At 66.1% G+C, this 56,659-nt stretch carries 50 protein-coding genes and 1 pseudogene (1 of these 51 cut by a window edge); 36 read left to right on the top strand and 15 right to left on the bottom strand.

Translation table 11 applies throughout. The annotated features are described in order from the left end of the window. A protein-coding gene (locus AB4Y44_RS20050) for a PAS domain S-box protein (protein WP_368700653.1) crosses the window boundary here: on the bottom strand, positions 1-2,826 show its 5' portion. 111 nt of this gene lie to the left of the window's left edge; 2,826 of the gene's 2,937 nt are visible here — the first part of the coding sequence; its start codon is at positions 2,824-2,826; its stop codon lies beyond the left edge, outside the window. Positions 2,827-3,070: 244 nt separating this feature from the next. Here AB4Y44_RS20050 and AB4Y44_RS20045 point away from each other — a divergent pair, with 244 nt between their 5' ends. From AB4Y44_RS20045 to AB4Y44_RS19995, 11 genes are all read left to right on the top strand, one after another. Further along, positions 3,071-3,940, top strand: coding sequence for a Ku protein (locus tag AB4Y44_RS20045; protein WP_368700652.1), 870 nt, complete (start codon positions 3,071-3,073; stop codon positions 3,938-3,940). 56 nt (positions 3,941-3,996) lie between these two features. Further along, the gene (gene ligD, locus AB4Y44_RS20040) at positions 3,997-6,609 is read left to right on the top strand and encodes a DNA ligase D (RefSeq protein ID WP_368700651.1); all 2,613 of its coding nucleotides are present in this window, start codon (positions 3,997-3,999) and stop codon (positions 6,607-6,609) included. Between the two features lie 223 nt (positions 6,610-6,832). Beyond that, a complete protein-coding gene (locus tag AB4Y44_RS20035) occupies positions 6,833-8,245 on the top strand; it encodes a PLP-dependent aminotransferase family protein (RefSeq protein WP_342919970.1) in 1,413 nt (470 codons plus the stop codon). A 109-nt stretch (positions 8,246-8,354) separates the two neighbouring features. After that, on the top strand, positions 8,355-9,335 hold the full coding sequence (gene eutB / locus AB4Y44_RS20030; protein ID WP_368700650.1) for a hydroxyectoine utilization dehydratase EutB: 981 nt from the start codon (positions 8,355-8,357) through the stop codon (positions 9,333-9,335). Between the two features lies 1 nt (position 9,336). After that, positions 9,337-10,374 (top strand): cyclodeaminase, encoded by a 1,038-nt coding sequence (locus tag AB4Y44_RS20025; protein ID WP_368700649.1) that lies wholly within the window; start codon positions 9,337-9,339, stop codon positions 10,372-10,374. A 9-nt stretch (positions 10,375-10,383) separates the two neighbouring features. Continuing rightward, a complete protein-coding gene (gene doeA, locus AB4Y44_RS20020; protein ID WP_368700648.1) occupies positions 10,384-11,592 on the top strand; it encodes an ectoine hydrolase DoeA in 1,209 nt (402 codons plus the stop codon). A 5-nt stretch (positions 11,593-11,597) separates the two neighbouring features. Further along, a complete protein-coding gene (gene doeB, locus AB4Y44_RS20015) occupies positions 11,598-12,626 on the top strand; it encodes a N(2)-acetyl-L-2,4-diaminobutanoate deacetylase DoeB (RefSeq protein ID WP_342919973.1) in 1,029 nt (342 codons plus the stop codon). 7 nt (positions 12,627-12,633) lie between these two features. Next, positions 12,634-13,116 carry an Lrp/AsnC family transcriptional regulator gene (locus AB4Y44_RS20010; RefSeq protein ID WP_342919974.1) on the top strand — a complete coding sequence of 161 codons (483 nt, stop codon included), beginning with the start codon at positions 12,634-12,636 and terminating at the stop codon, positions 13,114-13,116. Positions 13,117-13,244: 128 nt separating this feature from the next. Continuing rightward, positions 13,245-14,723 (top strand): NAD-dependent succinate-semialdehyde dehydrogenase, encoded by a 1,479-nt coding sequence (locus AB4Y44_RS20005; RefSeq protein ID WP_368700647.1) that lies wholly within the window; start codon positions 13,245-13,247, stop codon positions 14,721-14,723. 20 nt (positions 14,724-14,743) lie between these two features. Beyond that, entirely contained in the window at positions 14,744-16,135 is a 1,392-nt protein-coding gene (locus AB4Y44_RS20000) for an aspartate aminotransferase family protein (protein ID WP_368700646.1), read from the top strand. Between the two features lie 361 nt (positions 16,136-16,496). Continuing rightward, positions 16,497-17,153, top strand: coding sequence for a helix-turn-helix domain-containing protein (locus tag AB4Y44_RS19995; RefSeq protein ID WP_028203801.1), 657 nt, complete (start codon positions 16,497-16,499; stop codon positions 17,151-17,153). A gap of 83 nt (positions 17,154-17,236) precedes the next feature. Here AB4Y44_RS19995 and AB4Y44_RS19990 read toward each other — a convergent pair whose 3' ends face one another. Then, positions 17,237-18,886 carry an alkaline phosphatase family protein gene (locus AB4Y44_RS19990; protein WP_368700645.1) on the bottom strand — a complete coding sequence of 550 codons (1,650 nt, stop codon included), beginning with the start codon at positions 18,884-18,886 and terminating at the stop codon, positions 17,237-17,239. A gap of 275 nt (positions 18,887-19,161) precedes the next feature. Between AB4Y44_RS19990 and AB4Y44_RS19985 the strand changes: the two genes are divergently transcribed. Continuing rightward, positions 19,162-20,157: a Gfo/Idh/MocA family protein gene (locus AB4Y44_RS19985; RefSeq protein ID WP_368700644.1), complete on the top strand. Its 996-nt coding sequence runs from the start codon at positions 19,162-19,164 to the stop codon at positions 20,155-20,157. Between the two features lie 22 nt (positions 20,158-20,179). On the opposite strand, the gene AB4Y44_RS19980 is transcribed toward AB4Y44_RS19985, so the two are convergent. Beyond that, positions 20,180-21,115, bottom strand: coding sequence for a LysR family transcriptional regulator (locus tag AB4Y44_RS19980; protein WP_368700643.1), 936 nt, complete (start codon positions 21,113-21,115; stop codon positions 20,180-20,182). A 138-nt stretch (positions 21,116-21,253) separates the two neighbouring features. On the opposite strand from AB4Y44_RS19980, the gene AB4Y44_RS19975 reads away from it, so the two are divergent. The 3 genes from AB4Y44_RS19975 (at position 21,254) to AB4Y44_RS19965 (ending at position 23,188) form a co-directional block, all read left to right on the top strand. Further along, positions 21,254-22,090, top strand: coding sequence for an MFS transporter (locus tag AB4Y44_RS19975; protein ID WP_342919981.1), 837 nt, complete (start codon positions 21,254-21,256; stop codon positions 22,088-22,090). Positions 22,091-22,139: 49 nt separating this feature from the next. Beyond that, complete coding sequence (locus tag AB4Y44_RS19970) at positions 22,140-22,661, top strand: hypothetical protein (RefSeq protein WP_342919982.1); 522 nt, start codon at positions 22,140-22,142, stop codon at positions 22,659-22,661. 98 nt (positions 22,662-22,759) lie between these two features. Then, a complete protein-coding gene (locus AB4Y44_RS19965; protein ID WP_342919983.1) occupies positions 22,760-23,188 on the top strand; it encodes a nuclear transport factor 2 family protein in 429 nt (142 codons plus the stop codon). Between the two features lie 79 nt (positions 23,189-23,267). Here the strand turns inward: AB4Y44_RS19965 and AB4Y44_RS19960 are convergent, their stop codons facing one another. Further along, a complete protein-coding gene (locus tag AB4Y44_RS19960) occupies positions 23,268-24,674 on the bottom strand; it encodes an MFS transporter (RefSeq protein WP_342919984.1) in 1,407 nt (468 codons plus the stop codon). A 469-nt stretch (positions 24,675-25,143) separates the two neighbouring features. Between AB4Y44_RS19960 and AB4Y44_RS19955 the strand changes: the two genes are divergently transcribed. The 6 genes from AB4Y44_RS19955 (at position 25,144) to AB4Y44_RS19930 (ending at position 31,941) form a co-directional block, all read left to right on the top strand. Next, positions 25,144-26,112 (top strand): AraC family transcriptional regulator, encoded by a 969-nt coding sequence (locus AB4Y44_RS19955; RefSeq protein ID WP_368700642.1) that lies wholly within the window; start codon positions 25,144-25,146, stop codon positions 26,110-26,112. A gap of 135 nt (positions 26,113-26,247) precedes the next feature. Next, positions 26,248-27,306, top strand: a complete 1,059-nt coding sequence (locus AB4Y44_RS19950) for a sugar ABC transporter substrate-binding protein (protein ID WP_342919986.1) — start codon at positions 26,248-26,250, stop codon at positions 27,304-27,306. A gap of 60 nt (positions 27,307-27,366) precedes the next feature. Next, positions 27,367-28,224, top strand: coding sequence for an ATP-binding cassette domain-containing protein (locus tag AB4Y44_RS19945; protein ID WP_342919987.1), 858 nt, complete (start codon positions 27,367-27,369; stop codon positions 28,222-28,224). 11 nt (positions 28,225-28,235) lie between these two features. Then, positions 28,236-29,531 carry a sugar ABC transporter permease gene (locus AB4Y44_RS19940; protein ID WP_368700641.1) on the top strand — a complete coding sequence of 432 codons (1,296 nt, stop codon included), beginning with the start codon at positions 28,236-28,238 and terminating at the stop codon, positions 29,529-29,531. Positions 29,532-29,565: 34 nt separating this feature from the next. Continuing rightward, positions 29,566-30,294 carry an SDR family oxidoreductase gene (locus AB4Y44_RS19935; protein WP_368700640.1) on the top strand — a complete coding sequence of 243 codons (729 nt, stop codon included), beginning with the start codon at positions 29,566-29,568 and terminating at the stop codon, positions 30,292-30,294. 18 nt (positions 30,295-30,312) lie between these two features. Beyond that, positions 30,313-31,941, top strand: coding sequence for an FGGY-family carbohydrate kinase (locus tag AB4Y44_RS19930; RefSeq protein WP_368700639.1), 1,629 nt, complete (start codon positions 30,313-30,315; stop codon positions 31,939-31,941). 23 nt (positions 31,942-31,964) lie between these two features. Here AB4Y44_RS19930 and AB4Y44_RS19925 read toward each other — a convergent pair whose 3' ends face one another. Further along, the gene (locus AB4Y44_RS19925) at positions 31,965-33,230 is read right to left on the bottom strand and encodes a multidrug effflux MFS transporter (protein ID WP_368700638.1); all 1,266 of its coding nucleotides are present in this window, start codon (positions 33,228-33,230) and stop codon (positions 31,965-31,967) included. A gap of 217 nt (positions 33,231-33,447) precedes the next feature. Here AB4Y44_RS19925 and AB4Y44_RS19920 point away from each other — a divergent pair, with 217 nt between their 5' ends. Beyond that, positions 33,448-33,711 (top strand): DUF6723 family protein, encoded by a 264-nt coding sequence (locus AB4Y44_RS19920; RefSeq protein ID WP_342919992.1) that lies wholly within the window; start codon positions 33,448-33,450, stop codon positions 33,709-33,711. Positions 33,712-33,748: 37 nt separating this feature from the next. Here the strand turns inward: AB4Y44_RS19920 and AB4Y44_RS19915 are convergent, their stop codons facing one another. Beyond that, complete coding sequence (locus tag AB4Y44_RS19915; RefSeq protein WP_368700637.1) at positions 33,749-34,903, bottom strand: Kelch repeat-containing protein; 1,155 nt, start codon at positions 34,901-34,903, stop codon at positions 33,749-33,751. A 286-nt stretch (positions 34,904-35,189) separates the two neighbouring features. On the opposite strand from AB4Y44_RS19915, the pseudogene AB4Y44_RS19910 reads away from it, so the two are divergent. Next, positions 35,190-36,323: pseudogene (locus AB4Y44_RS19910) on the top strand (cysteine desulfurase family protein); the annotation flags it as partial. 70 nt (positions 36,324-36,393) lie between these two features. Then, positions 36,394-37,200, top strand: coding sequence for a sulfite exporter TauE/SafE family protein (locus AB4Y44_RS19905; RefSeq protein ID WP_342919994.1), 807 nt, complete (start codon positions 36,394-36,396; stop codon positions 37,198-37,200). Between the two features lie 20 nt (positions 37,201-37,220). Here the strand turns inward: AB4Y44_RS19905 and gcvA are convergent, their stop codons facing one another. Then, positions 37,221-38,150, bottom strand: a complete 930-nt coding sequence (gene gcvA, locus AB4Y44_RS19900) for a transcriptional regulator GcvA (protein WP_368700636.1) — start codon at positions 38,148-38,150, stop codon at positions 37,221-37,223. A gap of 157 nt (positions 38,151-38,307) precedes the next feature. Here gcvA and AB4Y44_RS19895 point away from each other — a divergent pair, with 157 nt between their 5' ends. The 3 genes from AB4Y44_RS19895 (at position 38,308) to AB4Y44_RS19885 (ending at position 40,720) form a co-directional block, all read left to right on the top strand. After that, positions 38,308-39,111, top strand: coding sequence for a hypothetical protein (locus AB4Y44_RS19895; RefSeq protein WP_368700635.1), 804 nt, complete (start codon positions 38,308-38,310; stop codon positions 39,109-39,111). A gap of 162 nt (positions 39,112-39,273) precedes the next feature. Continuing rightward, positions 39,274-39,543, top strand: a complete 270-nt coding sequence (locus AB4Y44_RS19890) for a MoaD/ThiS family protein (protein ID WP_342919997.1) — start codon at positions 39,274-39,276, stop codon at positions 39,541-39,543. A 58-nt stretch (positions 39,544-39,601) separates the two neighbouring features. Next, on the top strand, positions 39,602-40,720 hold the full coding sequence (locus AB4Y44_RS19885; RefSeq protein ID WP_368700634.1) for a WD40/YVTN/BNR-like repeat-containing protein: 1,119 nt from the start codon (positions 39,602-39,604) through the stop codon (positions 40,718-40,720). 21 nt (positions 40,721-40,741) lie between these two features. Here the strand turns inward: AB4Y44_RS19885 and AB4Y44_RS19880 are convergent, their stop codons facing one another. Continuing rightward, entirely contained in the window at positions 40,742-41,659 is a 918-nt protein-coding gene (locus tag AB4Y44_RS19880; RefSeq protein ID WP_368700633.1) for a LysR family transcriptional regulator, read from the bottom strand. Positions 41,660-41,790: 131 nt separating this feature from the next. Between AB4Y44_RS19880 and AB4Y44_RS19875 the strand changes: the two genes are divergently transcribed. The 6 genes from AB4Y44_RS19875 to AB4Y44_RS19850 all read left to right on the top strand — a co-directional run bounded on the left by AB4Y44_RS19875 (position 41,791) and on the right by AB4Y44_RS19850 (position 48,530). Beyond that, positions 41,791-43,080 carry an MFS transporter gene (locus tag AB4Y44_RS19875; RefSeq protein ID WP_368700632.1) on the top strand — a complete coding sequence of 430 codons (1,290 nt, stop codon included), beginning with the start codon at positions 41,791-41,793 and terminating at the stop codon, positions 43,078-43,080. Positions 43,081-43,155: 75 nt separating this feature from the next. Continuing rightward, a complete protein-coding gene (locus tag AB4Y44_RS19870) occupies positions 43,156-44,664 on the top strand; it encodes a M81 family metallopeptidase (protein ID WP_368700631.1) in 1,509 nt (502 codons plus the stop codon). Between the two features lie 209 nt (positions 44,665-44,873). Further along, positions 44,874-45,194, top strand: coding sequence for a DUF4148 domain-containing protein (locus tag AB4Y44_RS19865; RefSeq protein ID WP_368700630.1), 321 nt, complete (start codon positions 44,874-44,876; stop codon positions 45,192-45,194). A 123-nt stretch (positions 45,195-45,317) separates the two neighbouring features. Continuing rightward, positions 45,318-45,719: a PPC domain-containing DNA-binding protein gene (locus AB4Y44_RS19860; RefSeq protein WP_342920003.1), complete on the top strand. Its 402-nt coding sequence runs from the start codon at positions 45,318-45,320 to the stop codon at positions 45,717-45,719. Between the two features lie 163 nt (positions 45,720-45,882). Continuing rightward, positions 45,883-46,326: a hypothetical protein gene (locus AB4Y44_RS19855; protein WP_368700629.1), complete on the top strand. Its 444-nt coding sequence runs from the start codon at positions 45,883-45,885 to the stop codon at positions 46,324-46,326. 89 nt (positions 46,327-46,415) lie between these two features. Continuing rightward, positions 46,416-48,530 (top strand): phosphocholine-specific phospholipase C, encoded by a 2,115-nt coding sequence (locus AB4Y44_RS19850; RefSeq protein ID WP_368700628.1) that lies wholly within the window; start codon positions 46,416-46,418, stop codon positions 48,528-48,530. 99 nt (positions 48,531-48,629) lie between these two features. On the opposite strand, the gene AB4Y44_RS19845 is transcribed toward AB4Y44_RS19850, so the two are convergent. From AB4Y44_RS19845 to AB4Y44_RS19835, 3 genes are all read right to left on the bottom strand, one after another. Then, a complete protein-coding gene (locus tag AB4Y44_RS19845) occupies positions 48,630-48,923 on the bottom strand; it encodes a hypothetical protein (RefSeq protein WP_035512844.1) in 294 nt (97 codons plus the stop codon). A gap of 46 nt (positions 48,924-48,969) precedes the next feature. Beyond that, positions 48,970-49,470: a Spy/CpxP family protein refolding chaperone gene (locus AB4Y44_RS19840; RefSeq protein WP_368700627.1), complete on the bottom strand. Its 501-nt coding sequence runs from the start codon at positions 49,468-49,470 to the stop codon at positions 48,970-48,972. Positions 49,471-49,717: 247 nt separating this feature from the next. Then, entirely contained in the window at positions 49,718-49,861 is a 144-nt protein-coding gene (locus AB4Y44_RS19835; protein ID WP_368691351.1) for a hypothetical protein, read from the bottom strand. A 34-nt stretch (positions 49,862-49,895) separates the two neighbouring features. Here AB4Y44_RS19835 and AB4Y44_RS19830 point away from each other — a divergent pair, with 34 nt between their 5' ends. Beyond that, the gene (locus AB4Y44_RS19830; RefSeq protein WP_368700626.1) at positions 49,896-50,984 is read left to right on the top strand and encodes a phospholipase A; all 1,089 of its coding nucleotides are present in this window, start codon (positions 49,896-49,898) and stop codon (positions 50,982-50,984) included. A gap of 277 nt (positions 50,985-51,261) precedes the next feature. Continuing rightward, positions 51,262-51,528 (top strand): DUF2934 domain-containing protein, encoded by a 267-nt coding sequence (locus AB4Y44_RS19825; protein WP_342920008.1) that lies wholly within the window; start codon positions 51,262-51,264, stop codon positions 51,526-51,528. Between the two features lie 61 nt (positions 51,529-51,589). Here the strand turns inward: AB4Y44_RS19825 and AB4Y44_RS19820 are convergent, their stop codons facing one another. Next, complete coding sequence (locus tag AB4Y44_RS19820) at positions 51,590-51,859, bottom strand: hypothetical protein (protein WP_368700625.1); 270 nt, start codon at positions 51,857-51,859, stop codon at positions 51,590-51,592. Positions 51,860-52,152: 293 nt separating this feature from the next. On the opposite strand from AB4Y44_RS19820, the gene AB4Y44_RS19815 reads away from it, so the two are divergent. Further along, positions 52,153-52,941, top strand: a complete 789-nt coding sequence (locus AB4Y44_RS19815; protein WP_342920010.1) for a hypothetical protein — start codon at positions 52,153-52,155, stop codon at positions 52,939-52,941. A gap of 10 nt (positions 52,942-52,951) precedes the next feature. On the opposite strand, the gene AB4Y44_RS19810 is transcribed toward AB4Y44_RS19815, so the two are convergent. From AB4Y44_RS19810 to AB4Y44_RS19800, 3 genes are all read right to left on the bottom strand, one after another. After that, entirely contained in the window at positions 52,952-54,634 is a 1,683-nt protein-coding gene (locus AB4Y44_RS19810; protein ID WP_368700624.1) for a tannase/feruloyl esterase family alpha/beta hydrolase, read from the bottom strand. Continuing rightward, a complete protein-coding gene (opgC, locus tag AB4Y44_RS19805; protein WP_368700623.1) occupies positions 54,631-55,746 on the bottom strand; it encodes an OpgC domain-containing protein in 1,116 nt (371 codons plus the stop codon). Before opgC ends, AB4Y44_RS19810 begins: the two co-directional genes overlap by 4 nt. A gap of 239 nt (positions 55,747-55,985) precedes the next feature. Further along, positions 55,986-56,462, bottom strand: coding sequence for a VOC family protein (locus AB4Y44_RS19800; protein WP_342920013.1), 477 nt, complete (start codon positions 56,460-56,462; stop codon positions 55,986-55,988). Positions 56,463-56,659 lie beyond the last annotated feature (197 nt).

The following is a 56,659-nucleotide window of genomic DNA, read 5'->3' as shown; positions in this document are numbered from 1 at the left end:
CGTTAGCGCGATGATCTGCAGGCCGGCGTAGCGCGGGCTTTGACGGATCTGCCGCGCGATTTCGTAGCCGTCCATGCCGGGCATGCCGATGTCGAGCACGACCGCATGTGGCACCGACTGCGCCAGCGCACCGAGCGCGGCGGCGCCGTCGTAGACCACGCGCACCTGCGCGCCTTCGCCCGAGAGCACCATGGCGAGCGAATCGGCGGCGTCGCGGTTGTCGTCGACCACGAGAATGCGCTTGCCCGCGAGCGGCTTCGCAGCGCGCGCCACGCTCGCCGGGGTCTCGCGCGCTTCCGTGGGTGTCTGCTGCGAGAGCGGCAGGCGCACCGTGAAGGTGCTGCCTTTGCCGGGGCCGGCGCTTGCCGCCTCGACGGTGCCCCCGTGCATGCGCACGAGATGGCGCACCATGGTGAGGCCAATGCCGAGGCCCCCCTGGTTGCGGTCGGCTGGGCGGCTGACCTGGGTGAACATTTCGAATACCTGATCGATCTGCCCCACCGACATGCCGATTCCGGTATCGCTCAGTGCGACGATGACCCACTCGCCTTCGCGCGTGGCGTCGAGCCGGATCTGGCCGCCCGTGTCGGTGTAGCGCGCCGCGTTGTTGAGCATGTTCGCGAAGACCTGCGTGAGCCGCACGCGATCGGCGTCGAGAACGAGCGGCGTGTCGGGAAGCGTGATGCTCAGTTCATGATGGGCCTGATCGATGGCGGGTCGGCTCGTCTCGACGGCATTCTCGATGATTTCCGCGAGCGCCACGGGCGCCTTCACGAGGCCGATCTTGCCGCGCGTGATGCGCGACACTTCCATCAGGTCGTCGATCAGCCGCACCATGTGATGTACCTGGCGATCGAGCATGTCGAGGATCGGCGCGGAGTCCGCTGGAAACTCGCTGTGCCGGATGAGGTGCAGCGCATTGGCAATCGGCGCGAGCGGATTGCGCAGCTCGTGCGCGAGCGTGGCGAGGAATTCGTCCTTGCGCCGGTCCGCTTCCTTGAGCGCGTTTTCGGCGTTCACGGCTTCGGTCACGTCGATCGACACACACACGTGGCCGCGAAACTCGCCGTTTGCGGAAAACCACGGCGCGCAGCAGGTCTCGAACCAGTGCCAGCCCGCATCCTTGATTTTTACGCGCAGCCGGCTCTGGAACGCGCAGTGGTCGAGCTGCGCGGCCTGTACGCGCGACAGAAAGCCGGGCAGATCGCGCGGATGCACGATGGTGTGCCAGCCGGTTTCGAGCAGTTGTCCGGGCGTGAGGCCGATCGCCGTCAGATAGCGCTGGTTCAGATAGACCGTGTTGCCTTGCGTGTCGATTTGCCAGATCAGTGCGGGCGACGCTTCGGCTAGCGCGCGAAAGCGCGCCTCGCTCTCGCGCAGCGCTTCCTGGGCGCTGCGGCGGTCGTCGACGTCGATATTCATGCCCACCCACTTGCGCACCGTGCCGTCCGGATTCCAGATCGGCGCGGCGCGAACGTTGGTCCAGCGCCAGCCACCCGCGGCGACGCGCAGGCGGTATTCCGCGTTCACCACACGTTGCGCCGCGATCGCGTCCTTCCATTGGCCCAGCGCGTAGGCGCGGTCGTCGGGATGAACGGCGTTGGCCCAGCCTTCGCCGAGCCACTCTTCGCCGGGCTGGCCGGTATAGTCCGACCAGCCCGGCGAGACCGACTCGGCCTGACCCAGGGCATCGGCTTCCCAGACGGCCTGCGCAAAGCCTTCCACCAGTGCGCGAAAGCGCTCCTCGCTCTCCACGCATTCTGTTTCCACGCGCTTGCGTTCCGTGATGTCCAGCGCGAATTCGGCGCACTTCGAGGCCATGCCCGTGCCCGAGATCCGCGTGGGCGCGAAAAGGCCCCACCAGCGCGTGCCGTCCTTGCGGATCAACTGCCGTTCATAAGGCTGTGTGCGTCCGGAGGTGGCGAGGTCGGTGACCGCGCGCGTCGTGACGCCGAGAAATTCGAGCGGCACGAGCCGGTCCCAGTGCGCCGCGGCGCGCAAGTCCTCGCGGCTATAGCCGCTCATCTGCTCGAATGCGCCGTTGGCGTCGGCCATGCCGCCGTCGAGATCGAAGAAGAGCACGCCCACGGTTTCGATGGAGATGGCGGCCTGCAGGCGCGCCTCGCTCTCGCGCAACGCGTCTTCGACCTGCTTGCGGTGCCCGGCTTCGTCGTGGAGCTTCGTGTTGATGTTCTGCAGCGTGCGCGTGCGTTCGGCCACCTGCTGCGCGAGATTGCGGCCCGCGTCCTGGGCGTCGCTCAGCGCGCTCGTCAGCTGGTGGGCGGCGCTCGCGCAGGAGGCGAGACCTTGTAGCAGGCGCGCGTCCTCGGCGTCGAAATGTCTTTCTTCGCCGTGCGTCACTGCCCAGACCGTCCCGACTACCGTGCCGTTGACGCGCCACGGCACGTGCAACGCCTCGCGGATGGGTGGATCGATCGCGCGGTACGAAGCAAAGCAGCGTGCCGGGCGATCGAAGAGAAGCATGGTATTGCGCTCCTCGGTCACGCCGCAGGGACAGTCGTCGCCGGGAAGCGTGCGGTCCACGTCGCCAGCCAGTTCGCCCGCCACCGCGCCCCAGCGGAACCGGGCCGCGGGGCCGTCGCGCTCGGGCACGCTCACGCCGGCCGACCCGGCGCGACAAAGCGCGAGGGCGAGCCGCGCGAGCATAGGCAATACACCTGAGGGATTGCTCGCCATTTCCTGCGTGAGCGCAGCAAGCGCACGGCTCTCGCCCTGGTAATCGGGCAGTCGATTGGGGCGGTTCACCAGTGCTTCGGTGATCAGTGTTTCCTCGACCGTGAGCGCAGGTGCGCCGTTCTCTTGCATGCTGCCTCCGCTTTAGTCGTCCGCCGCGCCTGCATTCGCATCCTGGGTGCAAGGTGCGAACGCCGACGGCGCCCATTGTGTTCGCGGGTGCGCATCGCGTATTCCCGTAGATGAAAACCGCGAGAGGCCTGTGGACTTGTTGCGGCCCTTTGAACGCCGCATCCCCCGGGGTGGGCCGCAAGGCACGGTGGGCACTGCGTTTGCTTGAAACCGGCACGATGCGAACGACGAGGAGGAAACGAGCATGCCACGCGCGATATGGAAAGGTGCCATCACCTTTGGGCTCGTGTATGTGCCGGTCGAATTGTTCCCGGCTACGCAGAGCGAGCGTACCGGCTTCAACCTGCTCGACCGGCGCACGCTGGACCCGGTCGGCTACCAGCAGATCAACAAGCGCACGGGCAAGCCGATCCAGCGCGCCGACATCGTGCGCGGCTACGAGTATGAAAAGGACACCTACGTGGTGATGTCCGACGAGGAGATCCAGGCCGCGAGCCCCGAATCGACGCAGACGGTCGAGTTGCTCGCATTCGTGGAGGCGTCTCAAGTCTCCTTCCTCTACCTCGACACGCCGTACTGGCTCGCCCCCGACAAGCGCGCAGGCAAGACCTATGCGCTGTTGCGCGACGCGCTCGCGGCGAGCGGCAAGATCGGCATTGCGAGCGTCGTGCTGCACAGCCGGCAGCATCTGGCGGCGCTCGTGGCGGCGGGCCCCGCGCTTGCGCTGCAAACGCTGCGGTGGGCGACCGAGGTGCGCGAGTTCGACGCGGTGAAGCGCCTGCCCAAGGCTGCAAAAGCCGCGGGTGTGAGCACGCATGAATTGCAAATGGCGCGCAAGCTCATCGACGACATGAGCACGGACTGGGAGCCCGAAACGTATCGCGACACCTACCGCGACGCGATTCTCGAACTGGCCGGGCGCAAGGCGCGCGAGGGCAAGGCGCACGAACTCACGCACGTCGAGGCGCCCGCGTCCGGGCGGCGCGGCGCGGAGATCGTCGACCTTTCCGAACTGCTCAAGCGCAGTCTCGGCAAGCGCGGCGAGGGTGGCGGCAGCGGCGCGAGTGCGCCGTCCGGGAAACCGGCGCCGAAGCGCGGACGGCGCGCGGCGTGATGAACGCGAGCGCGGCTCTGAGAGAGAGAGAGAGAGAGAGGAACAAGGGGCGAACGATGAAGCACAAGCTCGAAGTCTACGAACAGAAGCGCCGCTTCGATGAAACGCCGGAGCCGCGCGGCAGGGCCGCTCGCCACAGCGCGCGGCCACGAGACGGTGAAGGGGCGTTCGTGATCCAGCGCCACGACGCGCGGCGGCTGCACTACGACTTTCGTCTCGAACTGGACGGCACGCTCATATCGTGGGCCATTCCCAAGGGCCCGAGCCTCGACCCGACGGTGAAACGGCTCGCCGTGCATGTGGAGGATCATCCGCTCGAATATGGCTCGTTCGAAGGGCGCATTCCCGAAGGCAGCTATGGCGCGGGCACGGTGACGATCTGGGACCACGGCGTGTGGCGCCCCGAGGGCGGCTTGCGCGGCGCGCGCGAAGGATATGCGCAAGGCAAGCTCAAGTTCACGCTGGAAGGCGAGCGGCTGCACGGCGGCTGGGCGCTCGTGCGCAGCCCCATGCACGACGGCAAACAGGAGAGCTGGCTGCTCATCAAACAGCGCGACGACGAGGCCGTGCCCGAAGACGAATTTCACGTCGTCGAAGACGAACCCGCCGCGCCAAAAGTGTCGAACGCATCGAAAGTGTCGAAAAGGCGCACCCGGTCGGGCAACGGGGCCGCAAAGCAGGGGGCATCGACCGCACTGGAAGGTGCGGTGCGCGCGCCGCTGCCGGACACACTCGCCCCCGAACTCGCGACGCCCGCCGACGCCCTCCCGGGCGGCAACACCTGGCTCTACGAAATGAAATTCGACGGCTACCGTGTGCTGGCACGCATCGACCGGCACGCGCGCGGTAAGGGCGATGTGCGCATCTTCACGCGCACCGGCAACGACTGGACCGCGAAGTTCCCGCGCCAGGTGCAAGCGCTGCGCGCGCTGAAGGTCGAATCGGCGTGGCTGGACGGCGAGGCCGTGGTGCTCGACGCTGCCGGCGTGCCCAACTTCCAGTCACTGCAGAATGCGTTCGACGCGGGCCGTGCCGGCGACATCACGTTCTGGCTCTTCGATCTGCCCTGGCTCGACGGGGTGGACTTGCGCGGTGTGGCGCTCGAGGCGCGGCGCGAAAAACTCTCGGCGCTGCTTGCCCGCAAGCCCGACGACGCGCTGCGTTTTTCGGAGGCCTTCGAGGGCGAGCCGCAGGCGCTGCTCGAAGCCGCGTGCGAGGCGAATCTCGAAGGGCTCGTCGCCAAGCGCCGCGACAGCCCTTACACGTCCACGCGCCGCGCCGCGTGGCTCAAGCTGCGCTGCTCACGGCGCCAGGAATTCGTGATCGGCGGCTTTACGGAACCGAAGGGCAGCCGCGAGGGGTTCGGCGCGCTGTTGCTTGGTGTGTATGGCGACGATGGCGCGCTGCAATATGCCGGCAGGGTGGGAACGGGTTTCGACGCAGCGCGGCTCGAAGCGATTGCGGGCGAATTGCGTGCGCGCGAGCGCAAAACGTCGCCGTTCGAAGCGGTGCCGGCGGCCGAGCGTCGCGCGGGCGTGCACTGGGTGCGTCCCGAACTCGTGGCCGAGGTGCGCTTCAAGACATGGACGAGCGCGGGCGTGGTGCGTCAGGCGTCGTTCGTCGGACTGCGTGCGGACAAGCCTGCGAAGGACATCGTGCGCGAAGCGCAAACGCCGCCCGTGCAAGCGGCGGCGAACCAGCGTGAAAAGAAGGCCGCAAAGCAGGCTTCGACGAGCGCGCCAAAGACTGAGAGCCGTACGCGCCGCGCCGCCCACGACGAAGCCGAGGTCGCCGGCGTGCGCATCACGCATCCCGAGCGCGTGATCGACGCGCAAAGCGGAATGCGCAAGATCGATCTCGTTGAGTACTTCGAAGCGATTGCTGAACGGCTGCTGCCGCACGTGCAGGGGCGGCCCGTCGCGCTTGCGCGCGCCCCCAAGGGCGTGGGCGGCGAGCTGTTTTTCCAGAAACACGCCAACGCGCTGCAGATTCCGCATGCCACGCAGCACGCCGGCCTCGATCCGGGCCATGCGCCGCTGCTCACGCTCGATACCACCGAGGCGCTGGTCGGCGCGGTGCAGATGGACACGATCGAACTGCACACCTGGAATGCGCTCGCGGCGAGCATCGAAAAGCCCGACCGCATCGTCTTCGACCTGGACCCCGATCCCTCGCTCGCATGGGAGCACATGCTCGAGGCCGCGCAGCTCACGCGCGAACTGCTCGACGCGCTGGGCCTGCAGGCGTGGTGTAAAACGAGCGGCGGGCGGGGCCTGCACGTGGTGGTGCCGCTCACACGCCATGCCGGCTGGGACGAGGCCAAGGACTTCGCGCGCGCGGTGGCGAGCCACATGGCGGCGACGCTGCCCGAGCGCTTCAGCGCGAAGATGGGGGCGCAGAACCGCAAGGGCCGGATTTTCGTGGATTATTTGCGCAACAACCGCGGCGCGAGCACGGCTGCGGCTTATGCGCCGCGGGCGCGGCCCGGTCTTGGCGTATCGGTGCCGGTCGACTGGGACGAACTGCACACGCTCACAAGCGGCGACCAGTGGAATGTCGCGAACGTGCGCGGGCGGCTCGAAGCGCTGCGCGCCGATCCGTGGAGCGGCTACGAAAAGGCGCGCCAACGGATTACGGCCGCTATGTGGAAACCACTCGGCGGGAGGTGAAAGCTTATCGTCAGATGCCAGCCAGGCTCGCCAGCTCGTCGCCTCCGAAGTGGGTTCGCTGGCGCAGCGCGAGCGCGGCGCGCGAAATCGAGGTGCTGACCGACGCAGGCGCTGTCGATTTTCCGGACATGATTGTCCTTTTTTTACCCGCAATTGTCCTGAGACAATTATTTTCCGCCCCGTTTCTGAGCGACCATGAACGCTTACCGAGGAGCGGATCGAGATGGCGTGGGCGACGATTTCGGGCGAGTGGCGTGACGCGGTCGGGGCCGCGCACGGCGCAGAATCCAAATACAAACGGCTGGTCAAGGCGATTGCACAGGACATCGAGCGCGGCGCGCTCGTTTCCGGCGTGCGTCTCGCGCCGCAGCGCGAGGTGGCCTCGGAACTGGGCGTGAGCGTGCAGACGGTCACCAATGCCTACAAGGAACTCGAAAGGCAGGGCCTGATTCGCTGCGAGGTCGGGCGCGGCAGCTTCGTCGCCGCGCGCGTGACCGAGTCGATGTCGAACTATATTCTCGACACGGCCGAGCGCGAGATCGTCGACTTTTCCATTGCGCGCATCGTTCACACGCCGCAGCACGACGCCGCGTGGCGCGAGGTGTGCGCGACGCTCGCCACGCTGGACGATCAGCCATGGATTCGCTCATTTCGGCCCATCGCGGGCTTCGAGCATCATCGCCAGGCGGGCGCGGCGTGGCTCGCCTCGCTCAACATGCCGGTGAAACCCGAATCGCTCCTCATCACCAATGGCGCGGCGCACGGCATTTTCCTCGCGCTCGCCTCCACGGTAGGCCCCGGCGACACCGTGCTCTGCGAAAGCCTCACGGACCACGGCGTGATCGGCTCGGCAAACGTGCTGGGCTTCACGCTCAAGGGGCTCGAAATCGACGAATACGGCATCCGTCCCGAGCATTTCGAGGAGATGTGCGACAGCGAGCGTGTGAGCGCGCTCGTGTGCACGCCGACCTTCAACAATCCCACCATGGCCGTCCTGCCCGATTCGCGCCGCCGCGCGATTGCGCGCATTGCGGAGCGCTATGGCGTGTACGTCATCGAGGACGATGTGTATGGCGCGCTGCCCGCGAAAGCCAATACGCCGATTGCGAGCCTGATTCCCGAACTGGCATTCTATTGCACGAGCATGACCAAATCGGTGCTCACCGGCCTGCGCACGGGCTATCTCGCCATGCCGCGCCGCCTTGCGCTGCGCGTGGAAAGCGTGCTGCGCGTGAGCAGCTGGATGGCGACCTCGCCGATTGCGGAAATCGCCACGCGCTGGATCATGGACGGCACCGCGCGGCGCCTCGTGGAGCTGCAGCGCGAGCGGCTCGCGGCGCGCCAGGCGATGGTGCGCGCCGCGTTGGGCGACTATGTGCTCGGCGCGCATCCCAATGCGTTGTCCGCCTGGTTGCGCGTGCCCGATTACTGGCAGGCGGACCGCCTCGTGCGCGAATTGCGCAATCGCCAGATTGCCGTGACCTCGCCGGACCCATTTCTCGTGGGCGGCACACCGCGTCCCAATGCGGTGCGCATCAGCCTTGGCGCGGAAGCGTCGGACACCGCGTGCCGCGACGCGCTGCAGACCATGGCAGGCGTGTTCGAGCAGTATCCGCACGTCCACGATTTCAACTAGACGATGGCGACCGCCGAGCTGGGCACGCGGATTGTACCAGGACATTAGAAAGCCCGTTTTGGTTCATTAGACTGGATTGCACAGATTCACTGGAAGGAACGTGCATTTCATGTCGTCGCTTTCGCATTCGTCACTCTCGCTTGCCGATGTCTACCGCGCGCGTCAGCGCCTCGAAGGCCGCGTAGCGCACACCCCGCTCGTGGCGTCTGCCTCCTTGTCGGCGCGCGTGGGCGTGCCGGTCTACTTCAAGCTCGAAACCGTGCAGCCCACGGGCAGCTTCAAGTTGCGTGGCGCGACCAACGCCGTGGCGCATCTCGCCGAGTCGGGCGTGAAGCGCGTCGTCACCGCGTCCACCGGCAATCATGGCCGTGCGCTCGCGTATGCGGCCCACGCGCTCGGCATGGAGTCGGCCGTGTGCATGTCGTCGCTCGTGCCGCCCAACAAGGTCGAAGCGGTGGCCGCGCTGGGCGCGCGCGTGGTGATCGCGGGCAAGAGCCAGGACGAAGCGCAGATCGAAGCGCAGCGCCTCATGCGCGAGGAGGGCTATGCGTTCGTGCCGCCGTTCGACGATCTGCGCGTGATTGCCGGACAGGCCACCATCGGCCTCGAAATTCTCGAAGCGCTGCCCGACACCGCGACCCTCGTGGTGCCGCTGTCGGGCGGCGGACTGTTCAGCGGCGCAGCGTTTGCGGCCAAGCAGATCCGGCCGGACGTGCGCGCCATCGGCGTTTCGATGGTGCGCGGCGCGGCCATGCATGCGAGCCTCGCGGCGGGTCATCCCGTCGACGTTGAGGAAAGCGAAACATTGGCCGATTCGCTGGGCGGCGGCATTGGTCTCGACAATCGCCACACCTTTGCGCTGACCCGCGCGCTGGCCGACGAAGTCATCCTGCTCGGCGAGCCCTCGATCAGGCGCGGCGTGGCCCATGCGTACCGCGAAGAGCGTCTCGTGGTGGAAGGCGCGGGCGCGGTAGGCATGGCGGCGTTGCTCGACGGGCACATCGAGCGCAGCCAAGGCCCGCTCGTGATCGTCGTGAGCGGCGCGAACATCGACATGACGGTGCACCACCGTCTCGTGACGGGGGTTTGAAATGCATTCCGGGTTGTTACCTGAGTTGCCACCTGAGTTGCCGCCGGTTACGTTGCTGGGCGTCCAGCAACTGCGTGAACTGGTTCCGCTCGACCTTGCGGCCATCGATCAGGTCGAATCCGCTTTCGTTTCACTCGCAACCGAAGCCGTCGTCATGCCGCCCATCCTGAACCTCGCGCTGCCCGAGCGGCATGGCGAGGTCGATGTGAAGACGGCGTATCTGCCGCGCTTCGAGCAGTTCGCCATCAAGATCAGCCCAGGCTTCTTCGACAATCCCTCGCTCGGACTGCCGAGCCTGAACGGGCTGATGCTCGTGCTGTCTGCGCGCACAGGGCTTACCGAAGCGGTGCTGCTCGACAACGGGTATCTGACTGCCGTGCGCACCGCCGCGGCGGGCGCCGTGGCCGCGCGCTGGCTGGCGCGCCCCGACGCGCGCCATGCGGCGATCATCGGCGCGGGCGAGCAGGCGCGCCTGCAACTCGATGCGCTCATGCTGGTGCGCAAGATCGACAGCGTGAGCGTCTGGGCCCGCGATACCGCGCGCGCTGCCGTCTTCGCCGCTGACACCGAACGCCGCCACGGCGTACGCGTGCGCGTTGCAGCTTCGGTGCACGACGCGCTCGCGCAGGCCGACGTGGCCGTGACGACCACCCCCAGCCGCGCGCCGCTCGTTCACGCGGCGGACCTGCATGACGGCTTGCACCTCACGGCCATGGGCTCCGACGCCGAGTACAAGAACGAACTCGCGCCTTCGGTGTTCGAAGCGGCGCGCTATGTCTGCGACCGCTTGGAGCAAACGCGCGTGCTCGGCGAACTCAGGCACGCGATCGAAGCGCACAAGGTCGTGCCCGATCGCGGTTTCGCGGAGCTGGGCGAAGTGATCGCGGGCCGCCGCGAGGGCCGCGTACACGCCGACGACATCACGATCTGCGACCTCACCGGCACCGGGGCGCAGGACACCGCCATTGCCGTTCTCGCCTTGCAGCGCGCCCGCGCGGCCGGTGCGGGCGCGGTGTTTCACAACGCAGTCACGCCTTGAGAGGGAAAGATGTCCGCAGCAACTGAAAAGAGTGAGGTGGCGCCGCGCCTCGTGTTCGCACGCAGCGAATACGACGCGCGCATTGCGAAGACGCGCCGCGCGATGCAGGACGAAGGCATCGATCTGCTGATCGTTACGGACCCGACCAACATGAACTGGCTGACCGGCTACGACGGCTGGTCGTTCTATGTCCATCAATGCGTGCTGCTGACCATGGACGGCGAGCCCGTCTGGTTCGGCCGCGGGCAGGATGCGAACGGCGCGAAGCGCACAGCATTCATGTCGCACGGCAATATCATCGGCTATCCTGATCATTACGTTCAGTCGCCCGTGCGTCACCCGATGGACTATCTGAGTACGGAAGTCATCGCCGCGTGCGGCTGGGACTCGCTGCGCGTTGGCGTGGAGATGGACAACTACTACTTCAGTGCAGCAGCCTACGCGTCACTCCAGCGTCATTTGCCCAAGGCGCGCTGGGTGGATGCGACCGCGCTCGTGAACTGGCAACGCGCGGTGAAGTCGCCGCGCGAGATCGAGTACATGCGCGTTGCGGCACGTATCGTCGAGAAGATGCACGCGCGTATTCTCGACGTGGTCGAGCCGGGCATGCGGAAGTGCGACCTGGTTGCGCAGATCTACGAAGCGGGCATTACCGGTGTGGAAGGCCACGGCGGCGACTATCCCGCCATCGTGCCGCTCCTGCCTACCGGCGCCGACGCCGCGGCCCCGCACCTCACGTGGGACGACTCGGCATTCACGGCAAACGCGGGCACGTTCTTCGAGATCGCGGGCTGCTACCACCGCTATCACTGCCCGCAGTCGCGCACGGTCTATCTCGGCAAGCCGCCAAAGCACTTTCTCGATGCGGAGAAAGCCGTTGTGGAAGGCATCGAGGCTGGTCTCGCCGCCGCGAAACCCGGCAACGTGTGTGAAGACATCGCCAATGCGTTCTTTGCGGTGCTGCGCAAGTCTGGCATCGAGAAGAACAGCCGCTGCGGCTACCCCATCGGCGCGAGCTTCCCGCCCGACTGGGGCGAGCGCACCATGAGCCTGCGCCCGGGCGACCGCACGGTCCTCGAACCCGGCATGACGTTTCACTTCATGCCGGGCCTGTGGCTCGACGACTGGGGCCTCGAAATCACCGAAAGCATCCTGATTACCGAAACCGGCGTCGAGACGTTCTGCACCACGCCGCGCAAACTGTTCGTGAAGGAGTAGGGCCGATGCGTGCGTCACCGATTACGCCGACCGTCGATTACGACGCCAATGGCGTGCAACACGGCTTTTTGAGGCTGCCTTATTCGCGCGACGATTCCGCGTGGGGCGCGATCATGATTCCGCTTAGCGTGGTCAAGCACGGCGAGGGGCCGACCGTGCTGCTCACCGGCGGCAATCACGGCGACGAATACGAAGGGCCGATCGCGCTCGCCAAGCTGGCGGGCGCGCTGCAGGCCGCGGACGTGAACGGCCGCGTGATCATCGTGCCGTACATGAACTATCCCGCGTTTCGTGCGGGCACGCGCACCTCGCCGATCGATGCGGGCAATCTGAACCGCAGCTTTCCCGGACGTCCCGACGGCAGCGTGACCGAAAAGATCGCCGATTACTTCCAGCGTGAGTTGCTCGCGCGTGCCGATTACGTGCTCGATATTCACGCGGGCGGGCGCACGCTCGACTTCGTGCCGTTCGCGGCGATCCATGTGCTGCCCGATGGCGATCAGCAGGCGCGTTGCGAGCGTGCGATGCGGGCGTTCGGCGCGCCGTATTCGATGCGCATGCTGGAACTCGACAGCGTCGGCCTGTTCGACAGCGCCGTGGAGGAAGCGGGCAAGGTGTTCGTTTCGACCGAACTGGGCGGTGGCGGCACGTCCACCGCGCAGAGCGTGGCGATTGCGGATCGCGGCGTACGCGGCTTTCTTGCGCACGCCGGCGTCATCGAACGCAAGGCCGGCGAGCGCAGCGTCGGCGCGCGCACGACCACCTTGCTCGACATGCCCGACGGCACCTGCTACACCACGAGCGAGCATCGCGGCATGCTGGAGATGTGCCGCGATCTCGGCGATACCGTCGAGGCGGGCGAGGTACTCGCGCGCGTGCACGACATCGATCGCACCGGCGCGCGCCCTGTGGAATATCGGGCGCAACGCGGAGGGCTGCTCGCGGCGCGCCATTTCCCAGGGCTCGTGCAGGCGGGAGACACCGTGGCCGTGGTGGCCGACGTCGTCGAACGCAACCTGCCCGTGGCGGCATGAGCGCGCCGTGATCAAGCTCGACCGTTACGACCTCGCCATCCTGCGCATCCTCGAGCGCGATGGCCGCATCACGAAATCGAAGCTCGCTGAAGAGGTCAATCTCTCCATTTCGCCGGCCTGGGAGCGCGTGCGCAAGCTCGAGGAAAGCGGCGTGATACGCGGCTATCACGCCGAGGTGGACTGGGTAGGCGCGATGCGTGGCAGCCGTATCGTCGTGGAAGTGACGCTATCGCGCCATACCGCGTCCGACATGCGGCGCTTCGAAGAACGCGTGAGCACGGCAGAAGAAGTCATGCAGTGTTATGCGACGGGCGGCGGAGTGGACTACGTGCTGCACGTGCTGGCGCGCGACATCGACCATTACCAGCGCTTTGTCGACGCGCTGCTGATGGAGGATCTCGGCATCGAGCGCTACTTCACCTACATCGTGACGAAGGTGGTGAAGTGCGCGCCCAGCCACGCGCCTGCGTGGGCCCTGGAAAGCGCGTGAATTTTTCGCGCCCGCGCGCTGCGGTTCAAAAAAAACGCAGGTGCGCGGGGCCGAAAACCAAAAAAATCGCGATGCCACCAGCCCCAGAATGGAAGGCATATCGACAGACCTGACAAGGAGTAGACGAGATGCTGCCAGGACACCCCATTCTGTTCAAATCGCTGTGCTACGTGGACGGCCGCTGGGTCCATAGCGACAGCGCGGCCACCGTGGCCGTGCAGAACCCCGCGGACCAGTCGGTGATCGGCCACGTGCCCATGCTCGAGCGCGCCCAGATCACCGGTGCAGTGGACGCGGCACAGCGCGCCTTCGAATCGTGGCGCTGGGTCTCGCAAACGCAGCGCAGCGCGGCGCTGCTGCGCTGGCACGAACGGATCGTGCGGCACCAGGAGGATCTGGCGGCACTGCTTTCACTGGAGCAGGGCAAGCCGCTGGCCGAATCGCGCGGCGAAATCCGCTATGCGGCGAGCTTCGTCGATTGGTATGCGCATGAAGCGAAACGCCTGGCAGGCCGGACGATTCCCACTCATATCGATGGTGCGCATCTGGGCACGGTGATGGAGCCGGTGGGTGTCGCGGCGCTCATCACGCCATGGAATTTTCCGGTGGCGATGATCACGCGCAAGGCCGCCGCCGCGCTCGCCGCCGGCTGCACGGTCGTCGTGAAACCCGCGCACGAAACGCCGTATTCGGCGCTCGCCCTGGCGCAACTCGCAGAGGAAGCCGGCTTCCCGGCGGGCGTCTACAACGTGGTGCTCGGCGAGCCGCAAATGGCGATGGAAACCCTGGTTGGCGACACGCGCGTGCGTGCCGTGAGCTTCACGGGCTCGACGCGCGTGGGCTCGCTCGTCACGCAGACGGCGGCGCGCGCAGGCATCAAGAAAGTCGCGCTGGAACTGGGCGGCAACGCACCGTTCATCGTCACGGAAGACGCCGATCTCGAGCAGTCCGTCAGGATCGCCGTGGGCGCGAAATTCCAGACCTCGGGCCAGGACTGCTGCGCGGCGAACCGTATTTTCGTGGCGCGCCCGCTTTACGAAGCGTTTGTCGAGCGCTATGCGGCGGCGGTGCGCGCGCTCAAGACCGGCCCGGCGTTCGAAAAAGACGTGGAGGTGGGCCCGCTCATGCACCAGGCCGCGTTCGACAGCACGGTCGCGCGCGTGTCCGATGCACGCGAGAAGGGCGCGCGCATCGTGTCGGGCGGCCAGCCGCATGCGCTGGGCGGCTGGTACTACGAGCCCACGGTGATCGCGGATGCCGCGCCCGGCATGCGCGTGTACGACGAGGAAAACTTCGCGCCCATTTCGGCAGTCTGCGCGTTCGACACGCTCGACGAAGTGATCGCCAGGGCGAACGACACGGAATATGGCCTCGCGGCCTACGTGTGCGCGACGCGCATGGACACGATCTTCCAGCTGGTGCGGCGGCTCGACTTCGCGATGGTCTCGGTGAACGGCGTGAAGTTCACGGGCGCGCCCATTCCATTCGGCGGCATGAAGGCCTCTGGCCTTGGCCGCGAAGGTGGCGCGGAGGGCTTCGAGCCCTTCGTGGAAACCAAATATTTTTGTCTTGGCAATCTGGGCCTGCCGCTCGCGGCCATGGCCTGAACCGGAATCAGGAGGACTACATGACTCAACGCATCGACGCACTCTTCGAGCAGGACCGCGCGCACTTCATGCACCCGTCCACGCACGCCTACGACCACGAGAGCGGCGCGCTGCCGGGCAAGATCGTGCGCGGCGGCAAGGGTATCCGCATCGAGGACCACGAGGGCAAGCAGTATATCGACGCCTTCGCGGGCCTCTACTGTGTGAACATCGGCTACGGCCGCACCGAAGTTGCGGACGCCATGTACGAGCAGGCGAAGCAGCTCGCGTACTACCACACCTATGTGGGCCATTCGTCGGATGCGATCATCGAGCTGTCGTCGCGCATCATCGACTGGTCGCCTGCCGGCATGAAGAAGGTGTATTACGGCATGTCCGGTTCGGACGCGAACGAAACCCAGGTCAAGATCGTCTGGTACTACAACAACGTGCTGGGCCGCCCGAACAAGAAGAAGATCATCTCGCGCGAGCGCGGCTATCACGGCTCGGGAATCGTCACAGGCAGCCTCACCGGCCTGCCGAGCTTCCATCAGCATTTCGATCTGCCGATCGATCGCGTGAAGCATACGGTCTGCCCGCACTGGTATCGCAAGGCGCCCGCGGGCATGAACGAGGCGCAGTTCGTCGCGTACTGCGTGGAAGAGCTTGAAAAGCTGATCGCGCGCGAAGGCGCCGACACGATCGCCGCGTTCATCGCCGAGCCGGTGATGGGCACGGGCGGCATCATCGAGCCGCCCAAAGGCTACTGGCCGGCCATCCAGGCGGTGCTGCGCAAGCACGACATCCTGCTGATCTCCGACGAGGTGGTGTGCGGCTTCGGGCGTCTGGGCTCGAAGATGGGCGCCCAGCACTTCGGCATCGAACCGGATCTCATCACGGTCGCGAAGGGCCTCACGAGCGCGTATGCGCCGCTCTCCGGCGTGATCGTGGGCGAGAAGGTCTGGGACGTGATCGCGCGCGGCTCGCAGGAGCACGGGCCGATGGGGCACGGCTGGACCTATTCGGGACACCCGGTGTGTGCCGCCGCAGCGCTCGCCAATCTGGCGATCCTCGAGCGTGAAAAGCTCGTGGAGAACGCCGGGCAGGTCGGCTCGTACTTCGGCGCGAAGCTGCGCGAGGCGTTCGGCGCGCATCCGCTCGTGGGCGAGGTGCGCAGCGTGGGCATGCTGGCGGCGCTGGAATTCATGGCCGACAAGGACGCGCGCAGGCCGTTCGACCCGGCGCTGAAGATCGGGCCGAAGGTTTCGGCGGCGGCGCTGGAGCGTGGCGTGATCGCGCGCGCCATGCCGCATGGCGACATCCTGGGCTTCGCGCCGCCGCTCGTCATGACGCGCGCCGAGGCCGACGAGATCGTCGGGATCGTCAAGCAGGCCGTGGACGAGGTGGCCGAGCGCAGTCTGGTAGCGGGGTAAGCTGCGCAGCGCGCGTCAACCGTTGACGGTTCAATGTCGCGAGCCGCCGTACGCCAATACGGCGGCTTTTTTGTTTCCGCTGGGCTTGCGCAGGTGTTGCTTTTCGGTCGCTTGCGCTTGCGCAAAAGGCCGTGAAACCGTTGCCTGACAAGGCTCAAAGGCCCGCGGTTCTGGTGCGCGGCATTTTGCCACCACATTGACGCACGCGCATGGTGTGACAATGCGTCGAAATCTTAAAAAATGTTAAAGAAGGAGTCGTTCGATGCTCTCACCCGTCGCAGGATCGGCTATCGTCGTGCGCCAAAGCAGCCGCGCTCCTCTCGCCGGAACGCCGCCCAGCGCACGCTGTTCGGGGTGCGCCATGCGCCATCTTTGCATGCCGCAAGGCCTGCCGGCGGAAGACCTGCCGAAGCTCGAGGCGCTGATCTGCGGGGCGCGCAAGGTGCGCCGCGGCGAGGCGCTGTATCGCTCGGGCGACCGCTTCGACAGCCTCTACGCCGTGCGCTCCGGCTCGCTCAAGACGCTGATCGTCAACCGCGACGGCCGCGAGCAGATCACGGGGCTGCGTCTCGCGGGCGACGCGCTGGGGCTCGACGGCATCGCCACGGATGTGCACGCGTTCAGCGCCGTTGCGCTCGAAGACAGTTCGATTTGCACGCTTCCCTACGCCGCGCTCAAGGGCTTGTGCCGCGAAAGCGGCACGATGCAGGACCGGCTGCACCGGCTCATGGGCGACCAGTTCAACCAGGAAGCCTCGCAGATGATGGTGCTGGGCTCGCTCACCGCCGAAGAGCGCGTGGCCGCCTTCCTGCTCGACGTGTCGTCGCGCAACTGGCAGCGCGGCTATTCGCAGGCGGAGTTCCGTCTGCGCATGTCGCGCGAGGACATGGGCAGCTACCTGGGCATCACGCTCGAAACCGTGAGCCGGATCTTGTCGCGCTTCCAGAAGCGCGGCCTCATTGATGCGCAGGGCAAGCTGATCCGCATCTGCGATATCGAAGGGCTGCAGACGGTCTAGGCGGGCCGCTGACGCGGCAGCCATCGGACCGTCCGATGACTGTCGCAGCCAGCCGCGCCTTGTGCGGCTGCTACCAACTCTCCTTACTTCTCGTCGAGACCCAGCCCCGGCAGGCGATGCGTGCCTTCGAGCTGGACCGCGTGCAGCAGATGCGGATCCAGGTCGAGCGCGCTCAGGATCGTCGGTGCGACCTGGGTCGTGAAGACGTAGTGGTCATCCGTACGGCCGGCGTGGTGAATGCCGGGGAACGACACGACGAGACCCAGATGGCTGTCGTCGGGCGCGTTGCCGCCGTGCTCCTCATCCTTCGCCGTGCTCGACGTATAGATCACGCCCGGGTTCGGCTGCACGATGATGTCCGGCGTGCGGCCGTTCGACGGATTGCCGAACCAGTCGGCGAGGCGGTCACCCGTGAGGATGTACGCCTGCGGGCCGTCCGCGCAAATGCCCGGCGCGTTACAGCTCAGGTTCGCCTGCAGCGTCTTCACCACGGCGTCCTTCTGGCCCTGATCGCGCAGCCAGATCAGGCCAACGTCGTCGGTCTGCACCATGCCCGTGCCCGGGAGGCCCGAGCCGTCGTTCAGGTTGCCCGTCTTCGTGTTGTTCTGGCCGAAGTTGCCGGTCGAGTCCAGATAGTTGTTGGCCTCGAGCAGCTTCGTGAGCGTGTCGCCGTTCTTCACCAGCTTCGAGTGATCGGTCGGCGACTGGCCGTGCTTGGCCGTCACGATGATGAGCGTCGACGAGTACAGGTTGCGCTGCTTCAGTTCCTGCACCACGCGGCCGAGCGAGTTGTCCAGATATGTGATGGCCGCGGCGACCTGCGGGCCGGGCGTGAAGTCGGCGTCGAGATAGCCGCCTTGTTTCGCCACCGGCGACTTCTGCGCGACGCTAAGCGTCTGGAAGTTCGTGCCGAACATCGTGGGCACCGGCGCGCTCGTCTTGCCCGTCGAGTCGAGGCCGTCGATCTCGTTGATGAGCGCCTGCACGTGGATGTTGTCGAAGACTTCGGTATGCGTGTAGGTGTCCAGATAATACGTGCCGGTCTTCGGGTCGATCGAGTTGATCTCGGTGCGCGCCAGATCGTCCACGCCCTTGCCCGAAGGACCGTTGACCCAGTCATAGCCCCACGCATGCTTGTCCGCCCACGCGGTGCGCGCGCCGTGGATGTTCTGCTTGATGACTTCGAAGACAGTGTTCGTCTTGATGTAATTGTGCGGGTACACGGGCGTGCAAACGCCGTTGACCTTCGCATAGGGAATGGCTTGCGGATTGAACGCGCCGCCGCCGTCGAGGTGGATCAGCGCGCCGCCGTTCTCGCCGTCGATGCCGGTCGTTTCGTCGAACACGACGTTCCAGCCTTGCGGGCCCTTGCAGTGCGAATCGAGCGGTGCGTAGAGCGTACGGTCATATGACACGTCATAAAAGAGGCCCGCGCTCTTCGGCGAGCCGCCCGTCACCAGCGCCGCGAGACCCGGGAACGAGTCGGACAGATGCGGCGTATGGGCGTTCGTGTAGGTCACGCCCGACTTCGCGAGCACCGCGAGGTTGGGGCACGAATTGCTGCCGATGCAACGGGCTACGTCCTGTTCGTGCAGGCCGTCGAAACTGATGAGCAGGACGTGCTTCACATCCTTCATGTCGCCTGCATAAGCCGTTGTGTGCACACCCGCAAGCGCCATTGCACTCGCGCCAACGACTGCGCCTAACCGCGACCACCGGCTCGTATTCTCCATCTTTCACCTCGTTTTTGGTTTGCATTTGTGGGGACCTGCGCACAGCCCGAGCAATGTGGGGCTGGAAGGCGAATCTCTCGTGACGGCGTGCTTTCATCTTGCCGTCAGTTGTTATCAGTTGTTGCAAGACGCGTTTGCGGGCGCGTGAAGTGAGGGTTTTCGCGGGTGTAGACTCCTGCATTCGAGCGTTCACGGTTCGCGGTGGAGCGCTCGTTAAGAGTGAGTTCCATTCAGTCCATTCCGGGCATCGCATAATCGAATCCAAAGGGAACGTCATGGCAAAGGATGAAATCGTCTGGGGCATCCTGGGTACTTCGAAGATCAACGACAAGGTCGTCGTGCCCATGCACCACGCACCGAAGTGCCGCGTAAAAGCGATTGCTTCGCGTTCAACGCAGAAGGCCCAGGCGGCCGCGGCGAAGTACGGACTCGCGCACGCGTACGACAGTTACGAGGCGCTGCTGGCCGACCCCGAAATCGATGCGGTCTATATCCCGTTGCCCAATCACCTTCACGTGGAGTGGACGATCAAGGCTGTCGAGGCCGGCAAGCATGTGCTGTGCGAAAAGCCGATCGGGCTCGATGCGCAGCAGGCGCAACGATTGATCGCCGCGCGCGACAAGAGCGGGCGGTATATCCAGGAAGCCTTCATGGTTCGTACGCATCCGCAGTGGCTGAAGACGCAGGCGTTGATCGAAGAGGGCGCCATAGGCGAATTGCGGGCGGTGACGGGCGGCTTTACCTACTACAACACCAATGCGCAGGACATTCGCAACCATAGCGATATGGGCGGCGGCGGCTTGCTGGACATCGGCTGTTATCCGATCACGACCTCGCGCCTCATTCTCGGGCGTGAGCCGAAGCGCGTGGTCGCGCTCGTGGAGCGCGACCCGTCGTTCGAAGTAGACCGCCTTGGCTCCGTGCTCATGGATTTCGACGGCGTGCAAGCGAGCTTCTTCTACTCCACCCAGGTTCATCCTTACCAGCGCATGCAGTTTCATGGTACGACCGGGCGCGTCGAGGTCGAGATTCCATTCAACGCGCCGAACGACCGGCCGACGCGGCTGCTGTTGAGCCAGCAGGGAGAAGCCGATCGCTGGCTGGAACTGCCGGTATGCGATCAATACGGCGTGGCAGCGGCGGTTTTTGCCGAGGCGATATTGAACGGCACACCCCAGGCGATTGCGCTGGAAGACGCCTGCGCGAACATGCGCGTAATCGACGCCGTGTTCCGCTCGGCCCGCTCGGGCGCCTGGGAGAGCATCGCTTGACGTCGAAGCGCCGCGGGCGGGTTCAACGGGTTTTGGCTTGACCCGTGCCCGCCTTGTGGCTCTTCACATGGTCGATGAACGCGCGCAGCTTGGGCATGATCTGCCGGCGACTCGGATAGCAGAGAAACACGCCCGGCAGCATCGGCGCGTAGGCGTCGAGCACGCGCACGAGTTTGCCCGCTTTCACGGCATCGGAGACCATCGGCTCGGGTAGCTGGGCGAGGCCGATGCCTTCGAGCGCCGCGCCCATCATGGTCGGGAAGTCGCTGGCGATCAGCGGTCCGGAGACGGCGATTTCCATGGTGTGCCCGTGGTCGTCGAATGACCATGAGGCCAGCGCGCCGTTGGAGCGCCGCCAGCGCAAGCAGGCGTGCTCGCGCAGATCGTCCGTGTGGCGGGGCTGTTTGTTGGCGGAAAGATAGGCAGGACTACCGACGACGACGAGACGAAACGGCGGCGTCAGTGGCACCGCCACCATGTCGGCGGCGACGAGCTGACCGAGCCGGATGCCGGCGTCGAAGCCTTCCGCCGCGAGATCGACCACTTCCTTGCTCGCGGCGATTTCCACCTCCACTTCGGGATAAGCCTGGCAAAACGAAGCGAGCAGCGGCTCGAGCAGCAGTGGCACGACCGCGCGCGGCACGGATAGCCGCAACAAACCCGTCGGGCGCTGCCCGAGGTCGCGCGCGACTTCGCTCGCGGCGACCAGTTCCTCGAAGGCGGGCTTGGCGCGCGAAAGAAACCGTTCGCCGGCTTCGGTCAGGCCGACGCTGCGCGTGGTGCGCACGAAAAGCGCCGCGCCGATGCGTTCTTCGAGCACACGCACCGCCTGGCTGATGGCCGAAGGCGTCACCCCGAGGTCCGCCGCCGCCTTGCGAAAGCTGCGGTGCCTGGCAACGCTCAGGAACGCCTCCACGCCATCGAGTGCGCCTTGCCTGACTGTGAAGTTCTGCTTCATAGCGCATCAACATTGTGATGAATAGTCGCTCGCGGGAAACGATGTTACACCTAACGTGCCAGCCGATGACGCACGCAAAGCGCGTCGCGCGCAGGCAGGATCCACCGCGAAATCCGGCATTCATCTGGAGAACCGCTGATGAGCACGCCCGCCGTTCCCGTTGGCATCATCCCGCCGCGCCCGGCCTGGCGCAGCCTGCGCTGGATTGCGCCGGTCACGTTGCTGTGGATTGCCGTGATGTACTGGCTGCCGGCGATCCCTGGCAGCGGTTTTCAAACCACGGCGCACCAGCTCGTCGCCCAGATGTTCATGGCGCTCGGATTGTGGCTCGGCCTCGAGCGCACCGGCCTGACGCTGAGCCAGCGCCGCGCGACCTGGCTTGCGATTCTCATGGCGCATGCGCTTTGGTTCGCAGTCGTCTGGAGTGCGGCGATCCTCGGCGTCTTTCGACTGAGCGCCGCACCGCCGCCGTTGCCAATGCTGCCGTTGGCGATATTGCTGCCAGTGATGGTCGGCGCGCCGCTACTGCTGCTCTCGAAGCGGATCGGGCGAGTGCTCGACGCGATGCCGGCGGCCTGGCTCATCGCGCTGCAGTTTTACCGCGTGTTCGGCAGTTGGGCGATCGCTGCGTGGCTGCACGGCGCGATGGCCGGCGTGGACGCGTTGCCGGCGGGTACCGGCGACCTGCTGACCGGCCTGTTTGCCGTGCCGGCGGCCATCGCGGTGGCGAGCGGCACGGCGCAGGGGCGCAAGGCCGCCATCGCCTGGAACCTGTTCGGACTCGCCGATTTCGCCGTCGCCGTGACGCTGGGGATGATCACGGCGCCCGGCCGGTTCCAGTTGATCGCGCCGGATCTGCCGAGCCTCAACGCGGGCACGTACCCGTATGTACTGACGCCCGCGTTCGTCGTGCCCAGTTCGATCCTGTTGCATGCGCTTTCGCTGCGACAACTGTTCCGGCGTCGCGCCGCATGATCTCGCTCCGCTTCATCCACTCATCGCAACGCACCTTGCAGGAGGCAACATGTCACCGGAATCGATGTTTCGCTTGCATCTCGCGCTCGGGTATGTCGCGTGGCTCCTTTGTTTTACCGGGTACGTCTGGCCCCGGCTCAAATCGATGGACCCATTCGACGCACAGCGCGCGATCGCCACGCTGCACAGCTTCCGCTTCTTCGGGCTGGTCTTCATGCTGCCAGGCGTCGTGAGTCCCGATCTGCCCGCGAGCTTCGCCGTGCCCACCGCCTATGGGGACCTCGCAACGGGGGCGCTGGCCATGCTGGCGCTGCTCGCGGCGAGAAAGCGTCCCGTGTTCTGGTTCTTCGTCGTGGCGTTCAATCTCGTGGGCGCGGTGGACCTGGCTTTTGCCTACTACCACGCCATCCAGGCCGGCGTTCCGGTGCACGCGGGAGAACTGGGCGCGACCTACGTGATCCCCGTGATCGTCGTGCCGCTGCTGGCGATTACACATGGCGCCGCCTTTTATTTGCTGCTGCGTCCGCAGGGCAAGGCCGCCCGGGTGCTCGCCAACGCTTCGCGCACCTGAAAGGCAGGGCGGCAAATTCACTGGACAGAGGCCAGGCGGCGTTGCTTTAATAAGCAGCCGTTCATTCGCCAACGCAACCTGGTTCAGGAGACAACCCAGTGGACAAAGCCGCCGATCCGGTCTTGCAGGTGCTGCACCAATACAAAGCCGCGGTACTGGCCAAAGACGTCGATGCGTTCGTCGCGCTCTACGACCCCGACATCCTGGCCTTCGACATGTGGGGCGCCTGGACGTACGAGGGCATCGCGTCATGGCGCAACATGGTGGAGGGCTGGTTCGGCTCGCTGGGCGCCGAGCGCGTGATCGTGGATTTCAGCGAGGCGCAGACCGTCGTCTCCCAGGACCTCGCCGTGGTCCACGCCTTCGTGAGCTACAAAGCGGTGGCGGCGGACGGCGAGGAATTGCGCTCGATGGACAATCGCATTACCGCGACGCTCAGGCAAACGGGCGAGGGCTGGAAGATCTTCCATCAGCATTCGTCCTCGCCGATCGATCCCGCGACAACGAAGGTCATTTTCAAACGTTAGTCGCCGCAAAGCAAAATGCCCGACACACGGTCGGGCATTTCAGGCGGAGCAGGACGGGCGCGAGCGGCCCGCCATGCCGTTACCGCTGCGCCTTGCCAGGCACCTGTTGTCCGCGCAACGAGCAGCCCTTCGTCTCGATCACGAAGAAGAGTGCGATGGCGCCCACCGCGCATGCGGCCATCATGTAGTACGCCGGAACGAGCGGGCTGCCGGTCTTGTCCACGAGCCAGTCGCTCACGATCGGCGCGGTGCCGCCGAACAGCGAGGTCGAGACGTTGTAGGCGATCGCCATGCCCGCGTAACGCACCTGCGTCGGGAACATGGCGGGGAACATCGCCGAGATGGTCGCGAGCTGCGGCGCATAGAGCAGGCCGAGCACGGCGAAGCCGATCAGCGCGCCGGCCACGCCGTGGCGCATCAGCATGAACATCGGCACGGCGGCAACGAACAGCCCGATGAGCGAGAACCACCAGAGCGTCTTGCGGCCCACGTGATCGGAGAGCCGGCCCGCGAACGGCAGCAGGGCCATCATCGCCAGCATGCCGATGAGCGGAATGAGCAGCGACATGTTCTCGCTCACGCCCAGTTCCTTGTGCATGTACGTCGGCATATACGCGAGCAGCACGTAATTCACGACATTGAGCGCGACCACGAGCCCGCCCAGCAGCACGAGCGGCACGCGGTGCTCGCGCAGCAGCGTGCCCAGCGAAATGGCCGGGCGCTCCCGCTCCTGTTGCTCGAACTTCTCTTCCATCTCGCGGAACACCGGCGTGTCCTCGATGCGCGAACGCAGATAGAAGCCGATCAAGCCCAGCGGCGCCGCGACGAGGAACGGCAGGCGCCAGCCCCACGCATGCATCGCATCGTTGCCGAGCGCGAGCGACGCCGCGAGCATCAGCAAGGCGCCCAGCGAAAAGCCGGCCAGCGTGGCGAACTCGAGGAAACTCCCGCAGAAGCCGCGCCGCGCGTCGGGCGCATATTCGGCCATGAAGGTGGCTGCCCCGCCATATTCGCCGCCGGTGGAGAAGCCCTGGATCATGCGCAGGACGATGAGCGCGGCCGGGGCGATCCAGCCGGCTTTCGCATAGGTCGGCAGCAGGCCCACGAGCAGCGTGGCGCCCGACATCAGCAGCACGGTCAGCGCGAGCACTTTCTTGCGCCCGAAGCGGTCGCCGAGCGGCCCCCAGAACAGGCCGCCGAGCGGGCGAATCAGAAACGAAATGGCGAAGGTGCCGAGCGCGAACAGCGTGGCGCTTGCCGTGCTGCCCGGAAACAGCGCCGCGGAGATATAGGCGAGCCCATAGGCATAGATGCCATAGTCGAACCACTCGGTTGCGTTGCCGAGCGCGGCGGCGGTAATGGCGCGGCGTGGCAGCGTGTGCGCACTGCCGGTAGGGGCGGCGTGCTGGTCGTGGTCGGGAGTCGACGTATCGTCCCATAGGGACCGGCCCGGCGTGGGGGAATGCCAAGTTTCGGCGAATCGCATAAGACGTCCTCTTGTCAGGAACCGCGGCCCGAATGGCGCGCTTGAGCGATCAAGTTAGTCCCGTCAATTTCCGTTTCCGATGTCATAGGACGATTTCGCATCGGGACTTTCCCTGCCTGCGCATCACGAGTACCCGTCGCGCGGGGGCAGTGGCGATTTTTGACCGCTTCCTGGGCTGCGCACGCAATCGAGCTCCAGCAACATTTGCCGTTTTTGCGGTGGTCGCCCTGTCTCGCCGTTCGCCGGCGAGGGCTGTTGCTATGCACAAAAGTTGACTTCCGGCACACTGGAATCGGCCCAGGACTAACCCGAATGCAAGAAAGTATCAGTCTGCGGTCTGATTTTCAGTGGTGGATACGTGCCGCGGCGGGTAATTTTCAGGCATGGCGGCGCGCGGTCCGAGGGTAGGTCGAGCGTATGCGCGAGCAACCGTCGCAGAACAAGAAAAAACCGTGCAGGAGGAGTCGAGATGCAAAACTTTGGGGCAGCCACGGCGCGCCCGAGCGCGCCCGGCGCCACACATTCCCAGCCTGACCTCGAACTGGTCGCCGTGCCGCGCGACGAGTCGTTCAAGGTCTGGTCGCATGGCTACCCCTATCGAACGGTGCGCTGGCACTTCCATCCCGAGTACGAGATCCACCTCATCACCGCGACCACGGGCAAGTATTTCGTGGGCGATTTCATCGGCAGCTTCGCGCCCGGCAATCTCGTGATGATCGGTCCGAACCTGCCGCACAACTGGGTAAGCAGCGTGCCGCACGGCGAGGCGGTGGACGAACGTTGTCTCGTCCTCCAGTTCGACGCGGCTTTCATTGCCCGCGCGATCGATGCGTTTCCCGAATTCCGGCGCGTGGAGGGGCTGCTCGATGCGTCGCGCTGGGGGCTGCTGTTCACGCCGGCGACGGGCGCGGCGGCCGAGCCGATCCTGCGCGAGATGCTCGGCGCACAGGGCATGCGACGTGTCACGCTCTTCATCGATCTGCTCGATCTGCTCGTGCAAAGCGAGGCGCCCGCGGCGCTCGCCAGCGAGGCGTATCGCGCGGACCCGGCCCGCTATGCGGGCACGCGCATCAATCACGTGCTCGGCTTTATCGGCAAGAATCTCTCCCAGGAGCTGCGCGAAACGGAGCTGGCGGAACTGGCCGGGCAGAGCGTAAGCGCATTTTCGCGCTATTTCCGCCGCCATACGGGCGTGTCGTTCGTGCGCTACGTGAACCAGCTGCGCATCAATCTGGCGTGCCAGCTGCTGATGTCGGGCGAACTGAACATCACGGACATCTGCTATCAGGTGGGCTTCAATAACCTCTCGAATTTCAACCGCCAGTTCCTGTTGATCAAGGAAATGTCGCCGTCGCGCTGGCGCTCATATCAGCGGCTCAACGCCGCGAGCGCGGCCAGCAGGAGCGACGCCGTGTACGGCGCGCCCGCGATCGGCTAGCGGATCGCCCGGTAAGACACTTTCAAACGCAGTGCGCATGTCAGGTACTGCGCAGGACGAACTCACACGTTCACAAGGCAGCACGCCGGCACCGGCAACCCTACCAGGCATTCAACCAAAAAACGGAGACACCCAATGACCCGACTTCACACCCAACTGATCGGCGCCGCCGCACTCAGCCTCGCCCTCGCGGGCATCACGTCGGCTTACGCCGCGCCGAGCGGCACGGTCGCGTTCCTGATGCCCGACCAGGCCTCCACGCGCTACGAGCAGCACGACTTCCCCGGTTTCAAGGCCGAAATGGGCAAGCTCTGCCCCGACTGCAAGGTGCTCTACCAGAACGCGAATGCCGATGCCTCGCAGCAGCAGCAACAGTTCAATTCGGTGATCGCCCAGGGCGCGAAGGTCATCGTGCTCGATCCGGTGGACTCCACGGCGGCGGCTTCGCTCGTGCACATGGCGCAGAGCCAGGGCATCAAGGTCATCGCGTATGACCGGCCCGTGCCGTCCACGCCAGCCGATTACTACGTGTCGTTCGACAACGAGGAAATCGGCAAGGCCATCGCCCAGTCGCTCGTGCAGCACCTGAAGGAGTCGGGCGTGGCCGGGAGCAAGGGCGGCGTGCTCGAAGTGAACGGCTCGCCGACCGACGCCGCCGCCGGGCTCATCAAGAAGGGCATTCACGAAGGGCTGCAGGGCAGCGGCTACAAGACGCTCTCCGAGTACGACACGCCGGAGTGGGCGCCGCCCAAGGCGCAGCAGTGGGTGAGCGGGCAGGTCACGCGCTTCGGGCCGCAGATCGTGGGCGTCGTGGCTGCCAACGACGGCACGGCGGGCGGCACCATCGCGGCCTTCAAGGCGGCGGGCGTGAATCCGGTTCCGCCGGTCACGGGTAACGACGCGACCACCGCGGGCCTGCAACTGATCATCGCGGGCGACCAGTACAACACGATCCTCAAGCCGAGCGAAATCGTGGCGGGCGCGGCGGCGAAGGTGGCCGTGGGCTTCCTCGACGGCAAGCCCGTGAAGGGCGAGACGACGCTCTTCAAGACGCCCACGCAACTGTTCAAGCCGGCCGTCATCACGCAGAAGAACATCAAGGCCGAGGTGGTGGACAAGGGCTTCGCGAAAGCGTCGGACCTGTGCACGGGCCGTTACGCCGATGGCTGCAAGAAGCTCGGCATCGGCGGCTGATACGCATGGCTGGGCCCGGCGCGCGCCGGGCCCCGAGAGCAACGAAGAGGTACCCATTTCATGACTGACGAATCCACCAACCGCGCAACGAACCGCGCAACGAACCGCGCCACGGACCGGGCCACGACAAGCGACGGCGCGCCCGGCGAGCTGGTGCTGAGCCTGCGCGGCATCTCGAAGCACTTCGGCGCGGTTTCGGCCCTCACGGATATCGAGCTCGATGTCCATGCGGGCGAGGTGGTCGCCCTCGTCGGCGACAACGGCGCGGGCAAATCGACGCTCGTGAAGATTCTGGCGGGCGTGCACCAGCCGAGCGCCGGGACGATCACGTTTCGCGGCCAGCCGGTGAACCTTTCGGATCCGGGCACGGCGCTCGACCTGGGGATCGCAACGGTGTTCCAGGACCTCGCGCTGTGCGAGAACCTCGACGTCGTGGCGAACATCTTCCTCGGCCGCGAGTTGAGCCCGTACCGGCTCGACGAGGTCACGATGGAAGTGAAGGCCTGGACGCTCCTCAACGAGCTTTCCGCGCGCATTCCCAGCGTGCGCGACGTGGTCGCCTCGCTCTCGGGCGGCCAGCGCCAGACCGTGGCGATCGCGCGCTCGCTGCTGCTCGACCCGAAGCTCATCATGCTCGACGAACCGACCGCCGCGCTCGGCGTGGCCCAGACCGCCGAGGTGCTGAACCTGATCGAGCGCGTGCGCGACCGCGGGCACGCCGTCATCATGATCAGCCACAACATGGAAGACGTGCGCGCCGTGGCCGACCGCATCGTCGTGCTGCGTCTCGGCCGTAACAACGGGATCTTCTATCCCGACTCCTCCAACGCCGAACTCGTGGCGGCGATCACCGGGGCGACGGAAAACGCGGTGTCGCGCCGCGCGGGCCGCCGCCAGGCGCAACAGGACGTGCAATGAAAGGAACGATCATGAGCAAGCCTATCCATGGCGCTCCGCAGCCTGAAAACCCGGACGGCTCGAAGCCCGATGCGAAGCCTTCCACGCTGCTCGACCGCAGCGACGTGCGCGTGAAGCATGCGAGCGGAATCGGCGAGAGCGTGTCGGCGTTCGTCGATCGCGTGCGCTCGGGCGACCTCGGTTCGCTCCCGGTCATCGCGGGGCTCGTGATCATCTGGACGGTGTTCACGAGCCTGAACCCCGTGTTTCTCTCCGCCGACAACCTCGTGAACATGCTGTTCGACTGCTCGACGGTCGGCGTCATTTCGCTTGGCATCGTCTGCGTGCTGCTGCTCGGGCAGATCGATCTCTCGGTGGGCTCGATGAGCGGCTTCGCTTCGGCGCTGGTCGGCACGTTGTGGGTCAACGACGGCTGGCCGGTGCTGCTCGCCATCGTCGCCGCGATTGCGGTGGGCGCGGTGATCGGCGCGCTGTACGCGCTGCTGCTCAACTGGATCGGCATGCCAAGTTTCGTCTCGACGCTCGCGGGGCTGCTCGCCATCCTCGGCATGCAGCTCTATGTGCTCGGCTCGACGGGGTCGATCAATTTGCCCTACGGCTCGGCGATGGTGAATTTCGGACAACTGATGGTGATCCCGCCGGTCGTCTCGCACGTGATCGCGCTGCTGCCCGGTATCGTGCTCCTGCTGCTCGGCATGCGCACGCGCACCCGCCGCCACGCGGCCAGGCTTTCGGCGCCTTCGGTCGCAGGCCTGCTCGGGCGCGCGGCGGCGCTGACCGTGTTCCTCGAAATCGTCGTGGCCTATCTCAACCGCGGGCGTGGCGTGCCGCTGATGTTCGGCCTCTTTCTGGGTCTCGCGGTCGTCATGCAGTACGCGCTCACGCGCACGCGCTGGGGCCGTTCGATGCACGCCGTGGGCGGCAATCATGAAGCCGCGCGGCGCGCGGGCATCAAGGTCGGCGCGATCTATACGAGCGCCTTCGTGCTGTGCGCGAGCCTCGCCGCCATCGGCGGCGTGCTGACGGCGGCGCGCCTCGCTTCGGCGAGCCAGCAGGCCGGCACCGGCGACGTCAACCTCAACGCCATCGCGGCGGCCGTGATCGGCGGCACGAGCCTGTTCGGCGGGCGCGGCAGCGCATGGTCGGCCGTGCTCGGCATCATCGTGATCCAGTCGATTGCGAGCGGCCTGACGCTGCTGAACCTGTCGTCGTCGCTGCGCTTCATGATTACCGGCGCCGTGCTGGCCATTGCGGTGATCGTCGATTCGCTCGCCCGCCAGTCGCGTGTTTCGCATGGCCGCGCCTGAGGCGTCGCCACCTGATTCAAGGAGAAAGTCACCCATGTCTGAATCGATCAAGGGAAAGGTCGCCGCCATTACGGGCGCGGCGTCCGGCATCGGCTTCGCGTGTGCGCGAGCGTTCGTGGACGAAGGCGCGAAGGTCGTGCTGATCGACCGCGCAGAGGACCGGCTCGCGAAATGTTGCGCGGAGCTCGGGCCCAATGCGCTGCCGCTTGCCATGGACCTGCTCAACCCGGCGGACTATGCGGCCATGCTGCCCAGGATCCTCGATCTGGCCGGCGGGCTCGACATCTTCCACGCCAACGCGGGCGCGTATATCGGCGGCGAGGTGGCGAACGGCAATCCCGACGAGTGGGACCGCATGCTCAACCTGAACATCAACGCCGCGTTTCGCTCGGTGCATGCGGTGCTGCCGCACATGATCGCGCAGAAGTCGGGCGACATCATTTTCACGAGTTCGGTGGCGGGCGTCGTGCCGGTGGTGTGGGAGCCGATTTACACGGCCTCGAAGTTCGCGGTACAGGCCTTTACGCACACGGTGCGCCGCCAGGTCGCGAAGCACGGCGTGCGCGTGGGCGCGGTGCTGCCGGGCCCCGTGGTCACCGCCTTGCTCGACGACTGGCCCAAGGCGAAGATGGACGAAGCGCTGGCCCAGGGCAGTCTCATGCAGCCGAAGGAAGTGGCCGATTCCGTGGTATTCATGCTCACGCGGCCACGCAACGTCACCATTCGCGACCTCGTGATCCTGCCGAACAGTGTCGATCTGTAAACCCACAGTCAACCAGCCATGACCTCAAATCACCAGGCCGGCGGCGCACGCCATACCGTTGGCGTCGATGTGGGCACGGGCAGCGCCCGCGCCGGCATTTTCGATTCCGCCGGACGCATGCGGGCGTCGGCGAAACACGACATCAGCGTGTTTCACGAGAGCGGCGCGATCGTCGAACAATCGAGCATGCAGATCTGGAACGCCGTGTGCCAGGCCGTGAAGGACGCGCTCGCGCAGGCCGCGGTCTCGCCGGAGCAGATCGCCGGGATCGGCTTCGACGCCACCTGTTCGCTCGTCGTGCTGGGCGAGGGCGGCACGCCGCTGCCCGTGGGCCCGTCCGAAGTGGCCGAGCGCGACATCATCGTGTGGATGGACCATCGCGCCGTGGCGCAGGCCGAGCGCATCAACGCCACGGGCCACGATGTGCTGCGCTTCGTGGGCGGCAAGATCTCTCCGGAGATGGAAACGCCCAAGCTGCTGTGGCTGCTGGAAAACCGGCCCGAGGTGTTCGCCGCGGCCTGGCAGTTCTTCGACCTGACCGACTTCCTCACATGGCGCGCCACGGGCGATCTTTCGCGCTCCACCTGCACCGTGACCTGCAAGTGGACCTATCTCGCGCACGAGCAGCGCTGGGACGAGAGCTACTTCCGCACCGTGGGTCTGGGCGTGCTCGCAGACGAAGGCTTTGCGCGCATCGGCCGCACGATCGTCGAGCCGGGCACGCCGCTCGGCAGCGGGCTCACGCCCGAGGCCGCCGAGCAGCTCGGCCTGCGCGCGGGCACCGCCGTCGCGACGGGCGTGATCGACGCGCACGCGGGCGGCATCGGCACGGTCGGCGCGCAAGGGCAGCCCGAGGCGTGCCTCGCGTATGTGTTCGGCACCTCGTCATGCACGATGACGACCACGCGCGACCCCGTGTTCGTGCCCGGCGTGTGGGGGCCGTACTACGCGGCGATGGTGCCCGGGGCGTGGCTCAACGAAGGCGGGCAGTCGGTGGCGGGCGCGGCGATCGAGCGGCTGCTCACGATGCATCCGCTCGCTGCAGAAGCCGCGAGCCGAGCGTCGAGCGAAGGCCAGTCGCTGCCGGCGATGCTTGCCGGGCTGGCGGTTCAGGCTGCGCAGGGTGAATCGGGCGCGGTGCGGCTCGCGCACGATGCTGGTCTGCACGTCGTGCCGGAATTCCTCGGCAACCGCGCGCCGTTTGCCGATCCGCACGCGCGGGCCGTCATCGCGGGGCTCGGCATGGAGACGGACCTGGAGAGCCTCGTCGCGCTCTATGTCGCGGGCATTGGCAGCATCGGCTATGGGCTGCGGCAGATCATCGAGGTGCAGGCCCAGGCGGGCGCGCCGATCGAGCAGGTCGTGATCAGCGGCGGCGCGGGCAGGCTCGACCTCGTGCGCCAGCTGCTCGCGGACGCTACGGGCAAGCCCGTGCTGGCCACTCACGCCGAGGAGCCCGTCCTGCTGGGCGCGGCGATGCTGGGCGCGGTGGCGGGCGGGCTATATGAAAACGCGCGCGAGGCGATGGCCGCGATGTCGCAGATCAGCAAGGTCTACGCCCCGGCCACGGGCGAGATCGCGGCGCTGCACGAAGCGCGTTACCGCGCCTTCACGCAGTTGCAGGACGTGGCGCGCGCGATCCGCTAATGGCCTGATCGGTAGCTAGCGGCTCACGCCGCCTCGCCGCTGCGCTGCGCGAGCACGGCGGCGGCCTGACTCTGCGCGAGGTGGCGCAGCAGCTTCGTCACCATCACGACGACGGTGAGCGCGAGCAGCACGAAGAACACCGCGAGCGGCGTGAGCACGTGCACGGAGACGAAACCGGCCAGCCCCATCATTGCCGAGGAAACGAGCAGCAGCGCGCAGCCGAGAATCGCGCTCGTCAAGCCCGCGATATGCGGGAACAGCGAATTGCCCTTGGCCATCAGCGTGGGGTACATCGCACCCGCGCACAGACCCATCACGAGTACCGGCACGGCGAGCGTCCACACGCGCAGGCCCACCGTGAGCGCGAGCACGAGCATGGCGATCGACGCGCCCGCCATCACGCGCGCCCCCACACGCAGACGTTGCTCCGGGGTAGGCAGGCGCGGGCCGTGGAGCCGGTTCGAGAGGCCGCCCAGGAAATACATCAGGCCGATGCCGAGCGCGAGATAGCCGAAGAAGGTGGGCGGCCGGTGCAGCGTGTTCTGGACCATGAACGGCCCGACGACGTTGAAGACGAGCAGGATGCTGTAGCACAGGCCCTGGGCGAGAAAGCAGCTCTGGAACACCGGGCTCGCGAGCACCTTGCCCGCGTTCGCGATGAGCGTGCGCGGCTCCAGCCGCACCGGTTGCCGCAAGGTCTCGCGAAAGCGCCACAGCAGCGCCCACATCACCACCGAATACACGAGCAGGAACACGAGGCAGGCCTTCCAGCCGAACAGCTCCTGCAGATGCGCGCCGATCACGGGCGCGATGATCGGCGCGAGTCCCCACGTAATCGACATGTAGGTGAACGCGTGCATGAGCGCCGTGCCAACGAACGAATCCGTGATGATGGCTTTGGCGAGCAGGTTGGTCGCGGCGATGCCGAAGCCCTGCAGGCAGCGCGCCAGCACGAAGGTTTCCAGATTCGGCGCGGCCAGCGAGAGCAGACAGCCGAGCGTATAGATCACGAGGCCGAAGGCCAGCACGCGCTTGCGCCCGAGGGCGTCGGAAATCGGCCCGAAGATGAGCTGGCCGAACGCGTAGGCGGCGAGATAAACGGACACGCTCGACTGGATCGCCTGCGGCGACGTCGCGAAGTAGCGCGCCATGGCTGGCAGCGCGGGCACGTAGATGTCGATGGCGAGCTGTCCGGCGGAGGCGAACAGGCAGATCAGGAACAGCAGGAAGCGCGGCGAGTTCGCCGGGCGTGCGGCGGTGGCTGGACGTTCGGGCAGATCGTGGGTCATGACAGCGTGAGAAGGGCGGATTGCGGTGCGGCGGCGCTGGAGGGCGATCGGGCTGCCTGTTCGGAAAGCGCGTTCGGATCACGAACGCAGCGTCCGGCGCGGCGGCGCAGGCGCGTATTGTGCCCGTTATCGCCGACTTCCGTGCGACGCCCCTCTCAGGCGCGGCGCTTGCTGGGCATCCGCATATCTCGCCCAGGATATTCCCCGGAGTGCCAACATGCCAGAGAAAAGGCCGAAAGAGGCCGCGCGCCGCCCGACCAGCGCGGAAGACTACGAAGTCTTCTGCGGCGAGCAGATCGACGGCGCGGGCCGCTACTACGGATTGCTGCGGATTCGCCGCAAGACCGATGGGCGGCTCATCTATCCGTTCGACGGCTGTTCGCGTCCGGGGCCGTGCGCAACGGGGCCACTGGCAAGGCAACAGGCACTCACGCTCGCGGACGAGCTGATTCGCGCGGACATCGCCATGCCCGAAGGGTGAGCCGGCCCTGCGTGCCGAAGGCGCAGCACGCCCAGGCTCAAAGCGAAAACACTTCGTGCACCGAAGTCTGAAACACGCCGCCATTCATCGGGCCGCCGCCCGCCACATGAATCGCATCGCCCACGACCGCCGCGCCCATGCCATGCCGCGGCGTGAGCATGGGCGCATAGGCCTGCCATGAATCGGTAGCCGGATCGTAGCCCTCGTTCTGCCCGAAGACGCGCCGCGTGCCTTCTCCACCCATGCAGAAGAAGCGCCCCCGCCACGCCGTGCCGCCGTGACCGGAGCGCGGTGTCGGCATGGGTGCGCGTTCTTCCCAGACGTCGCGCTTCGCGTCGTAGGCCACGTGCATGCCGGTGTTGAAGTCGAACGTATCCATGCGGCCGCCGGCCACGAGGATCCAGCCCGCGAGCGAGACGGCCGCCGTGTGGTCGCGCGGACCGGGAATGGGCGCGAGCGTCTTCCAGCTGTCGCTCTGCGGGTCGTACGCCTCGTGCCAGTCCACCGAGCGCGTGTCGCGGCCGCCGATCGCGTGCAGCAGGCCGTCGTGCGCCACGACGGAAATCGCGCCGCGCGAGCCGCGCGAAAGCGGGTGAATCGCGTGCCAGCGGTCGTCGGCCACGACATAGGCGTAGCAGTCGGGCACGGCGATGCGGTTCTGCTCGACGAAGCCGCCCATCGCATAGACCACGCCGTCGAGCGCCGCCACGCCGATATGATTCGCGCCGCGCGGAACGGGCGCGGCGTTGCGCCAGGCGCCGCGCGCCGCATCGAATACATGGTGATAGGCTCGCGCGACCTGGCCCGCGCCGTAGCCGCCGATCACGTGCATGCGTTCGCCCTCGCTCGTCGCCCACGCCATTTCGCTGCGCGGCAGCGGCAAGGGCGCGGCCGTGGTCCACGCGCCTTGCGGCGTGGCGCGCGGCGCGCTCGAGTAAAAGAAGCGCTGCGTGAACGCTGCGGGCGGCAGCTGCGTGGCGTTGGGGTCGCGCAGGCTCGCGTACAGTCCGCCGCGCTGGGCCGTCTGCATCGCTTGCGGGTCTGCGGGCATGTCCTGCATGTCCTCCGCAGCCATCGCACCACGCGGCGCGTACCAGGCGGTGCTGCCCGCGGCGAGGCCCAGTTCGAGGAAGCGGCGACGGGAAAGCGGCTTGGCGAACCTCGCGGAGATGGGCGGGAGGCGGGACGGCATCCAGCGCGCTCTTTCCGGGGTTCTTCTCACTCGCGCGGCGCGCAGTGGACACGGTACTCGCTTACGCTGTCGCCCACCTTGCGTGAGTGTGCACGCGCGATTGAGGGCGCGATCGGCTCCGCGTCGCCACGCTGCATCATCGGGTGTGTCGAGAATTTCATTTCGCGACGGGCCGGTCGAGGAGAATTGGATACTCCGCCCTTTGGAGAATCCGTTTAATTTTGGAACCATTTTTTAGCGCCCGACGCGTAGCATTTTTCGAAATTCCGTTGTGCGAGAAACGAAGATGAGCGAGAAGGGCGATTTGCGTTACTTTGACTATGCCGCGACCACCCCGGCGGACCCGCGTGTGATCGAGGCGATGTTCGGCTGTCTGGGCATGGAAGGCGACTTCGGCAACCCCGCCTCCAGCTCGCATGGCGCGGGCCAGCGTGCGCGGCGGCTCGTCGAGCAGGCGCGCAGGGACGTGGCGGCACTCATCGGCGCCGATGCAGAAGAGATCGTCTGGACGTCCGGCGCGACCGAGTCGAACAATCTCGCGCTCAAGGGCTATGCGGACCGCGCGACGCACAAGCGCCATCTCATCACGAGCCAGCTCGAGCACAAGGCCATTCTCGATACGATGACGAGCCTCGAATCACGCGGCATGACCGTCACGCGGCTCGCACCGGACGCGCATGGCGAAATCACGGCGCAGGCCGTGGCCGCCGCGCTCACACCCGACACCGGTCTCGTCTCGCTCATGCTGGTCAACAACGAGCTGGGCACGCTCACGGACGTCGCGGCGATTGCGCGCGTGGTGCATGCCGCCGGCGCGCTGCTGCACGTCGATGCGGCGCAGGCGCTCGGCAAGACGCCCATCGAGGTGAAGGCGATGGGCATCGACCTGCTCTCGATGTCGGCGCACAAGGTCTACGGGCCGAAGGGCATCGGCGCGATCTATGTGAGCCGCGAGGCGTTCGAGCACATCGCGCCGCAGATGCACGGCGGCGGCCACGAGCGCGGTCTGCGCTCGGGCACGCTGGCCACGCATCAGATCGTCGGCATGGGCGTGGCGTGCGTGATCGCGCGCGAGGCGCTGCAAGCGGACAGCGAGCGCATTGCACGGCTGGGCGAGCGCCTGCTGGCCGAGGTGCTCGCGTTGCCGGGCGTCACGCTCAACGCCGCGCGCGCCAGGCGCATTCCCCATACGCTGAGCCTCACGATCGATCTGCCGGGCTTCTTCCCGTTCCTGCTGACCGGCGACCTCGCGATCTCGTCGACTTCGGCCTGCAACTCGGCGGCGGGCACGCCGTCGCACGTGCTCACGGCCATCGGGGTTGGCGAAGAGGCGGCAAACCGCACGGTGCGCCTGAGCCTCGGGCGCTTCACGAAGCCGGAAGATGTCGATTTCGCGGTGGACTGCATTCGTCGCGCGGTGGCGCCGTGTCTGCCGGCCGCTGTGCCCGCTTGATCCTCGCGGTCAAAGTCACGATGAACATCGAAACCCGATGATCGTTTCACTCGTTCTCGGCGCCATGATCGGCGCGATGCTGGGACTCACGGGCGCGGGCGGCGGCATTCTGGCCGTGCCGGCCATCGTGGTGGGAATGGGCTGGCCCATGCAGCAGGCCACGCCGGTCGCCTTGATCGCCGTGGCGAGCAGTGCGGGCATCGGTGCGCTCGAAGCCTTCCGCGAGCGTCTGGTGCGCTATCGCGCGGCGTTCTGCATGGCGCTCGCGGGCGTGCCGACCACGTGGCTCGGCGTGCGCCTCGCGCAGGCCATGCCGCAGCGCCTGCTGCTCGCGCTCTTTGCCGGCGTGATGCTGTTCGTGGCCGTGCGGCTGCTGCGTCAGACCATCGGGAAAAAGCGCGCGCTGCCCGAAGCGTCGCCGCTTTGCGTGGGCCGCGTCAATCCCGACACCGGCCGCCTCGTGTGGTCGAAAGCAACGGCGCTCGCGCTGGCCTCGACCGGCGCGTTGACGGGTCTGATGACGGGCCTGCTCGGCGTGGGCGGCGGCTTCATCATCGTGCCCATGCTGCGCAAGCTCACGAACATTTCCATGCACGGCATCGTCGCGACGTCCCTGATGGTCATCGCGCTCGTGGGCTCCGGCGGCGTGGCGGCGACGGTGCTGCACGGCGTGCCGCTGCAGCTCGACCTCACACTGTGGTTCAGCGTCGCGACCGTCGCCGGCATGATGCTGGGGCGTCACGTTTCACACCGCGTTTCCTCGCGGCATACGCAGATGGGCTTCGCCGCCATTCTGGTGTGCGTGGCGTGCGGCATGCTCGCCAAGGTGGCGCTCGGCTACTGAGCCTTGCGCTTGATTCGCCCTCAACCGGCCTCGGCGAGAAAGACGCGGATTTCGTCGGCGAGCCAGTCGCGCACGGCGCGCACCTTGGGGTCGTCGCGGCTGCCGATGCGATAGACGAGGTCATGGCCGCGCTCGGACTCGAGACGCAACTGCGGGAACGGCGCGACGAGCCGGCCTGCCGCGATGTCGTCTGCCACGATCACGCTGCGCCCCAGCGCGACACCTTCTCCGCGGATCGCCGCCTCGATCGCGAGGCTCCCATGGCTGTAGGCCGTGCCGCGATCGCTGCGCACGCCGCTCAACCCCGCCAGCGCCAGCCATTGTTCCCAGTTCGCGAGCATGCCGCCCTCATGCAGCAAGGTGCAGCGCGCGAGACTCTCGACCGATGCCATGCCGCCCATCTTCGCCCGATAGTCGGCACTGCAAACCGGCGTGACGGTTTCGTCGAGAATGCGCTCGGCCAGCACGCGTGGATAGCGTCCGCTGCCGTAGCGAATCGCCACGTCGACATCCGAGTCGTTGAGATCGACGTATTTGTCGGTCACGTCGAGGTGGACGTCGAGTTCCGGATGGCGGGCCTTGAGGCGATGCAGGCGCGGCGCCAGCCAGCGGTTCGCAAAGGACACGCTGGCGTTGATCTTCAGGCGCGTGACGCTGTCGTGCGTGCGCAGGCGCTCGGACTCCTTGGTCAGTTCGGCGAGCGCGCGGTTCACGGCCAGCAGGAACTCGGCGCCCGCCTCGGTCAGGACGATGCGACGCGTGAGGCGCTGGAACAGCGCCACGCCCAGATGGCTTTCGAGCGTCTTGATGTGCCGGCTCACGGCGCCATGCGTGACGTGCAGCTCCTGCGCCGCCAGCGTCATGCTGAGGAGCCGCCCGGTGGCTTCAAAGGCGCGCAGGGTTTGCAGCGGGGGAAGGCGGTCGAACATGGAGCCGGGTAAGTGCGTCACGTGTGAGTTTTGCTCACGCATTATATGACGACAAATGGTTTGTCAGCCACGTTGACGGGCTTCACTATGGGCATAAAGTCGCAGGACGTAGCGTAACCACTGTTATGCCCGCGGCGCATTCCTGACAGTTGGCATTTTCCGCATCGCGTCGCTCATCATGGATCTTCTGCTTTTCAAGCTCGTCTTTACGCCGTTGTTGCTGTTGGCCGCCAGTCTCGCCGCTCGCCGCTGGGGCGAAGCGGTCGGCGGGTTGCTCGTGGGGTTGCCGCTCACCTCGGGGCCGGTCTCGGTTTTTCTCGCGCTGGAGCACGGACCGGCATTCGCCGCGCAGGCGACGGCGGGTTCGCTCGTCGCAACGGCTGCGCAGGCGGCGTTTTGCGTCATCTATTGCCGGCTCGCGGCGCGCGGGTGGAAGGTGGCGCTGGCGGGCGCAGGCGCCACGTTCGCCCTCGTGGCCCTCGTGCTGCAATGGGGCGCGCTGCCTACGCATGGTCTTTACCTCTTCGCCATTCTGGCCATTGCTCTTGCGCTCAACCTGATTCCCAACAAGCCGGCAAGAACGGTGCGCCTCACGCCGCCGTGGTGGGATTTGCCGTCGCGCATGATGCTCATTGCCGGTCTCGTGGTGAGCGTGACACTGATCGCGCCTTACGTCGGAGCCGAGGCGAGCGGCGTGCTCGCGTCGTTCCCCTTCATGGCGATCATCCTCGCGGTGTTCGCGCACCGCCTGATCGGTCATGAGGCAGCGCAGCAACTGATGCGCGGCATGACCACGGGACTGCTGGGTTTCGCGTCGTTCTTCTTCGTGCTGAGCCTCACGCTCACGCACTGGAACCTGCTGGCGGCCTACGGGACCGCGATTCTCTGCGTGCTCACGATCCAGGCGATTTCCCTGTATCGCATGCGCCTGCCGACACCGTGCCTGCACGGCAAGTCCAAGCCCGAAGGCAGCGCGCCGTAACGGCCGGCTTTACATCCGGCGGGCCTCGGTGGGCCGCGCCGCGCGTGCTGCGCTGCATCGCGGGACGTTGGCTGCGGGATGCGCCAACGACTCGACGCCCACGGCGGATGGCCTACACTACAGATCCGGCGGATGCGGCCGTTTCCGCGCCGCCGGCCCGCCATGGCGCACCTCTTCTTTGCAGCTTCGATTCAGCGGCACGTCGCGACGCCCGAGCGCGAGATCGACGCGCGCACGCTTCGCGAAGCGTTCGATGCCGTGTTTGCCGAGCAGCCGCGTTTGCGCGGCTACATCCTCGACGATCAGGGCGCGTTGCGTAAGCATCTGGCGGTGTTCGTGGACGGCGTTCGCCTGCGCGACCGGGAGCATCTGAGCGACGCGCTCGGCGAGCAGAGCCGCGTGTACGTCGTGCAGGCGCTGTCCGGCGGATGAGCCGCCGCTTTGCATGGGACCAGAGCGCTGACTCTGGCTCGACAGGAGGGCACACGAGATGAGCGATCGACTGCTGGTCGCAACCCGCAAGGGGTTGTTCGTACTGCAAGCCGATGGAGTGGGCGGCTGGACAATCGGCGAACCTGAGTTCGTGGGCGAGCCGGTGAGCATGGTGATGCCCGACGCGCGCGACGGCTCGCTCTATGCCGCACTCAACCTGGGCCACTTCGGCGTGAAGCTGCATCGCCGGCGTGCCGGCATGGCGGACTGGGAAGAATGCGCGGTGCCCGTCTATCCGCCCCAGCCTGCTGAGGACATTGCGGCCAGCGAACCGGACGCATTGGGCCGGCTGCCCGCGCCGTGGTCGCTCCAGCAGATCTGGTCGCTCGAACCGGGCGGCGCGGACGAGCCGGGCGTGCTGTGGGCGGGCACGATCCCTGGCGGCCTGTTCCGCTCCGCCGATGGCGGCGACAGCTGGGAACTCAACCGGCCGCTGTGGGACCGCCCGGAGCGGCGCGAATGGGCGGGCGGCGGCTACGACGCGCCGGGCATTCACTCGGTGATGGTCGATCCGCGCGACAGCCGGCACGTGACGGTGGGCGTGTCGTGCGGCGGCGTCTGGCAGACCGGCGACGGCGGCGCGAGCTGGCGCCTCACGGCCGAGGGCATGGAAGCCGACTACATGCCGCCCGAGCGGCGCGGCGAACCCAACGCGCAAGACCCGCACCGCGTGGTGCAATGCGCGGCGAATCCGGATGTGCTGTGGACCCAGCATCACTGCGCGATCTTCCGCTCGACCGACGGTGCGGCCCACTGGCGGCGCATCGAAGCGCAGCCGTCGAGCTTCGGTTTCGCGGTCGTGGTGCATCCGCGCGAGCCCGATACCGCGTGGTTCGTGCCGGCCCAAAAAGACCAGTACCGCGTTCCCGTGGATGGCCGGTTCGTCGTGACGCGCACGCGCGACGGCGGGCGCACCTTCGAGCGTTTCTCGAACGGGTTGCCGGCGGCCCCGGCGTACGACCTCGTCTACCGCCACGGACTCGATATCGACGACTCCGGCACGCGCCTCGCCATGGGCTCGACCACGGGCGCGCTCTGGACCTCGGACGATGGCGGCGAAAACTGGCAACTCGTTTCGGCGCACTTGCCGCCGGTGTATTGCGTGCGCTTCGGGTGACGGACGCCTTCCAGCCCGCGTTCATCCCGCGGGCTGAAACATCGTCATGCGCTGCAGGATCCAGTCGAGCAACTCATGCGCGGCCGCCACGAGCGGCCGCCCCGACTTCACGAGCACGCGCGCCTTCGTGCCTTTGAATAGCGCGTGATCGATTGGCACGGTCACGAGTTCGCCCGCTTCGATCTCGCGCGAGGCGGCGAACTCGCCGATCAGCGTCGCGAAGTTTTCCACAGCGACAAAACGCTTGAGCGCGGTCAGCGAATTCGTGGTGAGCGTCGCGCGTATCTCGATGTTCTCCGCGAACGCCAGCATGTTCGCGAGATGCCCGATGCCGAACGTGCTGGGCATCAACGCGAGCGGCCACGCGAGCAGATCGTCAATCGTCGCGGGCGCGCCCCGCCGCGCGAGCGGATGGTCGCGGCGCACCAGCAGCACGACGGGCTGCGCCGAGCTCGCGCGGTACTCGATGCGCTCGTGCGGCGGCGGATTGAACGCGAGGCCGATATGCGCGCGGCTCTCGGCGACCTCATTGAGAACGTCGTCGACGGGGAGCATCGTGAGGCTCACGTCGAGCTTCGGATAGTGCGCGCAGAACGGCGTGATGACCTCGGCGACGAGCGCATCCACGTAGCCCTCGCTCACGGCCAGATCCACGCGGCCCTGCTGGAGCCCGCGCAACGCGTGCAGCTGGTCCTCGAACTTCTCCTGCTGCGCGCGATAGCCGCGCCAGAACTCCAGCAGATGCGCTGCCGCTTCGGTGGGCTTCACGCCGCGCGCCTGGCGCTCGAACAGTTGCGCGCCCAGTTCGTCCTCCAGCAGCCTGATTTGCCGCGTGATGACCGAGGGCGAGGTGTTCAGGCTGTCCGCGGCGCCGCGGATCGTGCCGTGCGTGAGCACCTCGTGGAAATAACGCAGCCGCTGCTGATTGATTTCGCGCATCGCGCCCTCGTTCGCGTAAAGGGACTGTTGCCCAAAAAAGAACGATATGTGAACTTTGTTGCTCTTGCTAGCGAAGTATGCCCTGGCCAGGATGGTATTGCGCACGACGCAAACCAGACAGGAGACAGGACATGGCCGCCATTCTTCCCCGCGCGAGAAGCCTCGACGCTTCCGCGCTCTACGGCAGGATCAACGCGCGATTGCTGCCGTTTCTGCTGATCTGCTATTTGTTTGCTTACCTCGACCGTGTAAACGTCGGGTTCGCCAAGCTGCAGATGCAGACCGACCTCGGCTTCTCCGATGCGGCCTATGGCGTGGGCGCGGGCATATTCTTCATCGGCTATGTGCTGTTCGAACTGCCGAGCAATCTGCTGTTGCCGAAGATCGGGGCGCGCAAGACCTTCGGGCGCATTCTCGTGCTGTGGGGCATCACGTCGGCGTGCATGCTGTTCGTGCGCAGCGTGCCCGCGTTCTACGCCATGCGCTTCCTGCTAGGCGTGTTCGAAGCGGGCTTTGCGCCGGGCATGATCTTCTATCTCTCGCGCTGGTACGGCCCCTCGCGCATGGCGCGCGCCATTGCGATGGTGTTTCTGGCCGGGCCGATCGGCGGCATTGTCGGCGGCCCGGTTTCGGCGGCCATCATGAGCACGCTTGCGGGGAAGGCGGGCCTTGCGGGCTGGCAATGGATGTTTCTCGTGGAAGGCCTGCCGTGCATCGTGCTCGGCATCGCGACGTTCCTCTATCTGCCCGACCGTCCGGCCGACGCGGCGTGGCTGAGCGACACCGAAAAGCGCCAGATCGAAGCCGAAGTCGGCGCGCCGGAGGCCCACGCCACCTCGTTCGGCAGCGTGCTGCGCGACCGCAAGGTCTATGTACTCGCGTTTGCGTACTTCTGCATCATCGCGTCGATTTACGCCATCAGCTTCTGGCTGCCCGCCATTCTCAAGGCGCAGGGCGTGAGCAATCTGATCACGCTGGGCTGGTACACGTCGATTCCGTATGTCGCGGCGGCAGTGGGCATGCTCTATATGGGCCGCCGTTCGGACCGGCTAGGCGAGCGGCGCTTTCACTGCGCCGTGCCGGCCGCGGCCGCCGCGCTGCTTTTCGCGCTGTGCGCAGCCACGGGCAATCACCTGGCGCCCACGCTCGCGCTGCTCACGCTCGTGACGATGGCGCTGTGGATGGCCTACACCGTCTTCTGGGCGATTCCGCCCGAGTACATCAAGGGGCCGGCCGCGGCGGGCGGCATCGCGCTCATCAACACCATCGGGCTTTCCGGCGGATTCTGGGGGCCCGCGGCGATCGGCTGGATCAAGACGGCGGCCGGCAGCCTCCAGCCGGCGCTGCTCGCCATGGCGGGCGTGTCGCTCATCGGCGCGCTGCTGATTCTTTCGGTCAGGCTCGCGGGCGCGAAGCCCTGAACGTACGTTGCTGCCTTCAAGGCACGACACGAAATGTATTTGATCAGTCATCCTATGCAAGTGAGGTAAGAGAAAATGAAGATTCTCATCGCGGGCTTCCAGCACGAAACCAACACGTTCGCCCCGACGAAAGCCAGTTATCAAAGCTTCGTTCAGGGCGAGGGCTTTCCGCCGCTCACGCGCGGCGCCGATGTGCTCTCGCTGCGCGACGTGAACGTGCCCGCCGGCGGCTTCATCCAGGCGGCGGAAGCGGCCGGCCATACGCTCGTGCCGGTCGTCTGGGCCGGGGCGAGCGCTTCCGCGCACGTGACCGAAGACGCGTTCGAGCGCATTGCCGGCGAAATCGTCGATGCCGTGCGGCGCGGCGGCTTCGACGCGATCTACCTCGACCTGCACGGCGCGATGGTCACCGAGCATCTCGACGACGGCGAGGGCGCGCTGCTCGCGCGCGTGCGGGCCATCGTGGGCCGCGGGATGCCCGTGGTGGTCTCGCTCGATCTGCACGCCAACGTGACCGAGCAGATGTTCACGCACGCCGACGCCATGGTCGCGTATCGCACCTATCCGCACGTCGACATGGCCGAAACGGGCGCGCGCGCCGCGCAGATCCTCACGCGCCTCGTCGCGGAGCCCGGGCGCAGGCTCAAGCTCAAGCGCTACGTGCGCCGCATTCCGTTCCTGATTCCCGTGAACGGCATGTGCACGCTCGCGGAACCGGCGCGCGGCACCTACGCCCATCTCGCGCAGCTGGAGGACGATTCGGTCGTCTCGCTTTCGTTCGCGCCGGGCTTTCCGGCCGCCGATTTTCCCGAGTGCGGCGCGGCCGTGTGGGGTTACGGCTTCGATGAGGCCGCCGTCATTGCGGTGGTGAACGAATTGGCGTCGGCCATCGTCGAGCAGGAGCGCGACTGGGAAGTGCGCTTTCTCGACCCCGACGCCGCCGTGCGCGAAGCCCTGCGCCTCGCCGAGCACGCCACGCAGCCGGTGGTCATCGCCGACACCCAGGACAACCCGGGCGTGGGCGGCGACTCGAACACGATGGGCCTCGTGCGTGCACTATTGCGCCAGGGCGCGCGCGACGCGGCCGTGGGCCTGATCTGGGACCCGCAGGCGGCCGCGAAGGCGCACGAAGCGGGCGTGGGCGCGACGATCGAACTGGCGCTCGCGGGCGGCAAGGGCGTGCCCGGCGACGCGCCACTTGCCGGGCGTTTCGTCGTGGAGCATCTCGCCGATGGGCGCGTACGTTTCGACGGCCCGATGATGAACGGTATGTGGACCGAGATCGGGCCGGTGGCGTGCCTGCGCATCGACGGCGTGAAGATCGCGGTGAGCTCAGTCAAGATGCAGATCTTCGACCGCAATCTGTATCGCGCCGCGGGTATCGAACCGGAGCGCATGAAGATTCTGGTGAACAAGAGTTCGGTCCACTATCGCGCAGATTTCGACGCGATAGCCTCGGCGCATCTCGTGGCGAAGGCGCCCGGCCCCATGGCCGCCGACCCCGCCGATCTGCCGTGGCAGCGCATCGATACGCGCTTGCGCCTGCGTCCGAACGGGGTGTCGCTGAGCGAAATGCGGGAGTAGCGAGGGGTTTTGTACCGTTGTGTATCCACCGTGGCAATGGACAAGGAGGCTTGCAAAAGCAGGGGTTTGCGGAAACAAGCGGGATACGTGCGGGAGTTCAAATACACCCATGCCAGTCAGCGACGTCGCACAAGAGACATCGAAAAAGACTGGACGCGCGAGCCACGCAATCGTGGTCCGAACCAACTCATTGCCCACAGGTGGATACCATGAAACTCATCAAGTCGCTGATCGTTGCCGCTGTTGTCGCCGTTCCCGTCGTCTCTTTCGCGCAGTCGGCCGAGCCGCTCACGCGTGCCCAGGTCCGCGCCGAACTGGTGCAGCTCCAACAGGTCGGCTACAACCCGGCGGCCGACTACAACGACTATCCGCAGCACATCGAGGCCGCCGAAGCGAAGGTGAGTGCACAGAATGGCGCGGTGGCATCGGCGTTCGGCGGCGTGGCGGATGGTTCGTCGGCAGCGGGCGCGTCCACGGCTTCGGCGCCTCATGACATTCCCGGCCTGGGTCCGATCTACGCGCATCATTGATGGGCGAGTGAAGGCGCGAAGGCAAGAGCGGCCCGCTTCTAGCGGGCCGTTGCCCATGGTGTGACTTGCCTCATGCTTCGTCCCGGCCTAACCTGTGCCGGATACGACGACCCCGAGGCCAGCATGCAAATCCATCCCGTACGGCTGTCTCCCGGCGACGATCTGCGCGTCGCCGTCGAAAGCTTGCTGGGCCAGCAAGCCTCGCATGCGGCGTTCGTCATTCAGGGCATCGGCAGCCTGAGCGTCGCTCAGTTGCGATTCGCCGGCGCCGAAACGCCGACCGAATTACGCGGCGACCTCGAAATCCTTACGCTCGCGGGCTCGGTGTCGCCCGATGGCGCCCATTTGCACATGTCCGTGTCCGACGCGCAAGGCCGCGTGTTGGGCGGCCACGTCGCGTGCGGCTGCACCGTGCGCACCACGGCGGAGCTGCTGCTGGTGCTGCTGCCCGGCCATCGTTTCTCACGCGAGCTCGATTCCGCGACCGGATACGCGGAACTGCAGATCCGCCACGCGCCAGGCTGATCCGCCTGCGCTGCCATTCGCGCGACCCCACGCACCGTCACAAAATTTAAAAGCGGCATCGTTATGCTTCGGCGTTGCCTCGCCGCTGTCTGTGTTGCGCGCGAGGCCCCGCTCGGGCCGCTCCTCGAGCCGTTGTTGTGCCTCTATCTGGACGGAGACTTCGATGACGGTCGAATCCGCGCCGGTGCGCTTGCCATGGCAAGGCGCGTCGCGCAGACGTTTGAGCCTGCCCGCTGCATTCGCGACGATGCGTGCGCCGGCCATGCTGTTTGCATGCGCAGCCGCGCTGTGTGCGCTTGGCGCATGCAGCGCACGCGATAGCGACGCGCGCGCCGCGCTCACCACGAACGCGGCACGCGAACTCGCGCAAGCGCAGCCAGGCAGCAATCCACAGCGCCCGGCGCTCGCCAACGCATTCACGCTGGCGTCGGATGCGGGGGCATCGAATCTCACAGATAGTGCAAACAGCATGGCGAACGCCGGCGTAGCCTTGCCCGCGAACGCCGTGCGCTCTCCGGCGAAGCCTCCCGCCGGCGGGAGCGCGCAAGACACACAAGCCGCGCAGATCGAACCGCTTGTCACACCCGTCATCCACACCGCCGATTGACGTACCCGGCCGCGCGGCCTTGCCGCCTGCCGCCCGTCAAGGCGGCGTGCCGTGCGTGCCTTTCTCAACCTGAAGATGGAAACCACGAGATGACCTCGAGAAGCCGCCGTGACTTTCTCCGCACCGCCGCGATGAGCGCCGGTTCGGCCACCGCCCTGACGATACTGCCGCAGGGCATCCGCAATGCGCTCGCGATTCCCGCGAACAATCGCACGGGGAGCATCCGCGATGTCGAGCACATCGTAATCCTCATGCAGGAGAACCGTTCCTTCGACCATTACTTCGGCACGCTGCGCGGCGTGCGCGGCTTCGGCGACACGCGCGCGATCACGCTGCCCACCGGCAAGCCCGTGTGGAACCAGCCGCTCGCGGCCGGCGCGGGCGAAGTGCTGCCGTTTCATCCCACGGCGTCCAACCTGGGTCTGCAGTTCATCCAGGACCTGCCGCACGACTGGACGACGACGCACGCTGCGTGGAATGGCGGCCGCTACGACCAGTGGGTGCCCGCCAAGGGCACGACCACGATGGCGTACCTCACGCGCGACGACATTCCGTTTCACTATCAGCTCGCCGACGCGTTCACGATTTGCGACGCGTACCACTGCTCGACGATGACCGCGACCGACCCGAACCGCTACTACATGTGGACGGGCTGGGTGGGCAACGACGGCGGCGGCGGCGGCCCGGTGATCGACAACGCGGAAGCGGGCTATGGCTGGTCCACGTATCCCGAAGTCCTGCAGAGCGCGGGCATCACGTGGAAGATCTATCAGGACGCGGGCGAGGGCCTCGACGCCAAGGGCTCGTGGGGCTGGACGGGCGACAACCCGTACATCGGCAATTACGGCGACAACTCGCTCCTGTATTTTCATCAATACCAGAACGCGCAGCCCGGCAATCCGCTGTATGACCGCGCGCGCACGGGCACGAACGTGCTGGCGGGCGGCGGCTATTTCGATGTGCTCAAGCAGGACGTGGCGAACAATGCACTGCCGCAGGTCTCGTGGATCGTCGCGCCCGAGGCGTACTCGGAGCATCCGAACTGGCCCGCGAACTATGGCGCATGGTACGTCGACCAGGTGCTGCAGATCCTCACGTCGAACCCGGACCTCTGGAGCAAGACCGTGCTGCTCGTGAACTACGACGAGAACGACGGCTTCTTCGATCACCTGGCGCCCCCGTTCCCGCCGGCTTCGAGCGCGAACGGCCTCTCGACCGTCGATACGACGAACGAGATTTTCCCGGGCAGCAGCAAGTACGCGGCGGGCCCGTATGGCCTCGGACCGCGCGTGCCGATGCTCGTGGTCTCGCCGTGGTCGCGCGGCGGCTGGGTGTGCTCGGAGACGTTCGATCATACTTCCGTGATCCGCTTCATCGAGAAGCGCTTCGGTCTGCATCACGACCTGCGCGAGCCGAACATCACGCCGTGGCGCCGTGCCGTGTGCGGCGACCTCACGTCGGCATTCAACTTCGCCACGCCTAACGCGGCGATTCCCGCGCTGCCTTCCACGACGGGCTATGCGCCGCCCGACAGGCTGCGTCACCCCGACTACGTGCCGGTGCCGCCGGTCGTGGGCAGCGTGCCGAAGCAGGAAGCAGGCGTGCGCAACGCGCGCGCGCTGCCGTACGAACTGTTCGTGCGCTTCGATTCGAACGCCGGCTCGGGCGACGTCACCACGCGCTTCGTCAACTCGGGCCGCGCCGGTGCCGTGTTCCTCGTCTACACGGCGGGCAGCACCGATGCGCCGCGCACCTATACGGTCGAAGCTGGCAAGCATCTGCAGGACAAGCTCGCGATTGGCGCGAGCGGCGTGTACGACTTCAGTGTGCATGGGCCGAACGGGTTTCTGCGCCGTTTCGCGGGCACGCTGGTCAAGTCGGGCTGGTTCGGCGGCAACGAAACGGCACGCCCCGAAGTGGCCGAGGGCTACGACGTGGCGAACGGCAACCTGCAGTTGCGCCTCGAGAACAAGGGCGGCGCGCGTTGCCAGTTCACGATCGTCAACGCGTATGACCCGGGCACGACGATCCAGCGCACCGTGCCCGGCGGCGACACCGGGCAGCTCTATCTCGACCTGCGCAACGCGCACGGCTGGTACGACCTGACGATCACGGTCGATAGCGATGCGACGTTCGTGCGCCGCATTGCGGGCCACGTCGAGACGGGCCGCCCGAGCTATAGCGATCCCGCGCTCGGCGCCTGATACCGCTGGGGAGTGAGGTGAGCCACGGCTTTTGCGAGCCGTGGTTTTTTTGTTTACCGCGTAATGGAGCAAGGTGGAGCAGGGGCGATCAGGGCGCCTCTAGCGCCAGCGGGGTGGCGGCGGTCCCCAGCCGGGATGCCGGACGTGTCGCGGACCCATGAAATGCGGAGGACGGTGCCACGGAGAAAAGCCGTGACGCGAATACACGACGGGAGGCGGCCACATCGGCGCGGCGGGATGCATGAAGAATACGGGCGGCGGCGGCGCGTAGAACGCCCCAGGAATCCCGATGCCCACGCCGACATTGACGTTCACGCGCGCCTGTGCGGTTTGCATCGCGCACAGCGTCGTGGCGATACAAAGGAATGCAAACTTCAACACACGGAGTTTCATCGCCGATCCTCCGTCGCGAGCGCGCGTTGCCAGCGCTCGCGGCTGGTTATTTCGTGTGCGCTTCAGCGGGCCGGAAAGCGGCGTCCGCAAGTTTCTTCTGCGAGTCGGGCATGGTCGCGTAAAGCGCCGAGAAGGCATCGAGCATCGCCTTGCTGCCTTCGGCATTCGCCTGGGCGATCTCGTTCCACGATTGAAGGTTCTCCACCGCGGTTTGCTGCTGGGCATTATCGTGCCGCTGCTGGATCAGATCATCCACCGTTTTGGCGTTATTGCGCATGACGTCGGCCACTTTCGCCCACTGATCCTCTTCGGCGGGAGTAATCTTCAGTTCGGCATGCAGTTCTTTCACGCGGTCGTCGACGGTTTCAACGTGATGCTGATGCGACGACGCCGCCGGAGCGCTGGCCTGAGCCCAGCACGTGGAAGTGCCGAGCAGGGCTAGCGCAAGCAGGACAGGTTTCATTGTCAGCCCTCGCGAAAAGCGTTCGCCGGCCATGGCCGGCAAGTCGGAACGAACCGTTTTGATCATAGCAGCGGCGGCAACCAATTTCGGCATCCTCTATGTAACAGCGAATAACAGGGAATAGGGCACGATTCCCGAAAAGCACCACGCTTCACTCACGCAGAAAATCGGCCTGGCTTGCCCGGCAGCGAGTCATTCTGACGATACAAGGAGGCAACGTGGCGATTCGATTGGCATTTCAGAGGGCACCCCACTTGAGTGCCGCTCCCGTCGCCCGGTTGGCTTGGGGCAGACTGGCGTGTGCCACCCTGGCCGTGGCAACTTTGGCGGGCTATGTGCCTGCGAGCCGCGCCGCCGTGTCCATCATGCGCCCGCCGCGCGAGGCGAGATCCGACGAACCGCTCGTCGTGACGATCGTGTATACCGGCGATGCGCCGACCGGCACTTCGATCGACGTGCCGCGCGATTTGAGCATCACGCTGACCAATGGCGAGGCATTGCCGAAGGCCGTGCTGCTCGCGCGCGAACCAGGTGCACCCGAGCATTTGCGGCTCGCCGCCGGAGAGATGAAGGCCGTGAGCTATAGCGCGGCATGGCCCAAATGGGCGCGCGGCGCTTTGAGAGTGGATGTGCCGGGCGTGGACGTTTCGCCTTCGGTGGTCCTGCTCACGCGCATGCCGGCCTCGGCAACGGTGAACGCAGCGGCTCCTGCCTCTGCGCCTTTGGTGCCTGCGGCAACCGTTGCGTCCGCATCGGAACCGGTCGCCCCGGCGCCAGCCGAAGGACCGATGGCGGGTAATGCTTCACTTGCGGCGCAAATGCCGCCTTCCGCCGTAAAGCCCTCGAATTCGCTGGTGCCAGACATTGGCACTTTCCTCGCGGGCCGTCTTTCGTTCTACCAGCCAAACTATTTCGCGGACGGCTGGTCGTCGAGCGATGCGGATCTCGCAAGATTCCAGATCAGTATCAAATTCCGCTTCATATTGCCGGACGATCCGCGTTCACGCGGTTTCCTCGACAACCTCTATTTTGCTTATACGCAGACTTCGCTTTGGGATGTCCGCGGGGACGAGTCGCCGTTCCACGATACGAGCTACATGCCCGCGCTTTTCTACTACCTCGAGGACACCGGTTGGAGGTCCAGCTGGTTCACCCGGATGGGTATCGAAAGCGGCTACGAGCACGAGTCGAACGGGACGCCCGGTCCGGGTTCGCGCGGCGTCGACATCGTATACGTGAAGCCGATCTGGGATTTCGGCGACCTCAACGCGAACCACCTGACCATCGAGCCGAAAATCTACGCGTACGAGCACATCCAGGAGACGAATGGGGATATTGCCCACTATCGCGGCTATGTCGACCTGCTGTTCAAATATGGCAGCCCTGATGGCTGGCAACTCGCAACGACTCTGAGAAAAGGCACGAGATCGACCTATGGAAGCGTCGACGTGCAATTTACATACCCGCTTGCCAAGCTATTCGGCAATGCGTGGGGCGGGTATCTGTTCCTCAACTACTTCAACGGCTACGCCGAAGATCTTCTCGATTACAACCAGCACCGATGGGCTGCGCGCATCGGTTTCGCCGTGTCGCGCTAACTGACTTTGGCATGCGAATGTTGAGAAACGTCATTCGTCCGGCGGGCGTCGTAGAAAGACACCAGGCGTGGGTCACCTAATGCTTTGACCCACTACGAACCGGTGGCCATCGGGTGTGGCCACCGTGCATTCGAGCATGCCGTACGGACGATCGATTGCGGGTGGCGTGAGTATGACGCACGCATCGGGCACCGTGTTTGCTCGCTGCACATGCAGTGCGCCATCCGCAACCGCGGCCAGCCGGTTGCCGCGCTGCTCACGCGCGCACATCGGAGGAATGACCATGAATGATCAATGGGAAGAGCGCGTCCGGCGACGCGCTTATCAACTCTGGGAAGACGACGGCGCGCCGCAAGGTCGGGCGGACGAATACTGGAGCCGCGCCGAAAAGCAGGTTGCCGCCGAATATGACGCAGAAGGAGAAACTTCGGGTATCGCCAGCGATCAGACTGGCAAGCGCCGGCTTGCTGGTGAACCACTGCAGGAAAGCGACGCCATGCCGCCGAGCGAACTGGCGCGCGACAAGCGGCGCGGCGGCGGGTGACATCCCGCATGTGTCGCGCTTTAGTCCAATGTCATGCCAGCCTGCGCGACCTGTTCGCACATCAATGATGCGCGAACAGGTCGTTGCGGCCCTCGTGTGACATGAGTGCGTCGTGGCGCGACGTTTGCGCAACCGATGCATTCGAGGTGCCCGAACTTTCCATGCCATAACCGGAGTCGTCGGTGCGTTGCGTGCTGGCGTGCTGCGGGTGTGCCGGTTGCTGCATCTGCATCTGCCTGGTTTGTGCCGCGGGTTCGGTGTCCTGTGCGAAGGCGGCGGGGGACAATACGACGCCGAGCGAGACAATAGCAGTAGCGAGTATAAGTTTCATGATGCATGACTCCATATGATAAAATCGATTCGGATAACTAAAAATGCGCGGATTGCAAAACCGTTTTGCAGACACTCATTCAATCTTGCGCAGTCCGATCCGCTGTCCGATCCGCAGTCCGATCACTACGGCGCATGTCCCCAGACTACGCAGCCAACCTTAGAGTTTGCTTATGCGCAGGCAACGGTTCGCGTTTCGTGCGTATTCGGCCGTAGTTAAGGTTTAGTTAAGCTACGGCGGCATATAGTCCCAAGCTGTTTCGTTCCGCCCGTCATGCGGCGCAAGGAGTATTCATGTCCACCACCACACGAAGTCTCATCGAAGATGCGGTCAGCAAGGTCCCCGCCGTGACCCTCGGCTTCTGGATCATCAAGGTTGCTTGCACCACGCTCGGCGAAACCGGCGGTGACTGGGTGACGATGTCACTGAACCTGGGCTATCTGGTCGGCTCGCTCATTTTCCTCGCGTGCTTCGTCGTGCTGGTTGGGGCGCAGATCCGCGCACAGCGTTTCTACCCGTGGCTTTATTGGGCGACGATCGTCGCCACGACCACGCTCGGCACGACGCTCGCCGACTTTTTCGACCGCTCACTCGGCGTAGGCTATCCCGGCGGCGTATCGATCATTCTGCTGTTGCTCGTGGCCAGTCTCGCGATCTGGTACCGGGTAGAAGGCACGGTTTCGATCGAGAGCGTCGCGACGCCGCGCGTCGAGTGGTTTTACTGGATTACGATCCTGTTTTCGCAAACGCTCGGCACCGCGCTGGGCGACTGGGTGGCGGGCGAAGACCGCGGCGGCCTTGGCGTGGGCTACGAATACGGCGCTGCGATCTTCGGCGCGGGCCTCGTGGTCGTGGCGCTGCTGTGGTTGTGGCCGCGCGTCTCGCGCACGGCGCTTTTCTGGTTCGCGTTCGTGCTTACGCGGCCGCTCGGCGCGACGCTGGGCGATCTGCTCGACAAGCCTGTCGCGGACGGCGGCCTGCACTTCAGCCGCTTTTATGCTTCGGCGCTGTTGATGATCTTTATCGTCGGCTGCATCGTGGTGCTGCCTCAGCGTGCCGCTCGCCGGGTGCGCGACGCGTAGCGCGCATGGGTCATTGCGGCATCACGCACGTGAAACTGGTCGCGCGATTCAGATTGCCCTTGCCCAGATAGCGCGGAAACGCCGGGTAGCGGCACAGCGGCCTCGTGCGGCCGTTCGTGGCCTGGGCAATGTCGGTCGCGAACAACGTTTCCGGTGCGCTGTCGTGCGTGACCCAGTCGTCGAGCGCGCCTAGCAGATCGACAGACGGAATGAACACGCCGTTGCCGTGCTGGTAACCCGGCACCATGTAAAGCCGCATGAAGCTGTCCACGCGCGCTTCGCCGTAGCGCCCCACCAGCCCCTGGTAATAGGCGATGGTCTGGTTCGGGCTGATGACCTCGTCGGCGAGCCCCTGCAAGGTGATGAGCTTGCCGCCTCGCGCGATATAGCGCGACACGTCGGGATTCATCGCGCCGATCGTCGTCGACAGCGTAAGCAGCCGCTCGCGGTAACGGCCGGGATGCGTCACGTCGAAATTCGTCGAATCGAAAGTCGGGTCGTGCGTGATGAAGTATTTGAGGTAGGCATCGCCTTGCGCGTACAGGTAGCCATTGGAGACGAACCCCAGTTGAGTCAGCCGCTGCGGCGAATGCGCGAGGCCCAGCATGCTCGTGAAGCGCGTGCCCTGGAACACGTTGTAGCCGCGATAGGTATCGGCATTCCAGGCGAGCGCGTAGGGCAGGCGCAGGCCGTCGCGCAGGCTCTCGAGCGTCGCGAGCTGCGGCGGCGTGAGGCAGTCGTCGGGGGCGTGCTGGCGATCCGTCTGGTCCTGTGAGGCGCAACGCAGCGAATCGATGATCTCCGGCTCTTTCGCTCGGCAGGATTCGACGTCGCTGATCAGGCCGTCCGCCGCGCCGTCGAGCGTATCGCACACCTGCATCACGCGCTCGTACACATGCTCCAGCAGCTGCGGCGACAGATAGCCGCCTGGCGCGCGGTATTCGTGCTGGCCCACCACGACGCCGCTCAGGCGCACGCCCGAGAAGTTCAGCGCGGGCGAGTTGGCGATCACGCCGTCGTAGTCGTCGGGATAGCGCTGGATCACGGTGTAGCCTTCGCGGCCGCCCGTCGAGCCGCCCGCGAAATACATGTGCTCCGGCGGCCGCCCATAGCCGAGCGTGATCAGTGCAAGCGCAACGTCATGCGCCTTCTTCAAATGCGCGTAGCCGAAGTTGGTCACGGCTTCTTCAAGCAGTCCGAAGTTGGCTTCCGATGATGTGCCGTTGTGGCCGGAGTCGTCGCCGAAGGTCGCATAGCCGCGCGCGAGCGGGGCGCGGTCGGGCGAGAGGGGCATCGGGCCGGTTCCCGTCACCACGACGCCGCTGTAGCCGCCACCGCCGAATTGCAGCGCGCGGCCGTTCCAGCGGCTCGGCAGGTTCACTTCGAAGCGGATGTCCGGCGTCCCGGCGCTCTGGGCGCGGATCACGCCGGTCAAGCGGCAGAAGTCGCCGTTGAGATTGCCTGTGGCGGTCGCGGAGATCATCGCGGCACTCTGCACCAGCGCGCCGTTGGTCGGCAGGCCGACGCTCGCGGGCGGCAGCAGCGCGCCGGCAAGGTCGGTGCAATGCAGCGGCAGCGAAGGCGTGTGCTGGGCGAAAGCGGGGCCGCTGGCGATGAGCGTGAGCGTGGCGATGGCGATCGCGATCGCCATCGCCTTGAGGGATGCGAGTGCGCGCGTGCCCCGTCGTATCATCCGCAGCCGGCTCCGTTGACGCGTGCACGGGCCGTCTCCTTCTGGCGCCCGAGCGTGCCGCGCCAGGCCCTCGCGAGCATGAGCGTCGCGCCGATTGCGACGGTGTCGCCGGCCAGCGCCGCCGCGAACGCCGCCGCGCCATGCAGCGCGTGTGGCGTGGCGGTGTCGACGATCACCGAGATCAGCGTGCCGCCGACGAAGCATACGAGCCCCGTGCGGCCCACGGTCACGACGGCGGGCACGCGCGCGGCGATCCGCGCGATCGTGCCGCGATGAACGAAATACGCCGCCACCAGGGCAATGCCGATGAAGTTGACGACGCGCGCGAAGGCCAGATGCTGTTTCATTGTCCCGGGCATGGGTTGAGTCAGGACGAACCATTTCACCGCCGCGAACAGCGCCACCGCGGCGAACGCGCATCGCACCAGCCAGCGTGCGGTTGCCGAGGTCCTGAAGCCGGGCGGAACCGGGTGCAGCCGGCAGAGCATGCCGAATACGAACATCAGCTGCCACGCGAATGGGTTGAACGGCCAGTTCGCGAATGTGCTCGCGCCGATGAGCGCAGCCAGCAGCGGCGCGAAGACCCAGAGCAGCAGGCTGCAGACCAGCGTGGCGAGCGGCGCCCGGCGGGCGAAGGGCACGGCCGCGGGCACGCACAGCGCAAATATGACATACATCGGCAGCACGCTCGACAGATACGGCTGCCGTGCGAGCAGGACGACGTGGAAGGTTTCGCGCATGGGATGCGCGGCGAACGACGCCCAGCCGCTCAGATCGGCGGCAGCGGGGTTCAGGTGCAGGAGCGCGAGTAGCGCGCCCGAGAGCAGTGTGAGCAGGGCGGTCAGCAGATAGGCGCGGTAGATTTCCCAACTGCGGCGCAGGAAGCGGCCTTGCGCGGCGCTCATGCCGCGGTGCGCGCGCACGGCCATGAAGGCCGCGGCCGACGCGTAACCGCCGAGAAACACGAACACTTCGGCGGAGTCGCACAGCGCGTAAGCGTGCAACGTCAGCTGCGACAAGGCGCTGCCCGGAATGTGATCGAGCACGATCACGATCAGCACGACGCCGCGGAAAAAGTCGACTTCGATCGAACGCCTCTGGCGAGACTCCATGGTGCCCTCGCAAGCATCGCGGCGAGGCCGCTCCGGCTTGGCGTCGACCGCTCGATGAATGGCCGGGCGGCGGCTCACGTATCGTGGTGCCGCCCTTGTGCGTACGAGGGCATCTCGCAGGTATCGTTCCCTGCGCGCGGCGTGGTTAGCGCCTTGTGCGCCCGATATGACGCGCACGCCATGTTGGCGCCATCTGCATGCCAGCTATGCGGCGCTTGCGATGTCCGGCGGCGTGCCGCTTACTTCGCGGCAGCGGCGCGCTCGATCGTGGCGATGTCGATCTTGCGCATGGTCATCATCGCTTCCATCGCGCGCTTGCCGGCTTCGCGATCGGCGCCGAAGACGCATTCGAGCAGGCGCTTCGGCGTGATCTGCCACGAAAACCCCCAGCGATCCTTGCACCAGCCGCAGTCCGACTCCTCGCCGCCGTTGCCGACGATGGCGTTCCAGTAGCGGTCCGTCTCTTCCTGGCTGTGGGTCTCGACCATGAAGCTCACAGCCTGGTTCGCCTGGAAGTTGGGGCCGCCGTTCAGGCCCACGAAGCGCCGGCCGAGCACCGTGAATTCGACCACCAGTTCCGCTCCCGCGCCGATGCCAGGTATCGGGGAAACATGGCCAGCGCCGACATGGCTGTCCGGAAACGTCGCGGCGTAGAACTCCGCCGCTTCGCGTGCTCTACCTTCATCGAACCACAGGCAAGTCACAAGCTCCGTCATCACGATCTCCTTTGACAAGGCGCCTGATTGCCGGCGCGTAGCGCCCATTGTGACAAAGCCCCGGCGGTATGGTAATGCCGTTCAGTTAAGGTCTTTTTTAAGGTACCGAACGGAGTAACGCGAGGGGCGGGACTTGACGACCCGGTCGCATGCGCGGCCGGGTCGTTTTTCGTTGGGAAGAGACTTCAGCCGCTCCC

Origin of the sequence: Paraburkholderia sp. BR10937 (assembly GCF_040965695.1) — a bacterium.
Taxonomy (GTDB): Bacteria; Pseudomonadota; Gammaproteobacteria; order Burkholderiales; family Burkholderiaceae; genus Paraburkholderia.
This window is presented reverse-complemented; position numbering and strand designations above follow the sequence as displayed.

Coding starts and splice junctions, on each gene's coding strand:
- AB4Y44_RS20045 (WP_368700652.1), top strand. CDS start 3,071: ATGCCACGCGCGATATGGAAAGGTGCCATCACCTTTGGGCTCGTGTAT.
- ligD (WP_368700651.1), top strand. CDS start 3,997: ATGAAGCACAAGCTCGAAGTCTACGAACAGAAGCGCCGCTTCGATGAA.
- AB4Y44_RS20035 (WP_342919970.1), top strand. CDS start 6,833: ATGGCGTGGGCGACGATTTCGGGCGAGTGGCGTGACGCGGTCGGGGCC.
- eutB (WP_368700650.1), top strand. CDS start 8,355: ATGTCGTCGCTTTCGCATTCGTCACTCTCGCTTGCCGATGTCTACCGC.
- AB4Y44_RS20025 (WP_368700649.1), top strand. CDS start 9,337: ATGCATTCCGGGTTGTTACCTGAGTTGCCACCTGAGTTGCCGCCGGTT.
- doeA (WP_368700648.1), top strand. CDS start 10,384: ATGTCCGCAGCAACTGAAAAGAGTGAGGTGGCGCCGCGCCTCGTGTTC.
- doeB (WP_342919973.1), top strand. CDS start 11,598: ATGCGTGCGTCACCGATTACGCCGACCGTCGATTACGACGCCAATGGC.
- AB4Y44_RS20005 (WP_368700647.1), top strand. CDS start 13,245: ATGCTGCCAGGACACCCCATTCTGTTCAAATCGCTGTGCTACGTGGAC.
- AB4Y44_RS20000 (WP_368700646.1), top strand. CDS start 14,744: ATGACTCAACGCATCGACGCACTCTTCGAGCAGGACCGCGCGCACTTC.
- AB4Y44_RS19995 (WP_028203801.1), top strand. CDS start 16,497: ATGCGCCATCTTTGCATGCCGCAAGGCCTGCCGGCGGAAGACCTGCCG.
- AB4Y44_RS19990 (WP_368700645.1), bottom strand. CDS start 18,886: ATGGAGAATACGAGCCGGTGGTCGCGGTTAGGCGCAGTCGTTGGCGCG.
- AB4Y44_RS19985 (WP_368700644.1), top strand. CDS start 19,162: ATGGCAAAGGATGAAATCGTCTGGGGCATCCTGGGTACTTCGAAGATC.
- AB4Y44_RS19980 (WP_368700643.1), bottom strand. CDS start 21,115: ATGAAGCAGAACTTCACAGTCAGGCAAGGCGCACTCGATGGCGTGGAG.
- AB4Y44_RS19975 (WP_342919981.1), top strand. CDS start 21,254: ATGAGCACGCCCGCCGTTCCCGTTGGCATCATCCCGCCGCGCCCGGCC.
- AB4Y44_RS19970 (WP_342919982.1), top strand. CDS start 22,140: ATGTCACCGGAATCGATGTTTCGCTTGCATCTCGCGCTCGGGTATGTC.
- AB4Y44_RS19960 (WP_342919984.1), bottom strand. CDS start 24,674: ATGCGATTCGCCGAAACTTGGCATTCCCCCACGCCGGGCCGGTCCCTA.
- AB4Y44_RS19955 (WP_368700642.1), top strand. CDS start 25,144: ATGCAAAACTTTGGGGCAGCCACGGCGCGCCCGAGCGCGCCCGGCGCC.
- AB4Y44_RS19950 (WP_342919986.1), top strand. CDS start 26,248: ATGACCCGACTTCACACCCAACTGATCGGCGCCGCCGCACTCAGCCTC.
- AB4Y44_RS19945 (WP_342919987.1), top strand. CDS start 27,367: ATGACTGACGAATCCACCAACCGCGCAACGAACCGCGCAACGAACCGC.
- AB4Y44_RS19940 (WP_368700641.1), top strand. CDS start 28,236: ATGAGCAAGCCTATCCATGGCGCTCCGCAGCCTGAAAACCCGGACGGC.
- AB4Y44_RS19935 (WP_368700640.1), top strand. CDS start 29,566: ATGTCTGAATCGATCAAGGGAAAGGTCGCCGCCATTACGGGCGCGGCG.
- AB4Y44_RS19930 (WP_368700639.1), top strand. CDS start 30,313: ATGACCTCAAATCACCAGGCCGGCGGCGCACGCCATACCGTTGGCGTC.
- AB4Y44_RS19925 (WP_368700638.1), bottom strand. CDS start 33,230: ATGACCCACGATCTGCCCGAACGTCCAGCCACCGCCGCACGCCCGGCG.
- AB4Y44_RS19920 (WP_342919992.1), top strand. CDS start 33,448: ATGCCAGAGAAAAGGCCGAAAGAGGCCGCGCGCCGCCCGACCAGCGCG.
- AB4Y44_RS19915 (WP_368700637.1), bottom strand. CDS start 34,903: ATGCCGTCCCGCCTCCCGCCCATCTCCGCGAGGTTCGCCAAGCCGCTT.
- AB4Y44_RS19905 (WP_342919994.1), top strand. CDS start 36,394: ATGATCGTTTCACTCGTTCTCGGCGCCATGATCGGCGCGATGCTGGGA.
- AB4Y44_RS19895 (WP_368700635.1), top strand. CDS start 38,308: ATGGATCTTCTGCTTTTCAAGCTCGTCTTTACGCCGTTGTTGCTGTTG.
- AB4Y44_RS19890 (WP_342919997.1), top strand. CDS start 39,274: ATGGCGCACCTCTTCTTTGCAGCTTCGATTCAGCGGCACGTCGCGACG.
- AB4Y44_RS19885 (WP_368700634.1), top strand. CDS start 39,602: ATGAGCGATCGACTGCTGGTCGCAACCCGCAAGGGGTTGTTCGTACTG.
- AB4Y44_RS19880 (WP_368700633.1), bottom strand. CDS start 41,659: ATGCGCGAAATCAATCAGCAGCGGCTGCGTTATTTCCACGAGGTGCTC.
- AB4Y44_RS19875 (WP_368700632.1), top strand. CDS start 41,791: ATGGCCGCCATTCTTCCCCGCGCGAGAAGCCTCGACGCTTCCGCGCTC.
- AB4Y44_RS19870 (WP_368700631.1), top strand. CDS start 43,156: ATGAAGATTCTCATCGCGGGCTTCCAGCACGAAACCAACACGTTCGCC.
- AB4Y44_RS19865 (WP_368700630.1), top strand. CDS start 44,874: ATGAAACTCATCAAGTCGCTGATCGTTGCCGCTGTTGTCGCCGTTCCC.
- AB4Y44_RS19860 (WP_342920003.1), top strand. CDS start 45,318: ATGCAAATCCATCCCGTACGGCTGTCTCCCGGCGACGATCTGCGCGTC.
- AB4Y44_RS19855 (WP_368700629.1), top strand. CDS start 45,883: ATGACGGTCGAATCCGCGCCGGTGCGCTTGCCATGGCAAGGCGCGTCG.
- AB4Y44_RS19850 (WP_368700628.1), top strand. CDS start 46,416: ATGACCTCGAGAAGCCGCCGTGACTTTCTCCGCACCGCCGCGATGAGC.
- AB4Y44_RS19845 (WP_035512844.1), bottom strand. CDS start 48,923: ATGAAACTCCGTGTGTTGAAGTTTGCATTCCTTTGTATCGCCACGACG.
- AB4Y44_RS19835 (WP_368691351.1), bottom strand. CDS start 49,861: ATGCTCAAATCGCGCGGCACGTCGATCGAAGTGCCGGTCGGCGCATCG.
- AB4Y44_RS19825 (WP_342920008.1), top strand. CDS start 51,262: ATGACCATGAATGATCAATGGGAAGAGCGCGTCCGGCGACGCGCTTAT.
- AB4Y44_RS19820 (WP_368700625.1), bottom strand. CDS start 51,859: ATGAAACTTATACTCGCTACTGCTATTGTCTCGCTCGGCGTCGTATTG.
- AB4Y44_RS19815 (WP_342920010.1), top strand. CDS start 52,153: ATGTCCACCACCACACGAAGTCTCATCGAAGATGCGGTCAGCAAGGTC.
- AB4Y44_RS19810 (WP_368700624.1), bottom strand. CDS start 54,634: ATGATACGACGGGGCACGCGCGCACTCGCATCCCTCAAGGCGATGGCG.
- opgC (WP_368700623.1), bottom strand. CDS start 55,746: ATGGAGTCTCGCCAGAGGCGTTCGATCGAAGTCGACTTTTTCCGCGGC.
- AB4Y44_RS19800 (WP_342920013.1), bottom strand. CDS start 56,462: ATGACGGAGCTTGTGACTTGCCTGTGGTTCGATGAAGGTAGAGCACGC.